Below are 45,854 nucleotides of genomic sequence, written 5' to 3'. Positions count from 1 at the left end.
TTGGGTGTGTCGGTGGTTGATGGCGGCGGGGAAACGCCCGGTCCCATTCCGAACCCGGAAGCTAAGCCCGCCCGCGCTGATGGTACTGCACTCGGGAGGGTGTGGGAGAGTAGGTTACCGCCGACCCTGAACATGAGAGATAATTGAATACTGTTTGTGCGCCCCGTCGGGTGGGACCTGTTGTTGGTCCCTACCCGGCGGGGCGCTTTTTCTATTCCCGCGCGGGGTGGGGTGCAGTGCGGGGGCCGGTGGTGCACGCCCGGGCGCGTCGAGGGTTGCTGAGGGAAAACTAGCCCGTCTGTGTTGTATGAGGTTAGGTGTGCTTGTTTGATGAGCAACATGCTGAACCTGCTCAGGCGGTGATCGGGTCAGGCGGGTAACTCTGGAGTGAACCCCTGCTCTTCAGGTGTCCGAACATAAGACTTCAGAGGTGCTCTGAGCGGGGCATGGAGTCAGTTGCTTCTGATGGACGAGAGTTCTCCGCCCATATCCTTATCCCCACGGAAAGAAAAACTAGGAGTACTAGAGATGTGGCCAATAGTCCAAGCCCTATCGAGTGGGTTGCCCATAAAACGATTAGTGCTATCGCGAAAACTGATAGCACGGCTAGGGCACCGGTTTTAATCTTTTGCGCTGTATCCATAGTTTTATTATGGCGGTTGGCAATCTACTACTGAAGCGTCCTGGGTTTAGTTCCGCTTCTTTTACGGCCCTGTGTTGATGGTCTGGGTGAGATAGTACTCGGCTTCTACTTCTTGTGGGGTGTCGTAGTCCAATGTTTCGTGAAGCCGCTTGGCGTTCCACCAATGCACCCATCGCTGGTGTTGTCCCTGTTCTGGGAAACGGCCTAGACCCAGCCATTGATCACAAGGAGGATCATCGTCCTGTGGCCAGTCACAATCGGGTTCCTTCGGCAATGCCGCCGTGCCCTGAAGTCACGCGGTCACCAAAATGTTTCTCCCGAAGTATCGAAGATTCAGTTTTACTCGAGACTCACCATCGCGTTACCCGATACTCACCACGGTGTTACAAAATGCACGCGCTCAACAGCCGCCAGACGTTCACGAGTTGGGAAGCCCGCGTGCCTACTCTGCGCCCGAAGAGAATGAGCCCATCGTGTACCCGAGGATTCCCGGGTTCTACTCTGCGGCCGCAGAGCGCAACCCGGGTGAACACCCGGGCAAAGGCTATACGGTTATCCTCACCGCATGATCGCCTGGCGTTGCTGTTGCCACCCGGTTCACGCGTGCTGGCGCACCGCCCAACCCCGCGTGCAGTCAGTAGGGCGGCTATCTGACGAGATCTCCGTGACGAAGATGCGAGACGACGTCCGTGAATTCGTCACCCCCTTCTCGTCCAACACACAGCTGCCATCAAACACATGGTCTTCTCGTCAAACACACGGAACCACGCCGTATCAGACAGACAACTCGCCGCCGAACCCGCACGAGAAGCTCAGAGCCCCGACGCGGCGCCGTCGCACCCGCGCGAAAAGGAGGACTGCGATATCCGCGGAGTGGGAAACCAGCCGATTTTCACGAGCACGGATTGCACGCTACGTCCACTGGTGCGCTCCCACAATATTGGCAGTGTGGCAACGCACTGAATCGATTCAGACGTGATTTGTCTCGCACACGCCTTGCACCTTTTGTAGATTGACAATTGACAGTCAGTTAACAATGCGATTGTCGGAAGCCAGCACACATCCTCTACCAATTGGAGTTTTAAGCTATGTTGAATAAGCGTTTCGCGGCCAGCGTTGTTGCTGGCTGCATGATCACCGCCGGAATTGTCGCGCCTTCGGCCAATGCGGTATCCGTCAAGGTGAGCGGTGGCACCTGCCACTTCACCTTCACTGCTCAGGAGCAAGAGCGGTACATGATGCCAAGCTCAAACACGACAACGCCGCAGGAGGCGAAGAAGGCCATCAAGGAGACAAAGGCAGCACAAGCGCAGGAGCGAAAAGCTATTGCGGAGCTGAAGAAGACCGATCCCGCCGCCGCGGCAGAGCGCGAGAAGTTGTTCAAGGTTGGGGTTGAGGCCTACGAGAAGACTTTCCTTCCAGCTTTTCAAAAGTGCGCGGGCAGTGGTGGCTCCAATGCGCCACAAAAGCCGAAACCCAAGCCGAAGCCCAAGCCGAAGCCAAAGCCGGGAACTCCGGGCACCGACGGCGGTTCCAGCTCTCAGGACGGCGGTAAGCCCGGAGATGCCGAGGGAAAGAACGCGCTGAGCGATGAGGACGGCAAGCTCAACGGGGCGGGGATCGGAGTCGTCTCGGCCGGCGTGATCCTGTTGGTGCTGGGCGGCGTTGCAGCCGCGCTTCCTTCGCTGAAGCCGATGCTGCCCGCTGAGATTGCGGCGATGCTGCCGTAGTGAGGTTCGCTTCGCCTGGAGTAGGCGCCCAGTAGACGGCCGCGAGCTCGTGAGGGTTCGCGGCCTTTGGTGCGGCGGTGGCGTCGATAAGCACTTCGCCCCTGGCGGTGTCCGAGAGCAACAGACCCTATAATGAGTTGAACGCGAAAGAAAGGGCATTGATGTCGGAAAACGATAACCGGTCGTATAAGCGTGGTGGCCAGAATGGCCGTGGTGGCAAGCCGAAGCGTGGCCGCGATGACAAGCGTCGCGGTGGCCGCGGCGACAGGTTTGAGAAAAAGGTCCGGCATGATCGGTCGAACCCGTCACGGCAGGGGTTCCGCGAGGACCGGATGGCGCAGAAGATTTCCGAGCCGGATCTGCCGGATGGCATCGACATCAATGAGCTTGATCGTTCCGTGCTGCAGGACCTGCGCGTGCTGTCCAAGGACAACGCTAACCGCGTAGCGCAGCACATGGTGATGGCGATCGAGATGCTGGAGGACGACCCCAAGCTCGCGTTGCGCCACGCGCGTGCCGCGAAGAACCGCGCAGGCCGAGTGGGCGTGGTGCGCGAGACCAACGGAATCGTGGCCTACCACGCCGGCGAATGGAAAGAAGCGCTGTCCGAGCTGCGGGCGGCACGCCGCATGAGCGGCGGCCCCGGCCTGTTGGCCGTCATGGCAGACGCGGAGCGCGGTCTTGGCCGCCCCGAAAAGGCACTCGAGCTGGGACGGACGCCGGAGGCTCGGCAGCTGGAGCCGGAAGACCGCGTCGAGCTGGCCATCGTGCTCGCAGGTGCGCGCCACGATCTTGGGCAGCACGACTCCGCGCTGGCAACGCTGTCTCGCCTTGACCCGACGCTGCATCCTGAAACCTTCTCCGAGCTGCGTTTGGCCTACGCGTACGCAGATGCGCTGCTCTCCGTGCAGCGAGAGAACGAGGCCAAGGAGTGGTTCGCCGCTGTGTCCAAGGCAGACGAAGACGGCATCACGGATGCGGACGAGCGTGTCCGCGAGCTGAGCTAGAACGAGCGCGACGACACATGGACGGAAACACGACGCTACAAGCGCAGCACGACGCGCTTCTGCTGGATCTGGACGGCACGGTCTGGGAGGGCGGCCGGGCGATCCCGCACGCTGTCGAGGCGATCAACGCCTCCGGGTGCAAGGCAATCTACATCACGAACAACGCCTCCCGAGCGGCGAGCAGGGTCGCAGCGATGCTGCAAGACATTGGGCTCAACGCCGCCGAGGCCGACGTGCTCACCTCGGCCCAGGCCGCGCTCGGGCTGGCGGAGGACGTGCTCGAACCGGGGGATCCGGTGCTCGTGCTCGGCGCGCAGCCGTTCAAGGATCTCGTCCGTGACGCGGGGTACCAGGTCACGGATTCCGCGGACGACGCACCGAAGGCTGTGCTCCACGGGCACAACCCGGACACCGGGTGGGCGGAACTGTCCGAAGCCGCGCTGGCCATCCGCGCCGGCGCCGTGTACCTCGCGTCCAACATGGACACCACGCTGCCGATGGAGCGGGGCCTGATGGTAGGCAACGGATCGATGATCGCTGCGGTCACCTCAGCCACCGGCGTGACGCCACGGTCGGCGGGCAAGCCCGAGCCCGCGATGTTCCACCAGGCGGCCGAGCGCTTCGGGGCGAAGTCGCCGCTGGGCATCGGCGACCGCCTGGACACCGACCTGGCTGGCGGCGTCGCGGCGGGGATGCCCACGCTCCACGTGCTCACCGGCGTCTCCGGGCCGCTCGCGCTGCTCCAGGCCCCGCCGCAGCAGCGCCCAACGTACATCGGCGAAGATATGCGCGCGCTGGCGGCGGAGCCTGCTACGCTGCGGCCCGGTGCGCAGGGCGGCTTCCAGGCGCGGATGGAGGGCGACGAGCTGGTCGTGGATGGGGGCGAGGAGGCGTCGACAAGCGTTCAGGCGCTGCGTACCGCCCTCGAGGTCGCCTGGGCGCAGCCCACCGGGCCGAGGAATGTGCGGGCGGCGTCCACGGAGGCCGAGGCCGCGCTGGCGAAGTGGTGGTAGCGTGCCCGCGCCGAAGCCACACGACCCGCGCACGACGCAGCACAGCCCCGCCGAAGTCACGCAGCGCGTGCAGGAGATTCTCGCCGAGCCCGTGCAATCGCTTGTCGACGAAGCGTCGCAGCTCACCCGCGCCCACGACGTCTTAAGCGACGCCCTACGCAACCAGTAGAAGGAGACTCAGACGTGGCACCTGGACGGAGGCGACTCGACGCCGAACTCGTCCGCCGCAAAATCGCGCGCTCGCGCGAGCAGGCGCAGACGTGGATCAAGGAAGGCAAAGTCATCGTCGGCGGCTTCCCCGCGACGAAGCCCGCCACCGTGGTGGAACCCGACGCTTCCATCAAGGTGGATGTGGCGGAGGAGGACGAGTGGGCGTCGCGAGGCGCGCACAAGCTCCTGTCCGCGCTGGAGGCGTTCGGGCCGCAGGGGCTCGACGTGGCGGGCAAAGTGGCGCTCGACGCGGGCGCATCGACCGGCGGCTTCACCGACGTGCTGCTCAAGCGCGGGGCGCGGGAAGTCATCGCCGTGGACGTGGGGTACGGGCAGTTGATCTGGCGGCTGCAGAATGATCCGCGCGTGCGGGTGCTGGACCGGACGAACATCCGCAACCTGACGCTCGAGCAGATCGGGCAACCCGCCGAGCTCATGGTGGGCGATCTTTCCTTCATCTCCCTCAAGCTGGTGCTGCCCGCGATCGCGGCCTGCCTGGCGCCGGGGGCCGACCTGCTTCCCATGGTGAAACCGCAGTTCGAGGTGGGCAAGGACCGGCTCGGCCATGGCGGTGTCGTGCGCTCGAACGAGCTGCGCGCCGAGGTGACCGCGGACGTGGCCGCGTACGCGCAGTCGCTGGGGCTCAGCGTGAAAGGCGTCACCGCTTCTGGTCTTCCCGGCCCGAGCGGCAACGTAGAATACTTCCTATGGCTGGTCAAAGACGGCGGCGCCGGAGCACTGGATGCTGCGGCGCTGCGGGCCATGGTGGACACAGCAGTTGAGGAAGGACCGACACACACGTGACTGAGACCGCGCACCGGACAATCCTGCTCGTCCCGCACTACTACCGGCCCGAAAACATCTCTTCCGCTTCGGTCGCGGCGCGCCTGCTCACCGCCGCCGGCATCGGGGTTCGGCTGCTCACGTTGCGGGAGGACAGCCCCGTCGATGAGGACGCGGTGCTGCGCGACTTGGACCACGTCCAGCCCGGGCCAGACGCCGCGAAAGGCTGTGAGCTTGTCCTCGTCCTCGGCGGCGACGGCACCTTCCTCCGCGCCGCGAGCTTCGCGCACGCGCAGGACATCCCAGTGCTGGGCATCAACCTGGGCCACGTCGGATTCCTCGCGGAGGGCGAGTCGGAGAGCCTCGAGGCGGTGATCCAGCACGTCATTGACAAGACCTACCGCGTCGAAGAGCGCATGACTATCGACGTCATGGTGCGCGACGCAGACGACAACGAGCTGGGGCGCAGCTGGGCGCTCAACGAGTGCAGCATCGAAAACGCGAACCGCACGCAGGTGCTCGACGCCACGTTGGAGATCGACTTCCGCCCCGTGTCCTCGTTTGGCTGCGACGGTGTGCTCATCTCCACCCCGACCGGCTCGACCGCGTACGCCTTCTCCGCGGGCGGTCCCGTCATGTGGCCCGCGCTGGACGCCATCCTCGTCGTGCCGAACAACGCGCACGCGCTGTTTGCTAAGCCACTGGTGGTCTCGCCACGGTCCACGGTTGCCGTCGAATCCGAACCGACGACGAGCGACGCCGTAGCGGTCATGGACGGCTTCCGCTCGATTGCAATGCCCCCGGGCTCACGCGTGGAAGTGATCCGCGGCGCGCGCCCGGTACGGTGGGTGCGTATCGACGACCGCCCGTTCACCGACCGGCTGGTCAACAAGTTCCAGCTGCCGGTGTCTGGCTGGCGCGGCCCGCGCTACTCGTAGCCGCGGCTGCACGGGACGGATGTGAGGAAAGGGAGAAGCCATGCTGGCAGAGATTGCCATTAGCAACCTGGGCGTGATCTCGCACGCCTCTGCGGAACTGGCTCCGGGGCTCACGGTGCTCACCGGTGAGACCGGCGCCGGTAAGACCATGGTGGTCACCGGCCTGCGGCTCCTCACCGGAGGCCGCGCGGACGCGTCCCGCGTGCGCACCGGCGCCAAGGAGGCCGTGGTCGAGGGCGCGTTCAGCACCGACGGGCTTCCGGAGGACGTCCGCGTGCGCATCGCTGAGATCGCGGAGGGGGCCGGCGCGGCCGCCGACGAGAACGACGAGTACGTCGTCTCCCGCTCAGTCAAGGCGACCGGGCGGTCGAAGGCGCACCTCGGCGGGCGGACGGTGCCGGCGGCAACGCTGGGCGAGCTTTCCAATGAGCTGCTCACCATCCACGGGCAAAACGACCAGCTGCGCCTCATGTCGCCAGATCAGCAGCTCGCGGCGGTGGACCGGTTCGACCCGAAAATCGCCGGTAAGCTGGAGACCTACCGCACCGCGTACACGGCGTGGCGCAAGGCGGCGAGCGAACTCCGCGAGCGCACAGAGCGGCGACAGGAGCTCGCCCAGGAGCTGGACCGGCTGCAGTTCGCCATCTCGGAAATCGACGAGGTCGCCCCGCAAGACGGCGAGGATACGGACCTCGTTGACACCATTAACCGCCTCCAGGACGTCGACGCGCTGCGCGAGGCGTCGCACACCGCGCTCGTGGCCATCGACGGCGCCGAGGCGGCTGGCGGGTACGGCGACGACGAGGACGCTGCCTCCACACTGGTCGGCCGCGCGGCGACCGCGCTGGACGGCGCGAGTGACAAGACGCTGCAGGAGCTCGGCGCCAGGTTGCACGAGGTGGCGAGCATGCTTGGCGACGTCTCCGCGGAACTTGGCAGCTACGTCGCGGAGCTCCCGAGTGACCCGGACGAGCTTGAGCGGCTCCTCCAGCGCCAGCAGCAGCTCAAGGGGTTGACCAGGAAATACGCCCCCGACATTGCTGGCGTCCTGGCCTGGCGCGCCAAGGCTGCGAAGCGGCTCGAACGCATCGACACCTCCGACGAGGCCATCGAGCAGCTGAAGAAGCAGGTCGCGGTGGCGGAAGCCCAGATGCGCACCCGCGCCACCGCGTTGTCGAAGGCGCGGGCCAAGGCCGCCGCGGCGCTGGGCAAGGCCGTGACCGAAGAACTCCACGGCCTGGCGATGCCGAAGGCGCAGCTGACCGTATCCATTGACAGCACCGACTTCGGCCCGCGCGGCGCCGATGCGGCGGAGATTCGGCTTGCTCCGAACAGCGCGCTCGAGCCGAAGCCGCTGGCGACGAGCGCGTCCGGCGGTGAGCTCTCGCGCGTCATGCTCGCCCTCGAGGTAGTGCTGTCCGGCACCAGCGGGGGAGCGACGATGGTGTTCGACGAGGTCGACGCCGGCGTCGGCGGGCGCGCAGCGGTGGAAATCGGCCGCCGCCTTGCCCGGCTCGCCGCGCGCAACCAGGTCATCGTGGTCACCCACCTCCCGCAGGTCGCGGCCTACGCGGATACCCACCTGCACGTGGCAAAGGATGTCAGCGACGAGGCCGTCACCTCGGGCGTGCTGAGCCTGAGCTCCGCCGAGCGGATCGACGAGCTGGCCCGCATGATGGCCGGCCTGGACGACTCCGATACCGGCAAAGCCCACGCGAAGGAGCTGTTCGCAAGGGCGCAGCGCGAAGTGGAGGAATTGCGCCAGTAGCGCTCCCGCGCGCCTACCAGGTTCGGGCAGGTCACGCGTGCACAATATGACGCATGACTGTTGCTTCCCGGAACTCCGAATCCGCGCAGCCCGCGCTGACGGGCACGTTGCGTGACTGCAGGCCGAAAGGCAAGGGGCCGTCCCGCATGAGCGAGGGCGACATCGCGCTGGTTGATTCGGCGGACATGACTCGCCGCCAGGCTGAGGCGCTGCTCGCGCACCGGCCGAGCGCCGTGATCAACCTGTCCCGCTTTTCCACCGGCGCCATGCCCAACTACGGCCCGCATTTGCTTCTCGACGCCAACGTCACCCTCCTCGAAGCAACCGGAGGCGACGGCGCCCTGCGCGACGGCAAGAAGGTCCGCCTCGGCGAGGACGGCAGCATCACCGTGGGCAAGAAGCCCGCGGGGACCGCAGTGCCTGTGACGCGCGGCGACCTCGACGCCACGTTCGCCGAGGCGCAGCGCAACCTGGTCGAGCAGATGGAGGCCTACTTTGGCAACACCATCGAGTTCGTGCACGCGGAAGCCCCGTTGCTCATCGACGGCCTCGGCGCCCCGGACCTTGGCGAGTCCATGGCGGAGCGAAAGGTCGTGGTGGTGTCGCCCTGCCCGGACCTCCGCGATCGGCTGAAGGGGATCAAGAACTTCATGTCCGAGTTCACCCCGGTGATCGTGGGCGTTGGTCAGGCGTCGGACGTCCTCGTGGAGCTCGGTTTCGAACCTGACTACATTGTCGGAGATCCGACTGACGTGGCGTCGGAAAGCTTGCGCAGCGGCGCGCGCGTCATCCTCCCCGCCGAGCCGGACGGTTTTGCTCCGGGGCTGGAGCGCATCCAGGATCTGGGAGTGGGGGCGATGACCTTTCCGGCGGCGACGGAATCCCCGACGGACCTGGCGATCCTGTTGGCGGTGTTCCACGACGCGGAGATGATCGTGACCGTAGGTCAGGTCGTGGAGCTTGACCAGATTTTCGCTGCGCCCGAGTCGACGCCGCCCGAGGCGCTGCTCACCCGCATGAAGGCGGGACGCAAGCTGGTTGATTCCACGGTGGTGGAGCAGCTGTACGCGGTGCCGTCGAGTGGCGGGGTCGCGTGGGCGTGGGCGATCCTGGGGATCCTGGTGGCGATCGCGACCATCGTCCTCGTCGTCGGCCTGTATGGGCCGGGGGACTTCTCTGACAACCTGGTCAATACCTGGAACAGCATTGCGCTGTCCTTCCAGGACCTGATCGACCGCCTGACCAAGTAAAGGAGCCTGAACATGTCTGATGGAGGACGCACAAGCGGGCTTGTGGTGACCGGCCTGGGGTGGGGCATTGCGCTCGGCGTGGCCGCCGGCGCGCTGCTCATCGCGCCCGCGATGCATAACGACGGCCAGCCGCTTGGCCAGGACAACTCCGCGACCTCGAAGGAGGCGCAGCGCGCGGAGGCGTACGCCGACAACTCGGATACGCTGCTCGGTGAGCAGTCGGCGGCAATTGTGAAAGACGCGCTGAAAGATAAGCACGTGACGGTGATCCGCACCGAGGGCGCCTCCGATGAGGACGTGAAGGCGGTGCGCTGGCTGCTGGGAAAGGCGGGCGCCAAGGATTCCGGCGAGCTTGAGTTGGCATCAAAGTTCACGGATCAGGACTCGGCGGACGCGCTGTCGTCACTGATCGCAAACACCCTGCCCGCCGGGGCACAGCTGTCGGTGGAAGATCGACGGCCAGGCGTCCACGCCGGTGAATCGCTGTCCGCGGCACTGTTGGTTGATGCGGAGACGGGGGAGCCGCTCGCGCCCGCGGGCGACCGGCAGTTCGTCCTCGATGCGCTCAAGCAAGCGGGGTTTGTGCACTACAGCGGCGACCTTGTGCCCGCTGACGCGATCGTGATCGTGACCGGGGCCGCCGGAGACGACACCGACGAGGAAGGCGGCGTGGGCGCAGGCAAGGGCGCCCCGGACGAATTCGGCCAACAGCTGCTTGCAGACTTCGCCGACGCACTGGGCAAGACTGAGCCGACCGTGTTAGGCGTGCGCGAAATTGACGCGTGGCACGCACCGGAGCTCCAGCACGCGACCTTTGTGCAGGCCGTGGAGACGGAGGCGGGCCGCATCCGCGCGACGCTTGGTGCGGCAGGCTCGGCAACGTCCTAGGCTTACACCTATGGCTGAACAGATGGAACACACTTCGCCGCACGCGCACGAGTTCACGGTCGTTGACTCGGAACTGCTGCAGGAATCGCCCATCTTGGCGATGCGCCGAGACACGGTCACGATGCCCGGCGGGGCGCAGGCGTCGCGCGAGGTCGTCGAGCACTTCGGCGCAGTCGCCGTCGTTGCGCTGAACGATCGCAACGAGGTGGCCGTGGTGAAGCAGTACCGGCACGCTGTGCGCCACCGCCTGCTCGAGCTCCCCGCCGGGCTGCTCGACGTCGCCGGTGAGGACGAGCTGACCGGCGCCAAGCGCGAGCTTGTCGAGGAAGCCGGGCTCGAGGCCGCCAACTGGTCAGTGCTTGTGGACCTGGTGACCTCGCCCGGCTTCGCCGAAGAGGCCGTCCGGGTCTTCCTCGCCCGCGAGCTCCGCGAGGTCCCTCGCCCGCCCGCCGAGGAGGAAGAGGCGGATATGACGTTGACCTGGATGCCGCTGGAACAAGCGCGCGAGGCGGTGCTTCGCAGTGAGATCGTCAACTCCATCGCGATCGCGGGCGTGCTCGCAGCAAGCGAGGTGCAAGCCGGTCGCGCGACACCGCGCAGCACCGACGCACCGTTCGAGCTGCGCCCGACCTCGCTGGCAAAGCGCCGCGTCGCCGCAGGGATCACCCCGGACATGAAGCGCATCTAGTGCAGGCTCGCACCCTCGCCGAGCGCTGGTTGACCCACCTCATCGTCGAGCGCGGCGTGTCCACGCACACGGAGAGCAATTATCGACGCGACGTCAACCGCTACCTCACCTGGCTGGAGCGCGCCGGCATCACCGATCTCGCGGCAGTCAGCGCGCTGGACGTCGAGGCGTACGTGGCCGACCTCCGCCGCGGCGTCGACGGGACGAAGCCGCTGGCCACCTCCTCGGTAGCGCGGGCCCTGGTCGTGGCTCGGGGGCTGCACAAGTTCGGCGTGGCGGAGGGGGTCCTGCCGCGCGACGTGGCCGCCGAGGTGGCCCCGCCGCAGCAGGGCGAGCAGCTGCCGGACACGCTTTCTGTCGCGGAGGTCGAGTCGCTGCTTGACTCGTGCGCGGGCGATACCCCGGTTGGCGTGCGCGATCGCGCGTTGCTGGAGCTGCTCTACGCCACGGGCGCCCGCGTCTCCGAGGTGCTTGCACTCAACGTCGACGACGCGTCCGAGCTCGAGCCCGGCGCAGGGGTTCTCACCGTCACCGGCAAGGGCAATAAGCAGCGGCTGGTGCCGGTGGGCAGTCACGCGCAGGACGCGCTGCAGGCATACCTTGTGCGGGTGCGCCCGTCGTTTGCCACCGGAAAGTCTCACGCCCTGTTCCTGAACACCCGCGGCGGAGCTCTGTCGCGCCAAAGCGCGTGGACGGCGATCAAGCAGGCCGCCGAGCGGGCGGGCGTGCACAAAGACATCTCCCCGCACACGCTGCGCCACTCGTTTGCCACGCACCTTCTCGAGGGAGGGGCGGATGTGCGGACGGTGCAGGAGCTGCTGGGACACGCGTCGGTGACCACGACGCAGATTTACACCCACGTCACGGCGGAGAATTTGCGCGAGGTGTGGCGGCAGGCCCATCCGCGTGCGTGAGTCGGGGGCGGATCTCACCGTTGCCTGTGGATGCAGTGGCAGTGGTTGCCAGCATAACCGTGTAGATTGAGCGTTTTGCACGATACTCAAGGAGGTCCACGACCCGTGAATCTAGCTCGCCGTACATTTGCCGCGTGTGGCGTCGCCACGCTCTGCGCCGTTGGTGCGCCGCTCGCGTCAGCGCAGCTTCCCGAGGGCATCGACCCTGCGGAGGTGCAATCGATGATCCCGTCCGAGGTCACTGTCCGCGCCGGCGAGACCACCACCGTGGACCTCGGCGTGCCCGTGGATGCGAATTACTCCGGCGGCGGATGGACCGTCACTTCCAACGGCACTCAGGTCTCGGTCACCGCACCCGATGACCCTGGCGCCACTGCGAGCGTGCCCGCCAGCTCTGGAGGGATGAACGCGACCGTCAATCTGGTCGCCGTGGGCGATGACGAGGAGGCAATTGCCGACGACGCGTCGTCGGCAGGCGGCGCAGCCAGCGCCGACGATGATGCTTCCGGCAGCGAAGGCGGCAGCGGTGCGCGCGAGTCTGGCAGGTCCGGCGAGGATGGGGACGGCGAAAGCGCTGGGGATGCTGGGGATACGGAGGACTCAGGAGACTCAGGAGACTCAGGGGACTCAGAGGATTCAGCAGGCAGCGCCGGTAGCGGGCACAGCAGGAACGGCGGCGCGGCCGGCAGCGTGTCCCACCCGGACCGCACTAAGGCGGAGGAGGTGGACACTTCGGGCGCCAAGCGCTTCGAGTTCGACGGCGAGATTGACGGCAACACGCTCGTGGTGAAGGTGCCGTTGTCGCGCGCTGCGGACCTGATGAAGTACACCAAGACCGATACCGAGGGCGCAACGCTGCGCTACCTGGACGTCAACGGCCAGGTGATCAAGGGGGTCAAGCGCGACGTCGACGTGGCGAAGCGCACGCTGACCCTGACGTACCCGGAAGGCGAGACACCGGACAACCCGTTCATCATGGAAGTGGTGCGGGACGGCAAGGCCGAGTTCGTCGCCGTGATCACTGCGACCAATGCACCCACGGAAGAGGCGAGCGGGGACGGGGAGAATCCGTATGGGGAGGCGTCGGCAAGCGATCAAGGCCCCAACACTGACTCGAACGGTGGCGGCTCGATCGTTCCGCTGATTATCGGCGGGGTTGCGCTGCTGGCGGCGATTGCGTTGATCATTGTCTTCTTTGTACGGCGGCGCGCGCGGGCCTAAACGGCGAAACAACAGTGTTGTAAGATGGGCGCGTCAAGCGTTACGGCGTGACGGGCTCGATTGGCGCAGAGACGGTGCCAGGCGACGGAAAGGCACGGAGAGGACCGACAATGGCAGACGACGCACTGTTCGACGCTTCCGAGGAGAAGACCTTCCTCACGGGGCGTCCGTTCCGCGAGTTTGCGGACCCGGCTCCGCTGGACAAGCACGGCCCGGCAACAGTGCTGTCCATGGTCAACCAGAAGGGTGGCGTGGGCAAGACGACCTCCACCATCAACCTGGGCGCGTGCCTGGCGGAACAGGGGCGCAAGGTGCTGCTGGTGGACCTGGACCCGCAGGGCGCCCTGTCCGCGGGGCTCGGGGTATCGCACGACGAGGAGCAGGTCACCGTCTACGACCTGCTCTTTGACAACACCACGAGCATCCACGGCGCCATTCGCCATTCCAACGTCAGCGGGCTTGATCTCGTGCCGGCAAACATCGACCTCTCGGCCGCGGAAATCCAGCTGGTCAACGAGGTGGGACGCGAGCACACGCTCGCGCGGGCGCTGCGCCCGGTGCGCAACGAGTACGACATCATCATCATTGACTGCGGCCCCTCCCTTGGTCTGCTCACGGTCAACGCCCTGGCCTGCTCGCAGGGGGTCATCATCCCGATGGAATGCGAGTACTTCTCGCTGCGCGGACTGGCTCTGCTGACGGACACGGTGGAAAAGGTGCGCGACCGCATCAACTTCGACCTGGACATCGTGGGCATCCTGGTCACCATGTTTGACCGGCGCACGACGCACGCCCGCGAGGTGATGGATCGCGTCGTGGAGGTCTTCGGTGACCGCGTTTTTGACACCGTGATTACGCGGACCGTCCGGTTCCCGGAGACCTCGGTCGCCGGTGAGCCGATCATCACGTGGGCGCCGCGCTCGCAGGGAGCGGAGCAGTACCGCAACCTGGCCAAGGAGCTGCTGGAGCGCACCGAAACCAGGACCTCGTAGGCCGGCGTGAGCGACCCGCACACCGGGGCAGAAGCGCGCGACGGAGCGCAAGCGAGTGGGCAGGCGGGCGAGCAGCCCGAGATCACCGGGTTCCGCCTCGTGCTCAACAACTTTGAGGGCCCCTTCGACCTGCTGCTCAACCTGATTAGCTCGAAGAAGCTGGACGTCACCGAGGTGGCGCTTGCAGAGGTGACCGATGAGTTCATCGCGTACACGCGGGCGCTTGGAGAGACCGCCGACCTGGACGAGATCACGGAGTTCATCCTCGTCGCGGCCACGCTCCTGGACCTCAAAGCGGCGCGCCTGGTGCCGCGTGGCGACGCCGACGAGATCGAGGACCTCGAACTGCTGGAGTCGCGCGACCTCCTCTTCGCCCGCCTGCTGCAGTACCGCGCGTACCAGCAGGTCGCCGACCAGTTTGCGCAGTGGCAGAAGCATGCCAGGCGCCGGTACCCGCGCGCGGTGTCCATGGAGCCACAGTTCGTGGACCTGCTGCCGCCCGTGCGCCTGGGACATACCCCGGCCAGTTTTGCGGAGCTTGCCGCCAGCGTCTTCAGGCCGAAGCCACCCGAGGAGGTCGGCGTTGACCACCTGCACGCCGTGCAGGTCTCCGTGCCGGAGCAGGCCGGGCGGATTCTGGAAACGCTGAAGCTGGTCGGGGCGACGCAGTGGCTTTCTTTCGCGTCGCTGACCAAGGATTGCGCGCTGTCCATGGAGATCGTCGGCCGGTTCCTCGCGCTGCTCGAGCTGTACAAGGCGCGCGCCGTGGAGACGAAGCAGGAGGAGGCGCTGGGGCCGCTGGAGGTGTCGTGGACCGGGCTCGACGTGGACCCCGCGGTGGTCGCGGCAAGCAACTGGAGCTAGGCAGTGCTAGGTAGTGCGCGATGGGTGGGGGCGGGGAGGCGTCGATAAGCACTCGGCCCCTTACAATGTGCGACATGGACATGCCGATGGTCTCACAGCTGCGCTCGCGCGTGGAATCGATCCTGCTTGTGGTGGACAATCCCGTCGAGGCGGAGGACCTGGCGGGGGTGCTGGACGCGACGCGGGAAGACGTGGACGCGGTCCTGCGCGAGTGGGCCGGCGAGCTTGACGCGCGGGGCAGCGGGATCGAGCTGCGCGAAACGCAGGAGGGGTGGCGGCTCTACACGCGGCCGCACAACGCCGATGCGGTCGAGGCGTTCGTCCTCGACGGTACGCAAACGAAGCTGAGTCGCGCCGCACTCGAGACGCTCGCAGTGGTGGCGTACCGCCAGCCGGTGACCCGCGTGCAGGTCGCTGGCGTGCGCGGTGTCAACGTGGACGGGGTGATGCGCACGCTGACGCTGCGCGGGTTGATTGCGGAGGTCGACCCCGATGACGCCACTGGCGCGCACCGCTACGTCACCACGGAACTGTTCCTGGAGCTGCTGGGAATCGACTCGCTGTCGCGCCTGCCGGACCTGGCGCCGCTGTTGCCAGAGGTAGACGCGATCGAGGATGCGTGGTAGAACACCAAGTCCTGGTAGACTCTGCCACGAACTTGGGCGCACCGTTTTCGGTGGCCCGCACAACCCCAATACGTTTGCAAAGGATTCAGCATGACTCCTCCCGCTCGCCGAGACGGCACACCGGACAAGGGGAAGGACGAAACGTTCTACCCTTCGTACGCAAAGCCGGCGAAGAAGCAGCACGTCCGATTGGACAAGCGGCGTGAGAACGCCCGCAAGAACGAGCCCCACCCGCTGGAAGACAACTGGTGGGACGACGATGACACGAATGGCACGAAGGCTCGGAAGCAAAAGACCGAGGGCATCCGCCTACAGAAGGTGCTCGCGCAGGCTGGTGTGGCGTCGCGTCGCCACGCAGAGGTGATGATTGATCAAGGCCGCGTGGAGGTCAACGGCAAGATCATCACCGTCCAGGGCACGCGCGTGAACCCCAACGTGGACATCATCCGCGTCGACGGCACCCGCATCAACGTGAACGAGGAGCTGGAGTACGTCGCGTTTAATAAGCCGCGCGGGGTGCACACCACCATGCGCGACGAGATGGACCGCATCTCCGTCGGCTCCTACCTGTCCGAGCGCACCGCGGCCGGGCAGCGCCTGTTCCACGTGGGCCGCCTCGACGCCGACACCGAGGGGCTCCTCCTGTTGACCAACGACGGCGAGCTGGCCAACCGCCTCACGCACCCGAAGTACAAGGTGACCAAGACCTACTTGGCAACGGTGCTGGGCGAGGCCAAGGGCGACCTGGTGAAGAAGCTGAAGGAGGGCGTCGTGCTTGACGACGGCACCGTGACCGTAGACTACGCGCAGATCGTCGACGTGCACAACGGCCAGTCCATCGTCCGCGTGGAGCTGCACGAGGGCCGCAAGCACATCGTGCGCCGCATGCTCAAGGAGTGCGGCTTCCCGGTGCAGCGCCTGGTGCGCACCAAGGTGCACACCGTTCAGCTGGGAGACATGAAGCCCGGTTCCATGCGCGTGCTGAACTCTGCCGAGCTGGCCTCCCTGTACAAGGTGGTGGATATGTAATGGCTGACGCAACGCAGCTTTCGAACATGCCGGACGGCGGGCTCATTCTCGCCGTCGACGGCCCTTCCGGGACCGGCAAGTCCACCACCTGCCGCGCGCTGGCGAAGTCGCTGGGCGCGAAGTACGTGGATACGGGCGCGATGTACCGCGTGGCCACGCTTGCGGTGCTCCGCGCCGGAGTCGACCCGGCCGACACCGACGCGGTGGTGGCGGCGACCGCCGATCTGCCGCTCGAAGTCTCCGACGACCCAGATTCCAAGCAGGTGCTCCTCGGCGGCGAGGACGTCTCGGGCGAGATCCGCGGCCCGGAGGTCACCCGCAACGTCTCCGCCGTCTCCGCCATTCCACAAGTCCGCGTGAACTTGGTCGAGCTGCAGCGCAAGCTGGCCCGCGAGGCCCACCGCGCCATCGTGGAGGGGCGCGACATCGGGACGGTGGTGCTTGCCGACGCCCCCGCGAAGGCCTTCATGACCGCCTCGGCCCAGGTGCGCGCGCAGCGCCGCTACGACCAGGACATCGCCGCGGGACGCAACGCCGACTTTGACACCGTGCTCGCGGACGTGCAGCGCCGCGACGAGCTCGACTCGTCCCGTGCGACCAGCCCGCTGAAGCCCGCGGAGGACGCGGAGGTCATCGACACCTCCGAGATGACCCCCGAGCAGGTGCTTGACGCCCTGACCGGGCTGATTGAAAGGAGCGCGAAATGACACACCGCGAGGAACCGGAAACCCAGTTCATTCAGCCTGGGATCGACGCGTCCGGCTACGAGGACCTGGACCCCGCCGAGGTAGGTGCCGACGACGCGGAGTTCTACGACGCCGACTTTGACGTCAATGATTTCGACGACGCCGATTTCGCAGCCCCCGATTACGGCGAGGACAGCGAGGGCCCTGAAAACACGGACGACTACACCGACGAGGATTGGGCCGAGGTCGAAGAGGCCTTCGGCATCTTGCGCCCGAACGTGGTGGAGGAGAACCTGCCCACCGTGGCGATCGTCGGCCGTCCGAACGTGGGCAAGTCCAGCCTGGTCAACCGCTTCCTCGGCCGCCGCGAGGCCGTGGTGGAGGATCACCCGGGTGTGACTCGTGACCGCGTGAGCTACCTGGCCGAGTGGGGCGGGCGCCGCTTCTGGGTGCAAGACACCGGCGGCTGGGACCCGAACGCCCGCGGCATCCACGGCGCGATCGCCCGCCAGGCGGAGGCCGCGATGGAAACGGCCGATGTGATCGTCATGGTGGTGGACGCGCAGACCGCCATCACGGAGACGGATTCCGTGATGGCGCGCAACCTGCAGCGCTCTCCGGTCCCGGTGATCCTGGTGGCGAACAAGTTTGAGTCCGAGTCCCAATGGGGTGACGCGGCGGAGTTCTACGGGCTCGGCCTGGGCGACCTATGGCCCGTCTCCGCGCTGCACGGCCGCGGCGGCGCCGACGTGCTGGACGAGATTCTGCGCCTCTTCCCGGACGAGCCGCGCGCGAAATCCTCCATCACGGACGGTCCACGCCGAGTCGCGCTGGTGGGCCGCCCGAACGTGGGCAAGTCCAGCCTGCTGAACAAGCTGTCCAAGTCGCACCGCTCGGTGGTAGACAACGTCGCTGGCACCACGGTGGACCCGGTGGATGAGATGATCCAGCTGGATGAGCACCTGTGGAAGTTCATCGACACCGCTGGCCTGCGCAAGAAGGTGAAGAACGCGCAGGGGCACGAGTACTACGCCAGCCTGCGCACCCGCGGCACGATCGACGCGGCGGAGGTCTGCGTGGTGCTCATCGACGCCTCCGAGGAGATCTCCGAGCAGGACCAGCGCGTCATCTCCATGGTGCTGGAGGCCGGCAAGGCGATGGTCATCTGCTTTAACAAGTGGGACCTCATGGACGAGGACCGCCGCTACTACTTTGACCGCGAGTTCGACGAGATGATGGGGCACCTCCCGTGGGTGACCAAGCTCAACATCTCCGCAGACACCGGACGTGGCCTGCACCGCCTCGAGCCGGCGATGGCGCAGGCGCTGGAGAACTGGGACAAGCGCGTCTCCACCGGCCAGCTGAACAACTGGCTGCGCGAGGCGATCGCGGCGAACCCGCCGCCAATGAAGAACAACCGCCTGCCCAAGCTGCTCTTCGCCACGATGGCGACCACGCGCCCGCCGACACTGGTGCTGTTTACCACCGGCTTCCTGGACGCCGGTTACCGCCGCTACCTGGAGCGCAAGTTCCGCGAGCAGTTCGGCTACCACGGCACGCCGGTGCGCATCGCCGTGCGCGTGCGCGAGCGCAACCCTCGCCGCCGCAAGTAGGGGCCGCTGGCTTATCGACGCCCCCGCTCACCCCTCCTTCCCGTACACAAACGCGTCCGCGCGGTAGGGAAGGGGGATGCGCTGGCCGCGCTCGAAGCCGAGGCGGTCATGCAGGTACCAGTCCAGGTTGGCCACCATCTTCGCGCGCGTCTTCTCGTTGGCGTGCAGCCAGTACGAGCGCGAGGCCATGAGTGCGAAGCACTCGTCGGTGGTGACGATCTGCGCCCAGGTGTCGCGCACCTCGCCCTCCAGCGTCCACGGGGTTGCTACGTCGGGGTAGAACCCGGCGCGCTGGACGTCGCCGGAGTGCATGATGCGGCTTAAGCGCAGCACCCACGGGTGGTTGACGGCAAGGGTGTTCCAGCACAGCAGGAGCTTGCCGCCCGGGCTCGTGATGCGCGCGGCCTCCGCGCTCGCCGTCGCGGTGTCCACCCAGTGCCAGGTTTGCGCGCAAGTGACGGCGTCGACTGCGCCGTCGGCCAGCCCGGTTGCTTCGGCCGTCGCCCGCCAGGTGGGGACGTTGGGGAGCTTGTCCCGCAGGACGCGGACCATGTCCGCGGACGGGTCGCAGGCGAGGACCCGGCGCGTGGATTCGGAGTCGGCCCCAGCGCCGAGGAGCTCGGTGAGCTTGCCGGTGCCGGCGCCGACGTCCAGGATGCGGGTGCCGCCGGCGCGCTGGGGAAGGTCCGCGATGAGGGCTGGGACTGAGGGCGGGTAGGAGGGCCGGATGGCGTCGTAAAGCACTGCACCGCTGTTGAACGCACTGGCTGAGCTGCTGCGATGCTGTGCGTCGCGGAACGCTGGCTGCTGCTTCCCACTCGGCTTCATAATGGACTAATCTACCGATACGAATCTGGATGGAGGAACTATGGCAGCACGGCGCCTCGTGACGCTGCTCGTTGCGGCGGGCCTGGCGCTGAGCAGCGCTGGTTGTGGGGGCGGCGAGCAGCTGGACGCCGCCGACGCTGACCTGATCGCGCCCTCCACTCCGCGGGACGAGGTTGCGGAGGTGCAGCCGTGGAGCAAGCCGGAGACGCAGCGGCGCACCATTAAGGTGGGCCAGCGAGACCGGAGCTTCCTCTTGAGCCTGCCGGCGGGCGCGCGGGAGCGCTCGCGGCTCCCGCTGATCTTTGCGTTCCACGGGTACATGGAGGACGCGGCGTCGATGCGGAAGTACTCGCAGCTCGATGGGGCAGATGCCATCGTTGTGTACATGGATGGCGTGGACCGGGCGTGGGCGCCCGCCCCGTACGCCAAGACGACCGGCGGGGACGACCTGGCGTTCGTGGACGCCGTGCGCGAGCAGGTGACAGGCGAATTCTCGGTGGACAAGGCGCGAGTGTTTGCCACGGGGCTGTCCAACGGGGGCGGGTTCGCCTCCTACGTGGGCTGCCAGCGCCCGCAGGATTTTACTGCGGTGGCGTCGGTGTCGGCGGCGTTCTACCAGCGCGTCTCGCAGGGGTGTTCCTCCATCCCGATTAAGCACGTGGACTTTCACGGCACGAACGACTCCGTGATGAGCTACTTCGGCGGCCAGCGCCACGACACGGCGTACGAGTCCGTCGAGGCAATGCTGGCGGAGGCGGCGGAGCGCAACCACTGCGACGCGGAGTACGTGGAAAAGCCGCTTTCAGACACCGTGACGGAGCTGCGGTGGGACGGCTGCGACGCGCCGTTGGTGCACTACCGCGTGGACGGCGGCCCGCACATTTGGCAGGGCGGCACGGTGGATTCGTCGCGGACGACCTCTGCAGGATTTGCCACACGAACGCAGCTGGCGTTTTTCGGCGTGCCGTTTGGCTCAGTGTCGGACCCGTAATGTGCGCCAGGTGCCCTATGCTTGGGCATTGTGATGCAGAACTCTGACGACGCGACCAGGACGGCCATTGTGGTGTACAACCCGGTCAAGATCGATGAGATGACGCTGCGCTCCCAGGTCGAGCGCTACGCGCCGGACGGCTGGCACATCGAGTGGGTGCGCACCACACCGGACGATTCCGGCGAGGCGGAGGTGGCCGCGGCGCACCACCCGGACGTCGAGCTTGTACTGGTGGCCGGCGGCGACGGGACGGTGCGCGAGATCGCCACGTCGCTTGCGGGATCCGGCATCGCGCTGGGCATCGTGCCGACCGGCACCGGCAACTTGCTCGCGCGCAACCTGCGCCTCGACCTCGGCCTCGAGGAGTCCGTGCGGCGGGCGTTTCGCGGGGAGCACAAGCGTATCGACGTCTGCCGCGCCAAACTTTCACGCCCCGACGGCTCCAACGAGCGTCTCGGCTTCGTGGTGATGGCTGGCGTCGGCCTGGACGCGCAGATGATCGCGTACACCGACGAGAGGCTCAAGAAGAAGATCGGTCCGTTGGCGTACGTCTCCGGGATTGCGAAGTCGCTGCGCGGTGGCAACCGGATCAAGGCGTCCTTCGTTGTGGACGGGGACCATGCTCACTCGCAGCGGTTGCACACGCTGATCTTTGGCAACTGCGGAGAGTTGATCAATCAGGTCCCATTGTTGCCTGAGGCCAGGCCGGACGACGGCGTCCTCGACGCCGTCGGGATGGCGCCGCGCGGGCCCGTCGGGTGGGCGAAAATCGGCCTCAACCTTGTGGTCAACAAGGCGGCGAAACTCCGCGGGCGGAAGCCTGATCCGGCGGTGGTGGAATTCGCAGACCTGCTGTACTCGCGAGGCAGCTACGCGCGGGCCTCGTTTGCAGAGCCGGAAATCTTCGAAGTGGACGGGGACCCCGTGGGTGAGGTGACGGCGGTGGAGATCTCCGTCGACGCGGGCGCGCTGAAGGTGTGCGTGTAGCCGGCTGCCATTGTGGCGCGGTGCTTTGATCACGGGGGCGTGACGGAGTCTGCGTGTCCCGGTGAGGTTTCTCTGGCGTGCCGTTTTACCTTGGAGGCATAACGCTTTACCCGCCTACAAGGAGGCACGCCCGCATGAGCACTGCGGAACTCAATCAGTCCGTCGTGTGGAATACCGCAGATAGATTCTTGCGGTCCATCGTCGAGCCGGAAGACTACGGCGACTACATCCTGCCTATGACGGTCCTGCGTCGTCTCGAGTGCATCCTCGCACCAACAAAAGACAAAGTCCTCGACCTTGTCTGGAGCCTCCAGGAAGAGGAGGTTAGCGACGAGATGATTGCGTGGGAGGTCCAAACCCGATTCGGTCTGTCCTTCTACAACACCTCCCGGTTGGACCTGACCTCCATCGCCAAACTCGACGACCATGTCTTCGACGCGCTAATGGGGTACGTCGATGCGTTCTCGGGCTCCGTTCGCGACATCTGGGATGCCTTCGACTTCGAGGTGAAGATGAAAACGCTCGACGCCGCGAACCGTCTGTGGCCTGTAGTGAAGCACTTCGCCACCATCGACATGAGCATGGAGTCGTTGCCAGACGCGCAGATGGGCGACCTCTTCGAACACGTCATGTACAAGGCGTTCAACACCAAAGGCAAGGCCGCAGGTGCCTTCTACACTCCGCGCGACGCCATCCGGCTCATGGTGGACATCCTGTTCGCCTCCGACGATGTGGGCCTGACCAGGGACGGTGCTTCGCGTACCGTTTACGATCCCACGGCAGGTACCGGCGGCATGCTGCTCGTTGCCGAGCGGGCACTGAAGGAGCTCAACCCCGACATCGAGGTCGTGCTTGCCGGCCAGGAACTCATGTCGACTGGGTACGCGATTGGCAAGGCGGACCTGCTCATCCAGGGCGGTGAACCAGACGCAATCCGCCACGGCGACACTTTGCTCACCGACCTCTACGAGGGCGAACAGTTCGAGTACATCCTGTCCAACCCACCATTCGGCACGGACTGGCAGGTACAGCAGAAGTCAGTAAAAGAGCAGGCCAAGGTGCCGGGATCGCGATTTAGCCACGGTCTTCCCTCGAAGGACGACGGGCAAATGCTGTTCCTTTCCCACGTTGCTTCCAAACTCATGCCTGCTGGTGCGAACGGCTCTGGTGGCCGCGGTGCCGTTGTCTCCAACGGGTCGCCGCTGTTTACCGGCGGCCCTGGTTCCGGTCCCGACCGGATCCGGGCGTGGCTGCTGGAAAGCGACCTGGTAGACGCAATTATTCAGCTGCCCACCAATATGTTTTACGGGACGGGAATTTCGACCTACGTCTGGATTCTCGACACAAACAAGGAAGTCCACCGCAAGGGCTTCGTGCAGCTCATCGACGCTTCCGAGTGCTGGTCTGCCCCCGATAAGGGGTTGGGCGATAAACGCCGCGAAATGAAGGAAGGCGACCGCAAGCGAGTGGTCGAGGAGTACTCGGCGTTCGAAAACACCGAGATGTCGAAGGTGCTCACACCGGACGATCTGGGATTCAGGGATGTGAAGGTAACCAAGCAGGCGCGACTGCGTGTCGAGGTCACCCCGGAGGCTGTGGCGACGGTGCTCGCGCACAAGTCTGCCGTCCCCGAGCACGCCGACGTGCTTAGCGACGTCGCCAGCGTGACATTCAACGACCTGCCGGAAGCGATGAAGACGGCAGCGAATCACCGCGGGGTGAAAATGCCTGCCGGTGTTATCGACGTAGCACTCAAAGCCGTCGGTGTGCCGGACGAGACCGCGGAGCCCGCGGTGGACCGGAAAGGGAAGCCGGTGCTGGACCCGGTGTTCACGATGACCGAACGGATCCCGCTGACAGAGGACGTAGACGAGCACATGCAACGCGAGGTTGTCCCATTCGCTCCCGATGCGAACTGGGATAAGGAAGCCGCGAAGGTAGGCTACGAGATTCCGTTTAAGCGGGTGTTCTACACACCGGAGCCGGTGCGTCCGTTAGATGAAATTGACGCGGACGTATCCGCGGTGATGGGGCGTCTGGCGGAGAAGTTTGCGGAGGTGCGGGAGTGACCACGACTAAGGCCAGAATGGTCCCTATCTCACTTCTCGGTGAGGTCACGCTCGGGAAGATGGTACAACCCACCAGGAAGAATGAGACCGACGAACTTCGCCCGTATCTCCGAGCGGCCCACCTGCCGGCTCCGGGCACACTCTCACTTGATGTGGGTGAGCAACAGATGTATTTTTCGCCCTCCGAACTCGACCGTCTCAACCTCCAAAAGGGCGACGTGGTGATTGTAGAAGGTGGGGCAGGATATGGCCGTTCCGCTTACCTCGATGACGATTTGGACGGGTGGGGTTTTCAAAACTCTATTGTCCGTGTGCGTCCTTACCCGGGTGTTTCGGTGGGGAAACACATCTACTACTCCCTCCAACACGCCCAAACAGACCGACAGATTGAACTGGAAGTAAGCACGGCGACGCTGCCCCACTTCACCGCCGAAAAGGTGGGCCGTTTTCGGCTCCCACTACCAACTCTCCAAACCCAGCGCGCCATTGCGGACTACCTCGACCGAGAGACCGCGGAGGTCGACGCCATGAGCGCCGACCTGGACGAGATGGAGATGCTGTTGACTGAGCGACGTATCGCGGGGTTCTACCGCGCGCTAGATCGGGCAGGAAACTCCGAGGCTACCGCACCAAACGTTCAAGTGAAGTTTCTTTGTGACATCGGTACTGGTTACGGCGATACCCAGGACGCAGCGGAGGATGGTGAGTATCCTTTCTACGTCAGGTCGAACAATGTCTTAAGCTCATCTGGTTGGGATATAGAAGGACCAGCCGTGCTCACCGCCGGGGACGGCGCGGGTGTTGGAAAGGTATTCCACTACGCTGAGGGGAAGATGAAAGTCCATCAGCGTGTCTACGCACTCACTAACTTTAGAGGTGTCAATCCTCGCTATTTCTTTGAGGCATTTACCCGGATATTTCCCGACACAGTCCTGCATGGAGGCGCTAGTTCTACCGTTGCATCTCTCCGTATGCACATGCTGTCCGACCTAAAACTTCCGCTCCCTAGCCTCGATGAGCAGCAACGCATTGTCGACGAGATTGACCGCGAAACTGCCGAGATCGACGCCATCCTCGCCGACATCGCCGAACTCCGCGACCTGCTCGCCGAGCGTCGCGCCGCCGTCATTGCTGCTGCGGTGACCGGCCAAATCAACGTCCCCATCACCCAGGAGACCACCAATGCATAAACCCAGGATCACCAGCGAGCACGCTCACGAAAACGCCATCTGCACCGCGCTTTCCAAGCGCGGCTGGACCTATGAGGAAGGCAAGAACGACGACGGGTGGGACCGCCGACTCGCGCTCTACTCGGCGGACGTCTTGAAGTGGCTTTCCTCCCGATACCCGGACGAGTACGAAAAGGCGGTCCCGGCAGACGCAACGGGTCAGACCCGAGCAACAGCCGAGCGCAAACTCCTAGAGCACATCGCCGGCCGTCTGGAAACGAAGACCCGCAAGGACCCGCAGTCGAAGCGGACCCTCGGCGGGCTACTTGGCACTCTGCGGGAGGGATTTAAATACGCCCAAGTTGGCGCGCGTTCTGCGTCCTTCGGGCCGATGGTCGAGTTCCCACCGGCGAACCCGCTGATTACAGCGGCGACCGAGCGCGCAGAGAAGAACGTGCTGCGCGTTCTCCGTCAGGTTCACTTCGATCCGAAGACGAACGAGACCATCGACCTTGTGCTCACCGTCAACGGTATCCCCGTGGTGACCATGGAGCTGAAAACCGACAACACCCAGTCGGTCGCCCTCGCGCGTAAGCAGTACCGGGAGGACCGTGTTCCCAGCGCTTCGCGCCGTTTGCTGCTCCCTGGGCGCTGCCTGGTCCACTTCGCGGTCTCCAACGCCGAGGTTCACATGACCACTGCGTTGAAAGGCACCGATACCTACTTCCTGCCGTTTAATCGGGGCGTTGACGGGGGCGCGGGCAACCCGCCAATTCCGGGCAAGTCGGAGTCCTCCTACTTGTGGGAGGACGTGCTGGAACGAGAGATGTTTCTGCGTATCTTGCGCGACTTCGCCGTATGGGAGCCTGACGCCAAGCCGAAGCGGGGAACACCGGGCGGCAAGCTCATCTTCCCTCGCTACCACCAACTGCGCGCCGTCGAGCGCGTCACCCGGGATGTGACAAAGCGCGGGCCCGGCGGCCGCTACTTGATCGAGCATTCCGCGGGTTCCGGCAAGACGAAGACAATCGCGTGGCTCGCACACCGTTTGATCCGGCATGTGGGCGTGGACGGGGAAAAGACGTTCGACTCCATCATCGTAGTCACTGACCGCACGGCGCTCGACACGAATATCCGCCAGGACATGCAGATGATCGACGCCTCCCTGGAACTTGTCGTCTCCGTCGGTGAACACTCCGGCGCGAAGTCGCCACAACTACGCCAAGCCATTGAAGACGGCGACCACATCATCACCTGTACCCTCCAGACGTTCCCTCACGTTCTGAAAATGCTCGAGGAAAGTGAGAGACTCGCCGGGCGACGCTGGTGCGTTATTGCAGATGAGGCGCACTCCTCCCAGACTGGGTCGAGCGCGTCCGCGCTGCGCGAGCTGCTTACGGACGTCGAACTAGATGAAGACGAAGAGTACACCGCAGATGACTTGCTGGAATTGCGGCAGGAGGCTATCGCGGTCGCAGCGAACATGACGTTTATCGCGCTGACCGCTACTCCTAAAGGCAAGACACTGCGCCTTTTCGGTACCGAAACCCCGGACGGGCACTTCATCGCGTTCGACACCTACCCGATGGGCCAAGCCATTGAAGAGGGCTTCATTCTCGACGTCCTCGGCAACTACTCGACCTACCAGATGTGGGCAGAGGTGCGCGACGAGTTGGGGCGGACCGAGGAGGTGGATGAATCGGCCGCGGTGACCGATATGGTCCGCTTTGTCCGCCTGCACCCGACCTCGATTGCGCAAAAGGTGGAGGTGGTCATTGAGCATTTCCGCCGCAACGTCGCCCATCATTTGGGCGGGGAGGCGCGCGCAATGGTCGTGACCTCGTCGCGAAAAGCTGCGGTGCGCTGGTCGGAGGAGATGAACCGCTACATCGCCGAAAACGGCTATGATTTCCGTTCGCTGGTTGCGTTCTCCGACTCGGTGCGCGTTGACGAGGATGCCGAGCCAGTGACCGAGGTACAACTCAACGGCGTTTCGGACGTCGAGCAGGCGTTCAAGAATGACGATACGGAGTACCGGGTCATCATCGTGGCGAATAAGTTCCAGACCGGCTTTAACGAACCCCGACTGTGCGCGATGTATGTAGATAAGCAACTCTCCGGTGTCACCACCGTACAAACCCTCTCTCGGCTCAACCGCATTTTCCCGGGCAAGCCCACGCCGATGGTGGTGGACTTTGTCAACGACCCAGAGCTCATCGTCAAAGACTTTAGGCGCTACTACGCGGGCGCCGAGATTGACACCGACATCGACCCGAACTCGTTGCACACGCTTGGCGACGAGTTGGATACCGCCGGGTTCTACACCCCAGAGGAGATGGAGACGGTCGCCCAGGCGTACATGGCAGGCTCCGATTCAGAGGCGTTGAGGGGCGCCGCAGGCGAGATCATCAAGCGGTGGCGCACCCGGCGCGACTCGGGCAAGGAGGGGCGCGTGGCCGCGCGGGACTTTAAAGCCAACGCCGAAAAGTACCGCCACGCATATGAGTTTCTATCCCAGATTGTCGCCTACGCGGATGCGGAGGTTTCCAAGCGAGCCATGCTCGCGGCGGTGCTGGAGCGCAACCTCCACCTCTCCGAGCACGACGATGAGGACGAGGACTTTATCACCGGAATCTCACTGGCGGGTGTGGCGATTACACAGGGCGAGGCAGAGGTCAACCGCTCGCTGACTGATGGGGGAGGAGAGGCACTGAAGGTGCCCACCTTTGAGGTCGCCCTCGGCGGCGATTCGACTCCACTTCGTGCGGCGTTCGATGAGGCAGTTGAAAAGGTCAACGACATCTTCTCGCTGGCCGGAGTCGATGTGTCCTCTGGAGAAACCGCACAGATGATTGTCGCGGCCTGGGGCACGCTGTCACAGCAGCCGGAGGCCCGCAAGCTGGGGCGGACCAACAATAAGGAACAGTTGAAGCGCTCCAAGCGTTTCCAGGGCGAGGCGACCAAAGCGATTTTCTCTGGAATCGAAGAACGCAAACAGCGCGACGCTCTGCTGTCGAGTGATCGCGACGTGCTGCGTGGCGTTGTCGGTGCGCTGGCGGAACTCATGTATGCCGCGAAGGAGATGGGGGAATTAGACGAGTAGCCGGAGTCTCTAGACGGATGAGCACGCAAATGACCGGCGCGTTTCGCGCCGGTTCGTCCAATTATCCCCCAAAAAAGAAAAGTGGTCGGACTGACAGGATTTGAACCTGCGACCCCCACACCCCCAGTGTGGTGCGCTACCAAACTGCGCCACAGCCCGTCCGTTACTGCATTCGCGGTAACTCGGCTAGATTACAACACTGTCACTCGAAACGGAAAATTGCCAGGTCAGCGGGCAAACCTTGCTACTGCACATCGCCGTCCAGGTAGACCCACGCGCCGTCCTCGCGGACGAAGCGCGAGACCTCGCGCTGCACGCCGGCGGGGGAGTAGGCCGCAAACTCGACCACGCCCTCGGAATCGAAGAGTGAGCCGCCCTGGGTGCGCACAATCTGCAGGCGATTGAACGCAAGGCCCTCGGTGGGAAGCTCCGACAACGCCGGGCGCGTTGCCTTCGCCCAGGTGGAGTGGAGGTAGTCCGCGAGGCCGCCCACGAAGGCGGTGTAGCGCGAGCGCATCAACGCCTCGGCGGTCGGTGCCTTGGCGCCTCGGTGGAGCGCGCCGCAGCACGCCGCGTAGGGCTTACCGGTGCCGCAGGGGCACGGTTGCATGTCCGCGATGCGCGGCTGTTGCCGCCTGACGCCCGCCACGTTAGCGCTGCTTGTCGCGCTTGCGGCGCTGCTCGACGGTGGCGGTATCTACCGTGGTCGTGATGTCGCCTGCGGCAATGTAACCGTCGACGGTGGACGCGGCGCCGGCGGCGCGCAGCGTCTGGACCTGCTCGTCGGTGAGGTCGCCGTAGAGCGTGATGTGGCGGGTGAAGGTGGTGTCGGCGTCGTGGGTGACTTCCACGCGGACGTCGTCAAGCTTCATGCCCTTGGCCGCGCTCCTGATGGCCTGCGAGCACGAGGCCGCCAGCGCGGACATGAACAGGCCGGTGGACGTGACGCCCTGGCCCTTGCCGCCGGCGTTCTTCGCGCGGTCCGTAGTGATCTCGCGGTTAGAAGTGCGCACCACATCGCCGTACTTGGTGCCGCGGGCGGAGTAGGAGATCGCGTTCGAATCGCCTGTCGGCTCCGGGGTGAACTCCGGCACGATGTACTGCTGCGCCCACGAGCCGATGATGTCGGCGGCGCGTTGCGCGGTGCCCTGGCGCGTGAGCAGGTGATCGGCCTTGTCCAGTGCCATGAGCGACTTGGGGTAGCGGGTGAGCTGGAAGATGGACTGGGCGTTGTCGATGCCCACGGTGACGTCGATAGGCGAGTGCACCAGCAGCAGCGGTTTACGGATCTTGCCCAGGTACTCTTCCGGGTTGGTCTCCGCGAGGTCCTCGAGGAAGTGACGCGAGATGACCAGGTCGCGGCCGCCCAGCGTGACGTGCACCGAGCCGTTGCGATCCGCCTCGCCGATCTTGTCGGCGTAGTGCAACACGGAGTGGGCGGGATCGAAGGGCGCGCCGACGGTGGCCACCATCTTGAGCATCTTCTTCAGCTCCGGGCGCGTCGCGGCCTTGAGCGTTGCCGCGCCGCCGAGCGAGTGGCCCATAATCAGCTGCGGGGCGGTGTAGTTCTCCTCCATCCACTGCGCCACGGCCACGATGTCATCAACGTTTTGGTTAAACGAGGTCTCGGCGAACTCGCCCTTGGACTGCCCCAGGCCGGGGAAGTCGAAGCGCACGGTGGCAATCCCGTGCTCCGTCAGGCGCTTGGAAATACGCGATGCGCCGGGGGTGTGGCGCGAGCCCGCGAAGCAGTGCGCGAAAATGGCGTACGCCTTCGCCGGGCCGTCCGGGCGGTCCATCGTTGCGGCAAGCTCCACGCCCGTGGAGGACGGAATTTTCAGGTTGAGAGATTTCATGTCGCGGACTTCCCCTTGTGTGTGGTTGATTCGCGCTGCTTCGAGGCTGCTGCGAGACTGGCTTCAATACAATCTAAGGCACAAATAAGCTAGCAACAACAGTCCTCCCGCGACCTGCATCGCGGGGGTAAAGCCGCTGCGCCTAAACTTTGAGGCAATACTGCGGCGACAGAGCGATGCAGAGCGATCACAGTGCGACGAGGAAGGACGGTCAAGCGTATGGGAGCATTCGACTGGTTCTGGAAGGCCATGGGCTCAGCATCTGAGCGCAACAACAAGAAATCCAAGGGCATCGTTGCCGGCGCCCACGAGCTGATCCCGAGCATTGAGCAGCTTGACGACGCCGCGCTGGCCGCCGCCATCCGTGACACCGTCTCCGACGGCGCGATCAAGGACAAGCAGCGCTTCCTTGCCATCCTGTCGGTCGCATCCAAACGCACGCTCGGCTTGCTGCCGTTCGACGTGCAGAACCAGGCGGTCCTGCGCCTGCTCGAGGGCGACGTCATCCAGATGGCCACCGGTGAGGGCAAGACGCTTGTCGGCGCGATGGCGGCCACGGGGTTCGGGCTGACCGGCAAGCGCGTCCACGTCATCACCGTGAACAATTACCTGGCGGATCGCGATGCGGAATGGATGCGCCCGCTCGTCGAATTCTTCGGCCTGCGCGTCGCCTCCGTGACGGAGAACAGCTCCCGCGAGGAGCGCACTGCCGCCTACCGCAGCGACATCGTCTACGCGCCCGTTACTGAAATCGGCTTCGACCACCTGCGGGACAACCAGATCACCTCGCGCGCTCAGACCGTCCAGGCCCCGGCGGACGTCGCCCTGGTCGACGAGGCGGACAGCGTGCTTGTCGACGAAGCCCTCGTCCCCCTCGTCCTCGCCGGCTCCGAAGGAGCGACCCAGACCACCGGGCGCATCACCGAGGCCGTCTCCCACTTGCGCGAGGGCAAGGACTACGCGATCGACGCCGAGGGGCGCAACGTCTTCCTCACCGACGAAGGCGCCGAGCACGTGGAACGCCTGCTGGGCATCGACTCGCTCTACGGCGACGGGCAGATTGGCGACACCCTCGTGCGCGTCAACCTCGCCCTGCACGCGAAGGCGCTGCTGATCCGCGACGTCCACTACATCGTGGAGGACGGCAAGGTCGCGCTTGTCGACGCCTCCCGCGGCCGCGTCGCCGAACTGCAGCGCTGGCCGGACGGCCTGCAGGCGGCCGTGGAAGCCAAGGAAGGCCTCACCGTCTCTGAGGGCGGCCGGATCCTGGACTCCATTACGCTCCAAGCGCTGATGCGTCGCTACCCAACCGTGTGCGGGATGACCGGCACCGCGGTCGAAGCTACCGACCAGCTCCGCTCGTTCTACGACCTCCACGTCGCTGTGATTGACCGGGCCAACGAGCTGCAGCGCTTCGACGAGGCGGACCGCATCTACGCCACGATGGAGGAGAAGAACAAGGCCATCGTCGACGAGGTTGCGCACCTGAACTCGACCCGCCAGCCGGTGCTCGTGGGCACCCACGATGTCGCAGAATCCGAGGCGCTCGCCGAGGCGCTGGAGGCCCGCGGCGTGTCCGTGAACGTGCTCAACGCGAAAAACGACGCAGAGGAGGCCCGCATCATCGCAGAGGCGGGCGACCTCGGCCGCGTGACCGTCTCGACGCAGATGGCCGGCCGTGGCACCGACATCCGCCTCGGCGGTGCGGACGAGGCGGATCACGACAAGGTCGCGGCGCTCGGGGGCCTGGCGGTCATCGGTACTGCGCGCCACCGCTCCGCACGCCTGGACAACCAGCTCCGCGGGCGCGCTGGCCGCCAGGGCGACCCGGGCCTGAGCCTGTTCTTCGTCTCGCTGGAGGATGACGTCGTGGCCACGGGCGGCGCGGACGAACAGGTCACCGCCCACCCGGACGAGACCGGCCGGATCGAATCCAACCGCATTCAGCAGTTTGTCGAGCACTGCCAGCGCGTCACCGAAGGCCAGCTGCTGGAGATCCACTCCCAGACCTGGAAGTACAACAAGCTGCTCGCCGACCACCGCGACATCCTTGACCAGCGCCGCGCGGCCCTCCTGGACACCGATACCGCGTGGCGCGAGCTCGCCGAGCGTAGCCCGCAGCGCGCCGCGGAGCTGGAGCACCTGCCGCAGGAAGTCCGGGAGCAGGCGGCCCGCGACATCATGCTCTACCACCTCGACACCGAGTGGTCGGAGTACCTCGGGCTCATGGACGACGTGCGCGAGTCCATCCACCTGCGCGCCATCGCCCGAGAAACCCCGATCACCGAGTACCACCGCATCGCCGTCCGTGAGTTCAAGGAGCTGGCCAACCGGGCCGTCGAGCAGGCAGTCGACACGTTCGAGCAGGTGCCTATCGACGCCAACGGCGCCCACCTCGCCGACGCCGGCTGGAAGCGGCCCAGCGCCACCTGGACTTACATGGTCTCGGACAACCCGCTGGCCGGGTCGGGCAACAGCGTGATCTCCGGTATCGGCAATATTTTCCGGTAGGCGAGAGGTGGGCAAATCCTGTGGAGTGGTGGCAAACACCCCCGCGGGAGCCTCGAGCCGGTAGTATGACAGGCAGCTAACTGAAAACCTCGACATTGGTGCGCCTCGCTGGCCCGTGCACGCGGGACGCGCCGATTTCACACATAGTCAGGAGTAAGTGATGAGCGATAACACCGGTAACCCGCAGAACCAGGTGGAAACGACGTCGGTGTTCCGTGCGGACCTGCTGAAGGAGATGGAGTCTGGCGCGTCCGCCTCCAAGGACGGCATCACCGGCGCGGAAAACCTCCCCGAGGGCGCGGCACTGCTGGTAGTTAAGCGCGGCCCGAACGCCGGCGCTCGCTTCCTGCTGGACCAGGACTCGACCACCGCGGGCCGCCACCCGGAGGCAGACATCTTCCTCGATGACGTCACCGTGTCCCGCCGCCACGCAGAGTTCCGCCGCACCGAGGACTCTTTCGAGGTCGTCGATGTGGGATCGCTCAACGGCACCTACGTCAACCGCGAGCCGCGCAACTCCCAGACGCTGTCCACGGGCGACGAGATCCAGATCGGCAAGTTCCGCCTCGTCTTTATCGCGGACGAGAAGTAGACTCGCTCCGACCAGAGCCCCCCACGTACCCGCGCCCCTGACAACGGGGCGCTCTTTACGCAACGAAAGATCCACCACCAGTGAGCGCACTCCGCAAAACTTCCCCGCTGAAGCCGACGGGCACGACCCAGCAGGCGAAAACCATGTCGATCGGCGTGGTCCTTGAACGCCTCCGCGAGGAGTTCCCGGACGTGACCGTCTCCAAGATTCGCTACCTGGAGTCCGAGGGGCTCATCACCCCGCAGCGCACCGCGTCCGGCTACCGCCGCTTCACCGACGCGGACGTGGAGCGCCTCCGCTACATCCTGGTCACCCAGCGCGACAACTACCTGCCGCTGAAGGTGATCCGCGAGCAGCTCGAGGCGATGGATTCGGGCGAGGTCGCCGCCCTGATGGCGCCCGACGCGGAAAGCGGCGCGCCGATGGTGTCGCCGGAGAACTTCCGGGCGCCCGCATCCACCAAGCTCACCGAGACCGACGTGGCCGCGCAGGCTGAGACCGACGCGGCAACCGTCGCCGAGCTGACCAAAGCCGGGCTGATTAGCCCGGACGCGGCCGGCTACTACACGGCCGACGACGTCCAGGTGGTCACGACCGCGCTCTCCCTCGGCGAGTTCGGCGTGGACATCCGCCACCTGAAGACGCTGCGCACCGCCGCAGCGCGCCAGGTCGACCTCATCGCCCGCGTCGCGGAGCCGATTGCGAAGTCCGGCAAGGACACCGCGCAGCAGCAGGCCGAGGAGACCGGCCAGCAGATGTCCGCGCTCGTCGTCTCGCTGCACGCGTCGCTGGTGAAGAATCAGCTCCGCCACCGACTGGGCCACTAGCGCTTCACGACGCCACCGCCCCCGCCCGCCTCCATCCAGGTGCGCCGCGGGGGCGTTCCTGTGCGCTACCCAATTTCGGGGGAGGGGCGTGGCTCGGCCCGCGTGCGGACGCGGAATCCGCACGCCACGCGACTGCTGCGGCTGGTGGGGCGCATGTGGTTGGTGGGGCGAGGGGAGTCTCAACGTGAAGTTGAGGGTTAGAGTTCGGCGTGTTGCGCGAGCAAAGGTTGACCGAAAGCCTATGCTTGGCATTTAATAAAGCACATAGGCACTACGCCAAACTTCATGGGAGTAATTACGTGACTACACACAACGGACACGGCACTACCGGCGACGCCCCCATCCAGGAGTCGCTCTTTGACATCGGACCGTCGGATGAGGTGGGGTACCGCGTGCCCATCGCCTGCCAGGTTGCCGGCATTACGTACCGCCAGCTCGACTACTGGGCGCGCACCGAGCTCGTCCGTCCGTCGATCCGCGGCGCAAAAGGCTCCGGCTCCCAGCGCCTTTACTCGTTCAAGGACGTGCTGGTGCTGAAGATTGTGAAGCGCCTGCTTGACACTGGCATCTCGCTGCAGAACATCCGCCTCGCGGTGGAGAAGCTGCGCGACCGCGGTGTGAACGACATCGCGGAGATCACCCTGGTCTCGGACGGCGCAACGGTCTACGAATGCCGCAGCAACGAGGAGATCATCGACCTTCTCGGCGGCGGCCAGGGCGTGTTCGGCATCGCCGTGCCGCAGATTATGAAGGAGCTTTCGGGCACCATCTCCGCGTTCCCGGCGGAGCGCGTGATTACCGAGGACGACGCCCCGGTCGCAGAGGTCACCGGGATTGACGAGCTCGCCGCGCGCCGTCGCCGCAAGTCCTCCTAGCCGGTTCTGCTCCACTCCCACCATCGCGCCCCGCACTGATCGGGGCGCGATTTTTTACGCCCGAGGGCGTCCCCGCGCCTACTTCACGCCGGCGGCCGACTTCACGGCGTCGGTAAGCCCCTCGGCACCATCGACGTGCTGGTCGGATGACGCGACATTGCGCAGCCCCTGGTCCTGCGGCTCGCCGCCGACGTGCACCACCGTGACGTCGACGCCCTGGTCGGTGAACGGCCTGACCGCGTTGGCAAACTCCTCGTCGTTTCCGGCGTCAGCGGTGCCGGTGGTCACCACGACGATCCGCACTGGCTCGCCCCACTGCGCAGCGGCGCCGGCCGCGGCGAGGACCGCCTCGCGGGTCTGCGGAACGCCGCCGGTGAGGAAACGATGCACCGCCTGGTCGACGTCGCCCGCGTTACCCGTCAATGCGACGTTGTCGCGGTACCCGCGCGTCACACCCGGATTGAGCGGCGAGGAGTAGTTCCACAGGCCGACCATCTTGCCCCGCTCGCCGACCGCACCTGCTGCTGCGCCGACCGCGTCCTTCGCCGGCTCGATGTACGGTGCCATGCCATCCGACGTGTCGAGCAGGAACAGCGTGTTCTGCACCTGGCCGGCCGCGGAATCGGACTCCGGAGCGTCCTTCTTCGCGCTCGCCTTCGCGTCGCTGTGGGCGGCGTCGGCGCCGTCGTTTGCGGTGCCGTCGGTAAGCGCGGCCCCACCCTCGGGGAGCGCCGCCGCCCAGACCATCTCCGCGATCACGGGCTGCTGCGGGTCCTGCCCATCGAACTTGTCGGCCGAGAAACGCGCCAAGTCCTGGCCCGCCCGCGACTGGTCCTCGGTCACGTCGCCGGCCGCGTTGAGCGGGATCGCCGCGTAGGACACGGCGGCATCGATCGGGGTGAACGTGAGGCCCTCGGGGACGGCGTCCTCGGACGTCGCGACGAAAGTGTCGTCAGCTCCGTCGAAGCCGTCGAGCGAGTCGACACGCTGATCAGTCAGCGCCTTCACCGCCGCCTGGTCGTCGCCCTTCGCCAGCGTCCCGGCGACGACGGCTGACGCCGACGGCTCGTCGCTCGCTGCGAAGCGCATCTTGTCCAATCCGACCTGGTCAAGCTTCGCCTCGGCCTTTCCGGACAGGCCGACCGGCTGGTTGGCCACGATCGCCGGCTCCGACACGGCAGCGGTGCGCTTCGCGTTCGCCAGCTGCTGCTGCGTGACCGGCGTGTTCGGCGCGAGGTAGACCGCCGCATCCGCAACGTTGTCCACCAGCTGCGGCTTGACGCAGTGGTCACGGACCACGGGCGCGCTCTCCTGGTAAGTCTTCAGCAGCTGCTCGGCGACCGCGTGGTCCGACGCCGCGACCGGGAGCGTGACGTCGCCGGCGACGCACTCGCCGCCGCCCTGCGCCTCGTCGGCGTCGGTACCGCGACCGAAGATGAACCACAGCAGCCCGGCGATGAGCAGCAGGACCACGAGCAGCGCAATCAACGCCTCGCCGGACAGCCTGTAGTTGTTCTTACCGTTGGAATGCCGTGCCATGTATACCGCCTTGTCAGCCGAGTCTGCTTGGATGCGCAGCGCGCAGGTAGCGCCTTGCCGCAATCTTATCCGTGCTGCACGCGTTCTAAGAGCGCGACAAGCCGATGACGCAGTGGCGCGGCGTCTTCCGCCAATTTCCGCTGCCGGCGGACGTACTCCGCCTTGCCTTCAGCTGTCTCGATCGGCACGACTCCAAACCCGAGCTCGCGGCAGTCGTACGGCGAGGCCTCCATGTCCAGCCTCCGCGCCTCGCGCGCGAGCGCGAACGTGTCCAGCAACAGCTCGCCGGGGACGAGCGGGCCGAGCTTGGTCGCCCACTTGTACAGGTCCATCGCCACGTGCACGCAGCCTGCCTGGTCGTTCGCCGCCTGCCCCTCGCGCGTGAGCACGGTCAGGTTCAGCGGGCGCGCCGGCGGCGTGAAAAATCGGTACGCGTCAAAGTGCGTGCACTTGAGCTGATGCGCCTCAACCACAGCATCGGTCCCGGCGCGCCCCAGTCGCAGCGGCAACGCGTGGCGCGGGGTGTCCGTTCGGTAGACCATTGCCCATTCGTGCAGGCCGAAGCAGTCAAAGTGCGCGGGACGCTTCTCGACGCCCCCGAGCACCCGCCCAACCGCCTCCACGTCCCTCCCGCGGTGGGCGACAAACGCCCCGACGTCCACGCCAACCGTGCCATCGGCGTTGACGCGGTAATCGCGCCAGGTCGCGTGGGGGAGGGCGGTGGCGTCGGCAAGCGTGCGCCCCACACCCGGGTGCCAACGGCGCAGGTGGGCGGGGCGGAGCGGGTAGTACTCGAAGAGGAAGTCCCACACCGGGTGCGCGACGCCGTGCGTGCGGCGCTCCAGGTGCGGGGTGATCCACTGGTCCGCGCGGGCCTCGTGCGCCGCGATGAGCGCCTCGTACTCGCGCGGCTGGAGCACCTCCGGTCTATTCGTCCTCATGGGTCCAGTCTGCGACGGTGCCCACGTACTCCTCGATGAGGTCCTCGAGCGCCAGCACGCCGACCAGCTCGCCGTTGTCCCGGACCTGTGCCATGTGGGCGGAGCGCCGGTGGAGGGAGGTGAGGGCGTCGTCAAGCGTCTGCGCACCGTCGACGATGGAGAGGGGGCGGATGCGCTTCTTGGGCACCAAGGGATCGGCGTCGTCGGACTCCATGAGGTCCAAGATGTCCTTGACGTGGATGTAGCCGACCAGCACGCCCGGCTCCGTCTGGACGGGGAAGCGGGAGTACCCCGTATCGCGCACCGCTTCCTCCACGGCGGAGAGGCGGATGCCGGACGGCTGCAGCGTGATGGTCTTCAGATCCGGCAGGCGGATCATCACTTCCTTCAGGTTGCGGGTCTCGGAACGCAGGGCCTTGGCCAGGCGGGCGGTCTCCTCGGCGTCGAGCAGGCCCTCCTCGCGCGACTCCTGGATCATGTTGGCGAGCTGCTCCTGGTCGACCGTGGAGTCCAGCTCGTCGCGCTGCACGATGCCGAACGCCGCAAGCGTCTTGCGGGCGATCCAGTTGAGCAGCTCAATGACCGGGCGCGTGAGCTTGATCCACACCGTCATCGCGCCGGTGAGCCACATCGCCGTGGTTTCGGGGCCGGCGATAGCGATGTTTTTTGGCACCATCTCTCCAAGCAGGATGTGCAGGTAGGAGATGATCACCAGCGCGATGGCGAAGCTCACCGGGTGCAGCAGGTTCTCGGGCAGGTTGAGCGCCAGGAACGGCACCTCGATGTAGTGCGCGATCGCCGGCTCGGCGACCTTACCCAACACCAGCGAGGCGATCGTGATGCCGAACTGCGCGCCCGCCAGGTAGATCGACAGGTGCTCGGTGGCGTCGAGCACGCCCTTGGCGTCCTTCCTTCCCTGGGCGAGCAGGTTTTCAAGGCGGTCGCGGCGCGACGACACCAGCGCAAACTCGGCGCCGACAAAGAACGCGTTGGCCGCGAGGAGGAAAATGATCAGCAGAATTGCGACCCAAATACTCATCGACGCTCACCTCCAGCAACTTCCTCAGCCTGCGCGGGGGAGACGGGGCTGAGCAGCACCCGGTCCACGCGGCGGTCATCCATGGCGGACACGCGCCCGACCCACGTTCCGGCGCCGCCGGACTCGAACCCCTCCTGGAAGTTCTCCGCGGCGTTGGGCAGCACGACCTTGTCGCCCAGCTTGGGGATCCGCCCCAGCACGGACATGATCAGGCCGCCGAGGGTTTCGTACGGGCCTTCCGGCGCGGTGTAGCCGGTGGTGGCGGTGACGTCGTCAAGCCTCACGAGCCCCGAAACCTCCCACGAGGTGCCGATGCGCTGGAAGTCGCGTTCCTGCTCCTTGTCGTCGTACTCGTCGTAGACCTCGCCGAGGATCTCCTCCACGACGTCCTCGATGGTGACCAAGCCCTGCGTGCCTCCGAACTCGTCGGCGACGAGGACGACCTGCGACCCGGCCTGGCGGACCCGGTTGAGCACCGAGTCGCCATCGAGCGTGCCCGGCACGAACGGCACCTCGCGGGCGAGGGAAGCCAGCTTCGTGGTGGCGCGGTCGGCCTTGTCCACCGAGAACGCGTCTTTGATGTGCACCACGCCGATGGTGTCGTCCAGGTCGCCGCGGCGCACCGGGAAGCGCGAGTGGCCGGACTGGCGCGCCAAGGCGATGAGGTCGGCGACGGTGTCGTCGGCATCGAGCGCGTCGATGGTGGAGCGCGGCGTCATGACCTCCTCGGCGGTGGTGTCGCCGAACTGCAGCGAGCGGTCGATCACCGCGGCGGTCTCGGCGTCCAGGCCGCCCGCCTCTGCGGAGCTGCGCACCATCGCGGTCAGCTCCTGGCCGGAGCGCGCCGACGCAAGCTCATCGGCCGGCTCCATACCGAGCTTGCGCACGACGAAGTTCGCCGACCTGTTCAGGAAATTAATGAAGCCGCGGAAAAAGCGGTTGAACGCGTTGACCGGCGGGACCACGAACCGGGCGGTGCCCAGCGGGTTGGTGATCGCGATGTTCTTGGGCACAAGCTCGCCGAACACCATGGATAGCAGCGTCGCGACGATTAGCGCGAGCACCATCGCCACGACGCTGGATGCGTCCTTGTCCAAGCCGACCAGCTCAAGCAGCGGGGCGAAGTACTTGCCCAGCACCGGCTCCGCGAGGAAGCCGGATGCAAGGGTGGTGAGCGTGATGCCGAGCTGCGCGCCCGAGAGCGCGAACGAGAGGTTGGCGTGGTCGCGCGCGACGGCTTTGGCGCGCTTGTCGCCCTTTTCCCTCACGTGCGCGTCGACCGCCGAGCGCTCCAGCCCGGTCATGGCGAACTCGATCGCCACGAACAGGCCCGTTGAGGCGGTGAGCAGTATGAATCCCGCAAGGGAGAGGATGGATATGAGTATGTCCATTATTGTTGCGCGTTAGCGCCCGTGACTCCTTCGTGTTCGATTCCCGCGCCGCTTGTTGCGGCCGGAGGGCTTCGCTTGACGACGCCCACGCGCAGGTTGTCCCGGCGGCGGCAGGGGAGCGCCCTCCGGCTTGCGTGCACCCGTGATCTTAACTAACGCTTCAGACATCGGGGTGACGCGGACCTCGCGCGCGTCGACACCCGCCTTCTTGAGCAACTTTTCCACTTCCTGGCGCTGGTCGTCCATGACGAGCGTGACGACGGTGCCGGACGTGCCCGCGCGGGCGGTGCGCCCGGCGCGGTGCAGGTACGCCTTGTGCTCGGCGGGCGGGTCGACGTGGACGACGAGCGAGACGTCGTTGATGTCGATGCCGCGCGCCGCGATGTCTGTGGCCACGAGCACGGGCGTGGAACCGTCGCCGAAGCCCTCGATCGCCCGCGTGCGCGCGCCCTGGCCCTTGTCGCCGTGCAGGCCCTGCGCGTTGATGCCGACGCGGCGCAGCTTCGTCACCTGGCGGTCCACGCCGTGCTTCGTGCGCATGAACATGATCGTTTTGCCGTCGCGAGCGGCGATCTGGATGACGATCTCGTTGCGCTCCTCGCGGCCGCCGACGAGCAGCCGGACGTGCTCCATCGTGTCCACCGCCGCCTCGACAGGCGCGGTCGAGTGCGTCACCGGGTCGTGCATGTAGCGGGCCACGAGCTTCTCGACGTCCCCGTCAAGCGTCGCCGAGAACAGCAGCCGCTGCCCGTTCTCGGGCGTGCGGTCGAGCAGCTTGCGTACCTGGGGGAGGAAGCCCATGTCGGCCATCTGGTCGGCCTCGTCGAGCGTTGTGATTTCCACCGCGTCGAGGGAGAGCTTCTTCTGGTCGATGAGGTCCTGCGCGCGCCCCGGCGTGGCCACGAGCAGGTCGACGGGGGCGGCAAGCGCGCGGATGTGCTTGTTCACGTTGACGCCGCCCACGACTTCGAGGATGCGGAGGCCGAGGGCTGCGGCGGCGTCGTCAAGCCTTTCGCGGATCTGCGCGGCGAGCTCTCGGGTGGGCGCGAGCACGAGGCCGCGTGGATGGCCCGGGCGGCTGGGAGCGCCGGCGAGGCGGGCGAGGATGGGCAGGCCGAACGTGAATGTTTTGCCGGATCCGGTGGGGCCGCGGCCGAGGACATCGCGGCCGGCGAGCGCGTCCGGGATCGCCGCCTCCTGGATGGGGAACGGGTGCTCGATGCCCTGGCGTGTGAGCACTGTGACCACGGGTTGTGGCAGGCCGAGTTCGGCGAAAGTAGTGGGAGACGGTGTCGACGATGTCATTGCGACCACTTTAGCGCGCGAAAACCCCAAACCCTATTAGACGCACGCGGCGGGCCTGCGGTTCCCTCCGCGGCAGGTTTTGGAAGACTTCTCACACTTTGCCGTTTACGCTGGTCAGCGCGTTGTGGTGCGGCTATGCTCTGGGGCATGACGCTTATCGACGCCCTCATCCACCACGACCGCAACGGCATTGCCATCATCGCCGATGCGGCGGAGTCGAGCGTCGACGCGCTGGTCGACCGCGGGATGGAGCGCGATCGCGCTGAACAACTGATGGGCGCGGCCGAGGTCTACTTCGGGCAGGTGCGCAACCGCCGGGCGCAGGACGCGTGCGTCGCGGCGGCGCGCGAAAATCAGCACCGGTTGGAGACGCTGGCGTTTATTGCGCGGTCGTCGAGAAGCTTGGAGACAGACGCGGACCGGTGGAAATACCGCACCACGTTGTGCGAAACGCGCGGCGACCTCCGCGCGATCACACGGCGGGCCAGGGCGTTGAAGAAGGAACTGCAGCCGGCGCGGCCGCGGGAGCCGAAGGCGAGCGTCACGTTCCACGACCAGGGCTGGTCCACCATGCACCTCACCGCGCGCACCAGCGACGTGCTGCCGCTGTTTGAGGCGGCGAAGGGCGACCCGGCGGGCTGGGCGAAGGGCGGAGGCGCGACCGCGGCCCCCGCGGCGGCGTTGACCACGGTGCTCAACATGGACATCGGCGACTTTGCGCAGTGGCGCAAGCACCCCGAGCGCACCGAAGAGATCGAGGTGCAGCTCACCAACGGCGAATGGCTCACCGGCGCGGAGCTGATCAACCGGAAGCTGCGGGAGTCTGGGTACATCGCGTTGATCTCGCCAACCGACGGGCCGATCAACCTCTACGGCACCACGCTGCGCCACGCGTCCCGCGAGATGCGCCTCCTCATGAGCGCGGATGCGCCCACCTGCGCGTGGAAAGACTGCAACCAGCCCGCGGACTTCTCGGAGGCGCACCACATCCACGAGTGGTCGAAAGGCGGGACGACGACGATTGACAATCTCTGCTGGTTGTGCACGTACCACAATCGGCAAAACGGCCGCCCGCACCGCGGCCGGATGGAGCGCGTCGACGGGCAGATCGTATGGAAAAGCCCCGGAGGCTACGTCACGCCCCGGGGCAGAAACCACGGCGATCCGTGGGTGCGCGCAAAACGGTTGGCCACCACAGCGGCGACCGGCCCGCCCGATAAGTAGGTTTTGCTTACGCGTCGATCTCTTCGCGGCTTCCCGACCACGTGGTGTGGTAGGTGCCGTCCATGTCGACGCGCTTGTAGGTGTGCGCGCCGAAGAAGTCGCGCTGGCCCTGGATCAGCGCTGCCGGGAGGCGGTTCGAGCGCAGCGAGTCGTAGTACGACAGCGACGACGCGAAGACCGGGACCGGCAGACCGAGTTGGGTGGCGGTGATGACGACGCGGCGCCAGGCGTCGATAAGCCCGCCCTCGAGCTCCTGCTTGAAGTACGGGTCGAGCAGCAGGGAGGGCAGCTTGGGGTCGTTCTCGTAGGCCTCGGTGATGCGGTTGAGGAACTTCGCGCGGATGATGCAGCCGCCGCGCCAGATGCGCGCGAGCGCGCCCGGCTCGAGATCCCAGCCGTACTCCTGCGAACCGGCGTTGATCTCGTCGAAACCCTGCGCGTACGCGACGAGCTTGGAGGCGTAGAGCGCGCGGCGCACGTCCTCGACGAAGGCGTCCTTGTCCACGCCGAGGTCATCGAGCGTGGTCACCTCGCCCGCGGGCAGCCCGATGCGCTGGGCGGCCTCGCGCTGGGCAATTGCCGACGACAACGCGCGCGCAAACACCGCCTCGCCGATCCCTGTGACCGGCACACCGAGGTCGAGCGCCTCCTTGACGGTCCAGCGGCCGGTGCCCTTTTGGCCGGCGGCGTCCAGGATGACGTCGATGAACGGCTTGCCCGTCTTCGCGTCGGTCTGACGCAGCACCTCGGCGGTGATCTCGATGAGGTAGGAGTCCAGGTCGCCCTCGTTCCAGGTGCTGAAGATGTCCGCAAGCTCGGCGGGCGTGAGGCCGGCGCCGTAGCGGAGGAGATGGTAGGCCTCGCCGATCACCTGCATGTCGGCGTACTCGATGCCGTTGTGGACCATCTTGACAAAGTGGCCGGCGCCGTCGGGGCCGATGTGGGTGACGCACGGGGAGCCGTCGACCTTCGCGGAAATGTCCTCGAGCAGGGGACCGAGCGTCTCCCAGGATTCCTTCGGGCCGCCGGGCATAATCGACGGGCCGCGCAGCGCTCCCTCCTCGCCGCCGGAGATGCCGGCGCCGACGAAGTGGCGGCCGCGCGCGGCGACCTCCTTCTCGCGGCGGATCGTGTCGGTGAACAGAGAGTTGCCGCCATCGATAATGATGTCTCCGTCATCCATCGCGGTTGCGAGCTGGTCGATCACCGCATCGGTCGCGGCGCCGGCCTGCACCATAATGATCGCCTTGCGCGGGCGCTCGAGGGAAGCTACGAAATCTTCGATGGTCTCCGAGGGGACGAAATTCCCTTCGGCGCCGTGCTCAGCCATGACGGCGCGCGTCTTTTCCGGCGAGCGGTTATAGATGGCCACCGTGTGGCCCTTGGAGGCGAAGTTGCGGGCGAGGTTGGAGCCCATGACGGCCATGCCAACGACGCCGATCTGGGCGAGTCCGGTAGCGGGGGATGCATCAGTCATGCGCTTGATTCTACGCGCCGCGTTCGGGCGGGCGGTAGAGTGTGCACATGGAGACGCACGATTACCGCAGCCGCTTTGCCCGAGAGCCGCTGGTCGAGCCGCTGAGCGCGGACGAGCTGCGCGACCTCAACGCGCACGACATCGGGTTCGGCCCGCACATTGGGCTCGTCATCACCGCGTGTTCGGCGGAGCGCACCGAGGGCTACGTCGAAGTGGGGCCGCAGCACTTGCAGCTCACGGGTGTGGTGAATGGGGGCGTGTATGCGTCGATAGGCGAAACGATCGGCTCGATGGCGGCGATCGCGGCGGCGGGCCGCCCGGCGCTGGGGATGAGCAACTACACCGACCTGCTCGGCGGCGTTACCGGCGGGCGGATCGAAGCGGTCGCGCGCCCGGTGCACACCGGCAAGCGCACGCACCTGTGGCGCGTGGAGCAGCGTAACGGCGACAAGCTGGTTGCGGTGACGAACCTCAAGCTCATGCTTGTCGACGCCACGTAACACCTACAGCCAGTTATTTCGCCTAAACCACCAGTACATGATGGCCATCGACGCAAACATGACGATGAGCACGACCGGATAGCCGTAAGCCCAGCTCAGCTCGGGCATGTTCTCGAAGTTCATGCCGTAGATGCCGGCGATCATCGTCGGGGCGGCGGCCATGCCGACGACGGCGGAGATGGTGCGCATGTCGCTGTTTTGCTGCATGCTGACTTTGGCCACGGAGGCGTCGAGAAGCGACGAGAGGCGCTCGTCGAAGCCGAAGAGGTGGTCGCTGGCGATGGTCGCGTTGTCGACGACGTCGCGGAAGTACGAGCGCAGCGTTTTGCGGAGCAAGTCCTTGTGGCTGACCAGGCTGTTTTTTAGCGCCGGCGCGAGCGGGTCAATGGCGTGCCGCATCTCCAAAACCTCACGCTTGTACATGTAGATCTTGTCGATGTTGATGTCGCGCCGAGGGGTGAACACTTCGTTTTCCAGGTCGTCGACGTCGATGCTCAGCGCCTGGGCGACGCGCAGGTGGTTGTCCACCGCGTAGTCGGAGACCTTCCACGCCACGGCCGCGGGGCCGAGGATGGCAAGCTCCTCGTCCTCCTCCAGCTGGGCGGTCAGGTCGGGGAGGGGCGCGTTGTGGCGGATCGTGATGGCGAAGTTGGGGCCGACCACGATCTGCACCTCGCCAGTGGAAATGATCTCGCGGGCGTCGGAGACCTCTTCGTCGTCGCGGTAGTAGACGGTGCGGATGACCAGGAAGAGCTGGTCGTCGTAGCGCTCCACTTTGGGGCGCTGGTGGGCGTCGATGACATCGTCGACGATGAGGTCGTGTAGGTCGAAGAGCTCCGCGATGCGCTCCATCTGCGTCGTCGTCGGCTCCTTGAGCGACAGCCACACGAAGGCGTTGTCATGCTGGTTGACGCGCTCGAGCGCCTGCGCCACCCGCGCGTTGCCGGGCTGGCGCTTGCCGTCGACGAAGATGCGGCAAAAATCAATCGAGCGTTCTATCGGCACCGGGACGTGTTGAGCAACTGGTGCGAAGTTCTTCTTCGGCCGTTGACGTGGAAGAGGAATCCGAGGCGGCATAGCAGCCTCCCTTCGTGTGACGGACCGGCCGGGCCGGTTGCAACGGGCAGATCGTGGCTTAGCCGAAGCGAAGCCCTTAAAAAATACTACGCCCTCCGCGCGAGCGCGAACTCGCGGCGGAGGGGAAGACGTGGCGTCGATAAGCGACGAGCCCGGGGTGCTAGTGAACCTCGAGGCCGCGAGAGCGGAAGATGTCTCGGATGTGCTCGACGTGCTCGGGCGACGGCGGAGTGACGTCGTCGAGCTCGTACGGCATACCGATCTTCTTCCACTTATCGGCGCCCATGTTGTGGAAGGGGAGGACCTCGACGCGCTCGACGTTGTTGGTCCAGCGGGCGACGATGTCGGCGACGTTGTTCACGTTCTCCTCGGAGTCGGTGTAGCCGGGCACGACAACGAAGCGAATCCAGACGCGCTTGCCCTTCTCACTGAGGCGGTCGCCGAAGTCGATGGTGGGCTGCAGCTGGCGCTTGGTCACGCGCTGGTACGTCTCCTCGTCGCCGGACTTCACGTCGAGGAGGAACAGGTCGATGTTGTCCAGGTCCTCGTCGCGCAGACGCGCGCCCAGGTAGCCGGAGGTGTCGATCGTGGTGTGGATGCCCGCGGAGTGCACCATCTTCAGCAGGCGGCGCGTGAACGCGATCTGGAACAGCGGCTCGCCGCCGGAGAGGGTGAGGCCGCCGCCGGTGG

40 protein-coding genes, 1 tRNA gene and 1 rRNA gene (1 of these 42 only partly in view) are annotated in these 45,854 nt (G+C 65.9%); 30 read left to right on the top strand and 12 right to left on the bottom strand.

Annotated features, from left to right (window positions below; all coding sequences use genetic code 11):
• The first annotated feature begins 8 nt into the window (after positions 1-8).
• The 19 genes from rrf (at position 9) to der (ending at position 18,863) form a co-directional block, all read left to right on the top strand.
• Positions 9-126 (top strand): 5S ribosomal RNA (gene rrf, locus FPP74_RS02210).
• Between the two features lie 1,605 nt (positions 127-1,731).
• Positions 1,732-2,373 carry a hypothetical protein gene (locus FPP74_RS02195; protein ID WP_095554852.1) on the top strand — a complete coding sequence of 214 codons (642 nt, stop codon included), beginning with the start codon at positions 1,732-1,734 and terminating at the stop codon, positions 2,371-2,373.
• 161 nt (positions 2,374-2,534) lie between these two features.
• A complete protein-coding gene (locus tag FPP74_RS02190; RefSeq protein ID WP_255456036.1) occupies positions 2,535-3,380 on the top strand; it encodes a hypothetical protein in 846 nt (281 codons plus the stop codon).
• A 17-nt stretch (positions 3,381-3,397) separates the two neighbouring features.
• On the top strand, positions 3,398-4,393 hold the full coding sequence (locus tag FPP74_RS02185; RefSeq protein WP_144717013.1) for an HAD-IIA family hydrolase: 996 nt from the start codon (positions 3,398-3,400) through the stop codon (positions 4,391-4,393).
• Position 4,394: 1 nt separating this feature from the next.
• Complete coding sequence (locus FPP74_RS02180; RefSeq protein ID WP_233125703.1) at positions 4,395-4,562, top strand: hypothetical protein; 168 nt, start codon at positions 4,395-4,397, stop codon at positions 4,560-4,562.
• A gap of 14 nt (positions 4,563-4,576) precedes the next feature.
• Entirely contained in the window at positions 4,577-5,407 is an 831-nt protein-coding gene (locus FPP74_RS02175) for a TlyA family RNA methyltransferase (protein ID WP_122086384.1), read from the top strand.
• Positions 5,404-6,324: an NAD kinase gene (locus tag FPP74_RS02170; RefSeq protein WP_144717012.1), complete on the top strand. Its 921-nt coding sequence runs from the start codon at positions 5,404-5,406 to the stop codon at positions 6,322-6,324. Before FPP74_RS02175 ends, FPP74_RS02170 begins: the two co-directional genes overlap by 4 nt.
• A 40-nt stretch (positions 6,325-6,364) precedes the next feature.
• Positions 6,365-8,092 carry a DNA repair protein RecN gene (gene recN / locus FPP74_RS02165; protein WP_144717011.1) on the top strand — a complete coding sequence of 576 codons (1,728 nt, stop codon included), beginning with the start codon at positions 6,365-6,367 and terminating at the stop codon, positions 8,090-8,092.
• A gap of 53 nt (positions 8,093-8,145) precedes the next feature.
• Complete coding sequence (steA, locus tag FPP74_RS02160) at positions 8,146-9,342, top strand: putative cytokinetic ring protein SteA (protein ID WP_095536104.1); 1,197 nt, start codon at positions 8,146-8,148, stop codon at positions 9,340-9,342.
• 12 nt (positions 9,343-9,354) lie between these two features.
• Positions 9,355-10,230: a copper transporter gene (locus FPP74_RS02155; protein WP_095536105.1), complete on the top strand. Its 876-nt coding sequence runs from the start codon at positions 9,355-9,357 to the stop codon at positions 10,228-10,230.
• A 10-nt stretch (positions 10,231-10,240) separates the two neighbouring features.
• Positions 10,241-10,918 (top strand): NUDIX hydrolase, encoded by a 678-nt coding sequence (locus FPP74_RS02150; RefSeq protein ID WP_304505080.1) that lies wholly within the window; start codon positions 10,241-10,243, stop codon positions 10,916-10,918.
• A complete protein-coding gene (xerD, locus tag FPP74_RS02145; RefSeq protein WP_144717010.1) occupies positions 10,918-11,832 on the top strand; it encodes a site-specific tyrosine recombinase XerD in 915 nt (304 codons plus the stop codon). Before FPP74_RS02150 ends, xerD begins: the two co-directional genes overlap by 1 nt.
• 105 nt (positions 11,833-11,937) lie before the next feature.
• Positions 11,938-13,053: a hypothetical protein gene (locus FPP74_RS02140; protein ID WP_144717009.1), complete on the top strand. Its 1,116-nt coding sequence runs from the start codon at positions 11,938-11,940 to the stop codon at positions 13,051-13,053.
• Between the two features lie 110 nt (positions 13,054-13,163).
• On the top strand, positions 13,164-14,045 hold the full coding sequence (locus FPP74_RS02135; protein ID WP_095276720.1) for a ParA family protein: 882 nt from the start codon (positions 13,164-13,166) through the stop codon (positions 14,043-14,045).
• Between the two features lie 81 nt (positions 14,046-14,126).
• The gene (locus FPP74_RS02130) at positions 14,127-14,909 is read left to right on the top strand and encodes a ScpA family protein (protein ID WP_233125709.1); all 783 of its coding nucleotides are present in this window, start codon (positions 14,127-14,129) and stop codon (positions 14,907-14,909) included.
• Between the two features lie 65 nt (positions 14,910-14,974).
• Entirely contained in the window at positions 14,975-15,535 is a 561-nt protein-coding gene (gene scpB / locus FPP74_RS02125; RefSeq protein ID WP_370511784.1) for an SMC-Scp complex subunit ScpB, read from the top strand.
• A 90-nt stretch (positions 15,536-15,625) separates the two neighbouring features.
• Entirely contained in the window at positions 15,626-16,564 is a 939-nt protein-coding gene (locus tag FPP74_RS02120; protein WP_095276715.1) for a pseudouridine synthase, read from the top strand.
• Entirely contained in the window at positions 16,564-17,271 is a 708-nt protein-coding gene (gene cmk, locus FPP74_RS02115; RefSeq protein ID WP_095536551.1) for a (d)CMP kinase, read from the top strand. The genes FPP74_RS02120 and cmk overlap by 1 nt, the downstream gene beginning before the upstream one ends.
• The gene (der, locus tag FPP74_RS02110) at positions 17,268-18,863 is read left to right on the top strand and encodes a ribosome biogenesis GTPase Der (protein ID WP_095554861.1); all 1,596 of its coding nucleotides are present in this window, start codon (positions 17,268-17,270) and stop codon (positions 18,861-18,863) included. Before cmk ends, der begins: the two co-directional genes overlap by 4 nt.
• A gap of 27 nt (positions 18,864-18,890) precedes the next feature.
• Here the strand turns inward: der and FPP74_RS02105 are convergent, their stop codons facing one another.
• Positions 18,891-19,691 carry a class I SAM-dependent methyltransferase gene (locus tag FPP74_RS02105; protein ID WP_144717008.1) on the bottom strand — a complete coding sequence of 267 codons (801 nt, stop codon included), beginning with the start codon at positions 19,689-19,691 and terminating at the stop codon, positions 18,891-18,893.
• A 40-nt stretch (positions 19,692-19,731) separates the two neighbouring features.
• Here FPP74_RS02105 and FPP74_RS02100 point away from each other — a divergent pair, with 40 nt between their 5' ends.
• From FPP74_RS02100 to FPP74_RS02080, 5 genes are all read left to right on the top strand, one after another.
• Complete coding sequence (locus FPP74_RS02100) at positions 19,732-20,682, top strand: PHB depolymerase family esterase (RefSeq protein ID WP_144717007.1); 951 nt, start codon at positions 19,732-19,734, stop codon at positions 20,680-20,682.
• A 33-nt stretch (positions 20,683-20,715) separates the two neighbouring features.
• Positions 20,716-21,669 carry a diacylglycerol kinase family protein gene (locus FPP74_RS02095; RefSeq protein ID WP_244213339.1) on the top strand — a complete coding sequence of 318 codons (954 nt, stop codon included), beginning with the start codon at positions 20,716-20,718 and terminating at the stop codon, positions 21,667-21,669.
• A 134-nt stretch (positions 21,670-21,803) separates the two neighbouring features.
• The gene (locus FPP74_RS02090; protein WP_144717005.1) at positions 21,804-23,738 is read left to right on the top strand and encodes a class I SAM-dependent DNA methyltransferase; all 1,935 of its coding nucleotides are present in this window, start codon (positions 21,804-21,806) and stop codon (positions 23,736-23,738) included.
• Positions 23,735-24,928: a restriction endonuclease subunit S gene (locus FPP74_RS02085; RefSeq protein WP_144717004.1), complete on the top strand. Its 1,194-nt coding sequence runs from the start codon at positions 23,735-23,737 to the stop codon at positions 24,926-24,928. The genes FPP74_RS02090 and FPP74_RS02085 overlap by 4 nt, the downstream gene beginning before the upstream one ends.
• A complete protein-coding gene (locus FPP74_RS02080; RefSeq protein ID WP_144717003.1) occupies positions 24,921-28,010 on the top strand; it encodes a type I restriction endonuclease subunit R in 3,090 nt (1,029 codons plus the stop codon). The genes FPP74_RS02085 and FPP74_RS02080 overlap by 8 nt, the downstream gene beginning before the upstream one ends.
• 82 nt (positions 28,011-28,092) lie before the next feature.
• Here the strand turns inward: FPP74_RS02080 and FPP74_RS02075 are convergent.
• The 3 genes from FPP74_RS02075 to FPP74_RS02065 form a co-directional block, all read right to left on the bottom strand.
• Positions 28,093-28,169, bottom strand: a tRNA-Pro gene (locus FPP74_RS02075).
• A gap of 85 nt (positions 28,170-28,254) precedes the next feature.
• On the bottom strand, positions 28,255-28,620 hold the full coding sequence (locus FPP74_RS02070) for a YchJ family protein (protein ID WP_144717024.1): 366 nt from the start codon (positions 28,618-28,620) through the stop codon (positions 28,255-28,257).
• A 40-nt stretch (positions 28,621-28,660) separates the two neighbouring features.
• Positions 28,661-29,866 carry an alpha/beta fold hydrolase gene (locus FPP74_RS02065; RefSeq protein ID WP_144717002.1) on the bottom strand — a complete coding sequence of 402 codons (1,206 nt, stop codon included), beginning with the start codon at positions 29,864-29,866 and terminating at the stop codon, positions 28,661-28,663.
• A 219-nt stretch (positions 29,867-30,085) separates the two neighbouring features.
• Between FPP74_RS02065 and secA2 the strand changes: the two genes are divergently transcribed.
• The 4 genes from secA2 (at position 30,086) to FPP74_RS02045 (ending at position 34,671) form a co-directional block, all read left to right on the top strand.
• A complete protein-coding gene (gene secA2, locus FPP74_RS02060; RefSeq protein WP_144717001.1) occupies positions 30,086-32,377 on the top strand; it encodes an accessory Sec system translocase SecA2 in 2,292 nt (763 codons plus the stop codon).
• A 160-nt stretch (positions 32,378-32,537) separates the two neighbouring features.
• A complete protein-coding gene (gene odhI, locus FPP74_RS02055; protein WP_095276690.1) occupies positions 32,538-32,969 on the top strand; it encodes an oxoglutarate dehydrogenase inhibitor Odhl in 432 nt (143 codons plus the stop codon).
• An 80-nt stretch (positions 32,970-33,049) separates the two neighbouring features.
• The gene (locus tag FPP74_RS02050) at positions 33,050-33,796 is read left to right on the top strand and encodes a MerR family transcriptional regulator (protein WP_370511783.1); all 747 of its coding nucleotides are present in this window, start codon (positions 33,050-33,052) and stop codon (positions 33,794-33,796) included.
• Positions 33,797-34,095: 299 nt separating this feature from the next.
• Complete coding sequence (locus FPP74_RS02045; RefSeq protein ID WP_095536560.1) at positions 34,096-34,671, top strand: MerR family transcriptional regulator; 576 nt, start codon at positions 34,096-34,098, stop codon at positions 34,669-34,671.
• 78 nt (positions 34,672-34,749) lie between these two features.
• Here the strand turns inward: FPP74_RS02045 and FPP74_RS02040 are convergent, their stop codons facing one another.
• From FPP74_RS02040 to FPP74_RS02020, 5 genes are all read right to left on the bottom strand, one after another.
• Complete coding sequence (locus FPP74_RS02040) at positions 34,750-36,210, bottom strand: hypothetical protein (protein WP_144717000.1); 1,461 nt, start codon at positions 36,208-36,210, stop codon at positions 34,750-34,752.
• 65 nt (positions 36,211-36,275) lie between these two features.
• Positions 36,276-37,151, bottom strand: coding sequence for a 3-methyladenine DNA glycosylase (locus FPP74_RS02035; RefSeq protein WP_144716999.1), 876 nt, complete (start codon positions 37,149-37,151; stop codon positions 36,276-36,278).
• Positions 37,138-38,190 carry a hemolysin family protein gene (locus FPP74_RS02030; RefSeq protein ID WP_095547064.1) on the bottom strand — a complete coding sequence of 351 codons (1,053 nt, stop codon included), beginning with the start codon at positions 38,188-38,190 and terminating at the stop codon, positions 37,138-37,140. The genes FPP74_RS02035 and FPP74_RS02030 overlap by 14 nt, the downstream gene beginning before the upstream one ends.
• Positions 38,187-39,581 (bottom strand): hemolysin family protein, encoded by a 1,395-nt coding sequence (locus FPP74_RS02025; RefSeq protein WP_095548209.1) that lies wholly within the window; start codon positions 39,579-39,581, stop codon positions 38,187-38,189. The genes FPP74_RS02030 and FPP74_RS02025 overlap by 4 nt, the downstream gene beginning before the upstream one ends.
• A 12-nt stretch (positions 39,582-39,593) precedes the next feature.
• On the bottom strand, positions 39,594-40,886 hold the full coding sequence (locus FPP74_RS02020; protein WP_144716998.1) for a DEAD/DEAH box helicase: 1,293 nt from the start codon (positions 40,884-40,886) through the stop codon (positions 39,594-39,596).
• A gap of 147 nt (positions 40,887-41,033) precedes the next feature.
• Between FPP74_RS02020 and FPP74_RS02015 the strand changes: the two genes are divergently transcribed.
• Positions 41,034-42,110: an HNH endonuclease signature motif containing protein gene (locus FPP74_RS02015; RefSeq protein WP_167457382.1), complete on the top strand. Its 1,077-nt coding sequence runs from the start codon at positions 41,034-41,036 to the stop codon at positions 42,108-42,110.
• Between the two features lie 7 nt (positions 42,111-42,117).
• On the opposite strand, the gene gndA is transcribed toward FPP74_RS02015, so the two are convergent.
• On the bottom strand, positions 42,118-43,587 hold the full coding sequence (gndA, locus tag FPP74_RS02010; RefSeq protein ID WP_095276670.1) for an NADP-dependent phosphogluconate dehydrogenase: 1,470 nt from the start codon (positions 43,585-43,587) through the stop codon (positions 42,118-42,120).
• Between the two features lie 47 nt (positions 43,588-43,634).
• Here gndA and FPP74_RS02005 point away from each other — a divergent pair, with 47 nt between their 5' ends.
• Positions 43,635-44,087 carry a PaaI family thioesterase gene (locus FPP74_RS02005; RefSeq protein ID WP_144716997.1) on the top strand — a complete coding sequence of 151 codons (453 nt, stop codon included), beginning with the start codon at positions 43,635-43,637 and terminating at the stop codon, positions 44,085-44,087.
• 3 nt (positions 44,088-44,090) lie between these two features.
• Here FPP74_RS02005 and FPP74_RS02000 read toward each other — a convergent pair whose 3' ends face one another.
• Together FPP74_RS02000 and pflA are read right to left on the bottom strand one after the other, a co-directional pair.
• Positions 44,091-45,164, bottom strand: coding sequence for a magnesium and cobalt transport protein CorA (locus FPP74_RS02000; RefSeq protein ID WP_144716996.1), 1,074 nt, complete (start codon positions 45,162-45,164; stop codon positions 44,091-44,093).
• A gap of 160 nt (positions 45,165-45,324) precedes the next feature.
• Positions 45,325-45,854, bottom strand: partial view of a pyruvate formate-lyase-activating protein gene (pflA, locus tag FPP74_RS01995; RefSeq protein WP_095276661.1) — the 3' portion only. 346 nt of this gene lie beyond the right edge of the window; 530 of the gene's 876 nt are visible here — the last part of the coding sequence; its start codon lies off the right edge, out of view; it ends in the stop codon at positions 45,325-45,327.

Origin of the sequence: Corynebacterium sp. NML180780, from assembly GCF_007786415.1 — a bacterium.
GTDB classification, from domain to species: domain Bacteria; phylum Actinomycetota; class Actinomycetes; order Mycobacteriales; family Mycobacteriaceae; genus Corynebacterium; species Corynebacterium gottingense.
This window is presented reverse-complemented; position numbering and strand designations above follow the sequence as displayed.

What these genes read in the sequence shown, in the direction of transcription:
- FPP74_RS02020 (WP_144716998.1), bottom strand. Translation starts at nt 40,886, where the DNA reads ATGACATCGTCGACACCGTCTCCCACTACTTTCGCCGAACTCGGCCTG.
- FPP74_RS02015 (WP_167457382.1), top strand. Translation starts at nt 41,034, where the DNA reads ATGACGCTTATCGACGCCCTCATCCACCACGACCGCAACGGCATTGCC.
- steA (WP_095536104.1), top strand. Translation starts at nt 8,146, where the DNA reads ATGACTGTTGCTTCCCGGAACTCCGAATCCGCGCAGCCCGCGCTGACG.
- FPP74_RS02135 (WP_095276720.1), top strand. Translation starts at nt 13,164, where the DNA reads ATGGCAGACGACGCACTGTTCGACGCTTCCGAGGAGAAGACCTTCCTC.
- FPP74_RS02185 (WP_144717013.1), top strand. Translation starts at nt 3,398, where the DNA reads ATGGACGGAAACACGACGCTACAAGCGCAGCACGACGCGCTTCTGCTG.
- FPP74_RS02095 (WP_244213339.1), top strand. Translation starts at nt 20,716, where the DNA reads ATGCAGAACTCTGACGACGCGACCAGGACGGCCATTGTGGTGTACAAC.
- FPP74_RS02090 (WP_144717005.1), top strand. Translation starts at nt 21,804, where the DNA reads ATGAGCACTGCGGAACTCAATCAGTCCGTCGTGTGGAATACCGCAGAT.
- FPP74_RS02035 (WP_144716999.1), bottom strand. Translation starts at nt 37,151, where the DNA reads ATGAGGACGAATAGACCGGAGGTGCTCCAGCCGCGCGAGTACGAGGCG.
- FPP74_RS02070 (WP_144717024.1), bottom strand. Translation starts at nt 28,620, where the DNA reads ATGCAACCGTGCCCCTGCGGCACCGGTAAGCCCTACGCGGCGTGCTGC.
- FPP74_RS02195 (WP_095554852.1), top strand. Translation starts at nt 1,732, where the DNA reads ATGTTGAATAAGCGTTTCGCGGCCAGCGTTGTTGCTGGCTGCATGATC.
- FPP74_RS02155 (WP_095536105.1), top strand. Translation starts at nt 9,355, where the DNA reads ATGTCTGATGGAGGACGCACAAGCGGGCTTGTGGTGACCGGCCTGGGG.
- FPP74_RS02005 (WP_144716997.1), top strand. Translation starts at nt 43,635, where the DNA reads ATGGAGACGCACGATTACCGCAGCCGCTTTGCCCGAGAGCCGCTGGTC.
- FPP74_RS02105 (WP_144717008.1), bottom strand. Translation starts at nt 19,691, where the DNA reads ATGAAGCCGAGTGGGAAGCAGCAGCCAGCGTTCCGCGACGCACAGCAT.
- FPP74_RS02120 (WP_095276715.1), top strand. Translation starts at nt 15,626, where the DNA reads ATGACTCCTCCCGCTCGCCGAGACGGCACACCGGACAAGGGGAAGGAC.
- FPP74_RS02000 (WP_144716996.1), bottom strand. Translation starts at nt 45,164, where the DNA reads ATGCCGCCTCGGATTCCTCTTCCACGTCAACGGCCGAAGAAGAACTTC.
- FPP74_RS02025 (WP_095548209.1), bottom strand. Translation starts at nt 39,581, where the DNA reads ATGGACATACTCATATCCATCCTCTCCCTTGCGGGATTCATACTGCTC.
- der (WP_095554861.1), top strand. Translation starts at nt 17,268, where the DNA reads ATGACACACCGCGAGGAACCGGAAACCCAGTTCATTCAGCCTGGGATC.
- FPP74_RS02080 (WP_144717003.1), top strand. Translation starts at nt 24,921, where the DNA reads ATGCATAAACCCAGGATCACCAGCGAGCACGCTCACGAAAACGCCATC.
- FPP74_RS02030 (WP_095547064.1), bottom strand. Translation starts at nt 38,190, where the DNA reads ATGAGTATTTGGGTCGCAATTCTGCTGATCATTTTCCTCCTCGCGGCC.
- FPP74_RS02040 (WP_144717000.1), bottom strand. Translation starts at nt 36,210, where the DNA reads ATGGCACGGCATTCCAACGGTAAGAACAACTACAGGCTGTCCGGCGAG.
- gndA (WP_095276670.1), bottom strand. Translation starts at nt 43,587, where the DNA reads ATGACTGATGCATCCCCCGCTACCGGACTCGCCCAGATCGGCGTCGTT.
- FPP74_RS02150 (WP_304505080.1), top strand. Translation starts at nt 10,241, where the DNA reads ATGGCTGAACAGATGGAACACACTTCGCCGCACGCGCACGAGTTCACG.
- FPP74_RS02065 (WP_144717002.1), bottom strand. Translation starts at nt 29,866, where the DNA reads ATGAAATCTCTCAACCTGAAAATTCCGTCCTCCACGGGCGTGGAGCTT.
- scpB (WP_370511784.1), top strand. Translation starts at nt 14,975, where the DNA reads ATGTGCGACATGGACATGCCGATGGTCTCACAGCTGCGCTCGCGCGTG.
- odhI (WP_095276690.1), top strand. Translation starts at nt 32,538, where the DNA reads ATGAGCGATAACACCGGTAACCCGCAGAACCAGGTGGAAACGACGTCG.
- recN (WP_144717011.1), top strand. Translation starts at nt 6,365, where the DNA reads ATGCTGGCAGAGATTGCCATTAGCAACCTGGGCGTGATCTCGCACGCC.
- cmk (WP_095536551.1), top strand. Translation starts at nt 16,564, where the DNA reads ATGGCTGACGCAACGCAGCTTTCGAACATGCCGGACGGCGGGCTCATT.
- secA2 (WP_144717001.1), top strand. Translation starts at nt 30,086, where the DNA reads ATGGGAGCATTCGACTGGTTCTGGAAGGCCATGGGCTCAGCATCTGAG.
- FPP74_RS02100 (WP_144717007.1), top strand. Translation starts at nt 19,732, where the DNA reads ATGGCAGCACGGCGCCTCGTGACGCTGCTCGTTGCGGCGGGCCTGGCG.
- FPP74_RS02190 (WP_255456036.1), top strand. Translation starts at nt 2,535, where the DNA reads ATGTCGGAAAACGATAACCGGTCGTATAAGCGTGGTGGCCAGAATGGC.